This window comes from Erwinia sp. JUb26 (assembly GCF_003751505.1).
GTDB lineage: Bacteria > Pseudomonadota > Gammaproteobacteria > Enterobacterales > Enterobacteriaceae > Erwinia.
Genome location: NZ_RJVB01000006.1, coordinates 346,030 through 403,556, shown reverse-complemented (window position 1 = coordinate 403,556; position 57,527 = coordinate 346,030). Strand labels below are relative to the sequence as shown.

Annotated in this window: 52 protein-coding genes (2 of these 52 only partly in view); 24 read left to right on the top strand and 28 right to left on the bottom strand. The window is 60.1% G+C overall.

The window, feature by feature from the left end; all coding sequences use genetic code 11:
- The 4 genes in view from EC836_RS17345 to mlaA are tightly spaced (at most 20 nt apart) and all read left to right on the top strand, a layout consistent with a single transcriptional unit that may run on beyond the window.
- Positions 1-1,109, top strand: the 3' portion of a protein-coding gene (locus EC836_RS17345) for a heme lyase CcmF/NrfE family subunit (RefSeq protein WP_123335356.1). 844 nt of this gene lie to the left of the window's left edge; only the last 1,109 of its 1,953 coding nucleotides appear in the window; the start codon falls outside the window, past its left edge; its stop codon occupies positions 1,107-1,109.
- Positions 1,106-1,663, top strand: coding sequence for a DsbE family thiol:disulfide interchange protein (locus tag EC836_RS17340; RefSeq protein ID WP_123335354.1), 558 nt, complete (start codon positions 1,106-1,108; stop codon positions 1,661-1,663). Before EC836_RS17345 ends, EC836_RS17340 begins: the two co-directional genes overlap by 4 nt.
- Complete coding sequence (locus tag EC836_RS25005; protein ID WP_233599356.1) at positions 1,660-3,234, top strand: cytochrome c-type biogenesis protein CcmH; 1,575 nt, start codon at positions 1,660-1,662, stop codon at positions 3,232-3,234. Before EC836_RS17340 ends, EC836_RS25005 begins: the two co-directional genes overlap by 4 nt.
- A 20-nt stretch (positions 3,235-3,254) precedes the next feature.
- Positions 3,255-4,016: a phospholipid-binding lipoprotein MlaA gene (gene mlaA, locus EC836_RS17325; RefSeq protein WP_123335352.1), complete on the top strand. Its 762-nt coding sequence runs from the start codon at positions 3,255-3,257 to the stop codon at positions 4,014-4,016.
- Between the two features lie 83 nt (positions 4,017-4,099).
- On the opposite strand, the gene fadL is transcribed toward mlaA, so the two are convergent.
- Positions 4,100-5,383, bottom strand: coding sequence for a long-chain fatty acid transporter FadL (gene fadL, locus EC836_RS17320; RefSeq protein ID WP_123335350.1), 1,284 nt, complete (start codon positions 5,381-5,383; stop codon positions 4,100-4,102).
- Positions 5,384-5,754: 371 nt separating this feature from the next.
- Between fadL and EC836_RS17315 the strand changes: the two genes are divergently transcribed.
- From EC836_RS17315 to sixA, 4 genes are all read left to right on the top strand, one after another.
- Complete coding sequence (locus EC836_RS17315) at positions 5,755-6,051, top strand: YfcZ/YiiS family protein (protein ID WP_123335348.1); 297 nt, start codon at positions 5,755-5,757, stop codon at positions 6,049-6,051.
- A 177-nt stretch (positions 6,052-6,228) separates the two neighbouring features.
- Complete coding sequence (gene fadI, locus EC836_RS17310) at positions 6,229-7,539, top strand: acetyl-CoA C-acyltransferase FadI (RefSeq protein WP_123335346.1); 1,311 nt, start codon at positions 6,229-6,231, stop codon at positions 7,537-7,539.
- A complete protein-coding gene (fadJ, locus tag EC836_RS17305; RefSeq protein WP_123335345.1) occupies positions 7,539-9,695 on the top strand; it encodes a fatty acid oxidation complex subunit alpha FadJ in 2,157 nt (718 codons plus the stop codon). The genes fadI and fadJ overlap by 1 nt, the downstream gene beginning before the upstream one ends.
- Positions 9,696-9,865: 170 nt before the next feature.
- Positions 9,866-10,348, top strand: coding sequence for a phosphohistidine phosphatase SixA (gene sixA / locus EC836_RS17300; protein WP_123335343.1), 483 nt, complete (start codon positions 9,866-9,868; stop codon positions 10,346-10,348).
- A gap of 171 nt (positions 10,349-10,519) precedes the next feature.
- On the opposite strand, the gene smrB is transcribed toward sixA, so the two are convergent.
- Positions 10,520-11,071, bottom strand: coding sequence for an endonuclease SmrB (gene smrB / locus EC836_RS17295; protein WP_123335341.1), 552 nt, complete (start codon positions 11,069-11,071; stop codon positions 10,520-10,522).
- A 201-nt stretch (positions 11,072-11,272) separates the two neighbouring features.
- On the opposite strand from smrB, the gene prmB reads away from it, so the two are divergent.
- From prmB to EC836_RS17275, 4 genes are read left to right on the top strand one after another with little or no spacing between them, the layout of a single operon-like run.
- Positions 11,273-12,205, top strand: a complete 933-nt coding sequence (gene prmB, locus EC836_RS17290) for a 50S ribosomal protein L3 N(5)-glutamine methyltransferase (protein WP_123335339.1) — start codon at positions 11,273-11,275, stop codon at positions 12,203-12,205.
- Between the two features lie 26 nt (positions 12,206-12,231).
- Positions 12,232-13,317 (top strand): chorismate synthase, encoded by a 1,086-nt coding sequence (gene aroC, locus EC836_RS17285; RefSeq protein ID WP_123335337.1) that lies wholly within the window; start codon positions 12,232-12,234, stop codon positions 13,315-13,317.
- A gap of 5 nt (positions 13,318-13,322) precedes the next feature.
- The gene (gene mepA, locus EC836_RS17280) at positions 13,323-14,147 is read left to right on the top strand and encodes a penicillin-insensitive murein endopeptidase (RefSeq protein WP_123335335.1); all 825 of its coding nucleotides are present in this window, start codon (positions 13,323-13,325) and stop codon (positions 14,145-14,147) included.
- Positions 14,148-14,179: 32 nt separating this feature from the next.
- On the top strand, positions 14,180-14,977 hold the full coding sequence (locus EC836_RS17275) for a sulfite exporter TauE/SafE family protein (protein WP_105591205.1): 798 nt from the start codon (positions 14,180-14,182) through the stop codon (positions 14,975-14,977).
- A 108-nt stretch (positions 14,978-15,085) separates the two neighbouring features.
- Here the strand turns inward: EC836_RS17275 and EC836_RS17270 are convergent, their stop codons facing one another.
- Both EC836_RS17270 and iolE read right to left on the bottom strand, forming a co-directional pair.
- Positions 15,086-16,258, bottom strand: a complete 1,173-nt coding sequence (locus EC836_RS17270; RefSeq protein WP_123335333.1) for a Gfo/Idh/MocA family protein — start codon at positions 16,256-16,258, stop codon at positions 15,086-15,088.
- Between the two features lie 9 nt (positions 16,259-16,267).
- Entirely contained in the window at positions 16,268-17,161 is an 894-nt protein-coding gene (gene iolE / locus EC836_RS17265) for a myo-inosose-2 dehydratase (protein WP_123335331.1), read from the bottom strand.
- Between the two features lie 131 nt (positions 17,162-17,292).
- On the opposite strand from iolE, the gene EC836_RS17260 reads away from it, so the two are divergent.
- The 3 genes from EC836_RS17260 (at position 17,293) to EC836_RS17250 (ending at position 19,040) form a co-directional block, all read left to right on the top strand.
- The gene (locus EC836_RS17260; protein ID WP_123335329.1) at positions 17,293-18,114 is read left to right on the top strand and encodes an AraC family transcriptional regulator; all 822 of its coding nucleotides are present in this window, start codon (positions 17,293-17,295) and stop codon (positions 18,112-18,114) included.
- A gap of 67 nt (positions 18,115-18,181) precedes the next feature.
- Entirely contained in the window at positions 18,182-18,727 is a 546-nt protein-coding gene (locus tag EC836_RS17255) for an elongation factor P hydroxylase (protein ID WP_123335327.1), read from the top strand.
- Between the two features lie 34 nt (positions 18,728-18,761).
- Positions 18,762-19,040 carry a YfcL family protein gene (locus tag EC836_RS17250; protein WP_123335325.1) on the top strand — a complete coding sequence of 93 codons (279 nt, stop codon included), beginning with the start codon at positions 18,762-18,764 and terminating at the stop codon, positions 19,038-19,040.
- 61 nt (positions 19,041-19,101) lie between these two features.
- On the opposite strand, the gene EC836_RS17245 is transcribed toward EC836_RS17250, so the two are convergent.
- The 6 genes from EC836_RS17245 to mnmC all read right to left on the bottom strand — a co-directional run bounded on the left by EC836_RS17245 (position 19,102) and on the right by mnmC (position 26,835).
- Positions 19,102-20,070, bottom strand: a complete 969-nt coding sequence (locus EC836_RS17245) for an XdhC family protein (protein ID WP_123335323.1) — start codon at positions 20,068-20,070, stop codon at positions 19,102-19,104.
- A 2-nt stretch (positions 20,071-20,072) separates the two neighbouring features.
- On the bottom strand, positions 20,073-20,657 hold the full coding sequence (locus tag EC836_RS17240; RefSeq protein ID WP_123335320.1) for an NTP transferase domain-containing protein: 585 nt from the start codon (positions 20,655-20,657) through the stop codon (positions 20,073-20,075).
- Positions 20,654-21,949, bottom strand: a complete 1,296-nt coding sequence (locus tag EC836_RS17235) for a cytochrome c (protein WP_123335318.1) — start codon at positions 21,947-21,949, stop codon at positions 20,654-20,656. Before EC836_RS17235 ends, EC836_RS17240 begins: the two co-directional genes overlap by 4 nt.
- Entirely contained in the window at positions 21,946-24,201 is a 2,256-nt protein-coding gene (locus tag EC836_RS17230) for a molybdopterin cofactor-binding domain-containing protein (RefSeq protein ID WP_123335316.1), read from the bottom strand. The genes EC836_RS17235 and EC836_RS17230 overlap by 4 nt, the downstream gene beginning before the upstream one ends.
- Positions 24,198-24,668, bottom strand: a complete 471-nt coding sequence (locus EC836_RS17225; RefSeq protein ID WP_123335314.1) for a (2Fe-2S)-binding protein — start codon at positions 24,666-24,668, stop codon at positions 24,198-24,200. Before EC836_RS17225 ends, EC836_RS17230 begins: the two co-directional genes overlap by 4 nt.
- 166 nt (positions 24,669-24,834) lie before the next feature.
- Positions 24,835-26,835, bottom strand: a complete 2,001-nt coding sequence (gene mnmC / locus EC836_RS17220; RefSeq protein WP_123335312.1) for a bifunctional tRNA (5-methylaminomethyl-2-thiouridine)(34)-methyltransferase MnmD/FAD-dependent 5-carboxymethylaminomethyl-2-thiouridine(34) oxidoreductase MnmC — start codon at positions 26,833-26,835, stop codon at positions 24,835-24,837.
- A 157-nt stretch (positions 26,836-26,992) separates the two neighbouring features.
- On the opposite strand from mnmC, the gene fabB reads away from it, so the two are divergent.
- Positions 26,993-28,216: a beta-ketoacyl-ACP synthase I gene (gene fabB, locus EC836_RS17215; RefSeq protein ID WP_123335310.1), complete on the top strand. Its 1,224-nt coding sequence runs from the start codon at positions 26,993-26,995 to the stop codon at positions 28,214-28,216.
- Between the two features lie 31 nt (positions 28,217-28,247).
- Here fabB and EC836_RS17210 read toward each other — a convergent pair whose 3' ends face one another.
- The 15 genes from EC836_RS17210 to EC836_RS17140 form a co-directional block, all read right to left on the bottom strand.
- Entirely contained in the window at positions 28,248-28,514 is a 267-nt protein-coding gene (locus tag EC836_RS17210; protein ID WP_123335308.1) for a YceK/YidQ family lipoprotein, read from the bottom strand.
- Between the two features lie 135 nt (positions 28,515-28,649).
- Positions 28,650-29,927: a glucuronide uptake porin UidC gene (locus EC836_RS17205; protein ID WP_123335306.1), complete on the bottom strand. Its 1,278-nt coding sequence runs from the start codon at positions 29,925-29,927 to the stop codon at positions 28,650-28,652.
- A 20-nt stretch (positions 29,928-29,947) separates the two neighbouring features.
- Entirely contained in the window at positions 29,948-31,345 is a 1,398-nt protein-coding gene (gene uidB / locus EC836_RS17200) for a glucuronide transporter (RefSeq protein WP_123335304.1), read from the bottom strand.
- A 6-nt stretch (positions 31,346-31,351) separates the two neighbouring features.
- The gene (gene uidA, locus EC836_RS17195; protein ID WP_123335302.1) at positions 31,352-33,157 is read right to left on the bottom strand and encodes a beta-glucuronidase; all 1,806 of its coding nucleotides are present in this window, start codon (positions 33,155-33,157) and stop codon (positions 31,352-31,354) included.
- Between the two features lie 413 nt (positions 33,158-33,570).
- Complete coding sequence (locus tag EC836_RS17190; protein WP_233599355.1) at positions 33,571-34,161, bottom strand: TetR/AcrR family transcriptional regulator; 591 nt, start codon at positions 34,159-34,161, stop codon at positions 33,571-33,573.
- Between the two features lie 15 nt (positions 34,162-34,176).
- Positions 34,177-34,956: a Uxu operon transcriptional regulator gene (uxuR, locus tag EC836_RS17185; protein WP_123335298.1), complete on the bottom strand. Its 780-nt coding sequence runs from the start codon at positions 34,954-34,956 to the stop codon at positions 34,177-34,179.
- An 88-nt stretch (positions 34,957-35,044) separates the two neighbouring features.
- Positions 35,045-36,457 (bottom strand): glucuronate isomerase, encoded by a 1,413-nt coding sequence (gene uxaC, locus EC836_RS17180; protein WP_123335297.1) that lies wholly within the window; start codon positions 36,455-36,457, stop codon positions 35,045-35,047.
- 17 nt (positions 36,458-36,474) lie between these two features.
- Positions 36,475-37,941: a fructuronate reductase gene (locus EC836_RS17175; protein WP_123335295.1), complete on the bottom strand. Its 1,467-nt coding sequence runs from the start codon at positions 37,939-37,941 to the stop codon at positions 36,475-36,477.
- 105 nt (positions 37,942-38,046) lie between these two features.
- Positions 38,047-39,231 carry a mannonate dehydratase gene (uxuA, locus tag EC836_RS17170; protein WP_123335293.1) on the bottom strand — a complete coding sequence of 395 codons (1,185 nt, stop codon included), beginning with the start codon at positions 39,229-39,231 and terminating at the stop codon, positions 38,047-38,049.
- Between the two features lie 158 nt (positions 39,232-39,389).
- The gene (locus EC836_RS17165; protein ID WP_123335283.1) at positions 39,390-39,998 is read right to left on the bottom strand and encodes an SIS domain-containing protein; all 609 of its coding nucleotides are present in this window, start codon (positions 39,996-39,998) and stop codon (positions 39,390-39,392) included.
- Positions 39,995-41,632, bottom strand: coding sequence for an FGGY-family carbohydrate kinase (locus tag EC836_RS17160; protein ID WP_123335281.1), 1,638 nt, complete (start codon positions 41,630-41,632; stop codon positions 39,995-39,997). Before EC836_RS17160 ends, EC836_RS17165 begins: the two co-directional genes overlap by 4 nt.
- A 15-nt stretch (positions 41,633-41,647) precedes the next feature.
- Positions 41,648-42,601: an ABC transporter permease gene (locus tag EC836_RS17155; protein ID WP_123335279.1), complete on the bottom strand. Its 954-nt coding sequence runs from the start codon at positions 42,599-42,601 to the stop codon at positions 41,648-41,650.
- Between the two features lies 1 nt (position 42,602).
- The gene (locus EC836_RS17150; protein ID WP_123335277.1) at positions 42,603-43,589 is read right to left on the bottom strand and encodes an ABC transporter permease; all 987 of its coding nucleotides are present in this window, start codon (positions 43,587-43,589) and stop codon (positions 42,603-42,605) included.
- The gene (locus EC836_RS17145; protein WP_123335275.1) at positions 43,582-45,081 is read right to left on the bottom strand and encodes a sugar ABC transporter ATP-binding protein; all 1,500 of its coding nucleotides are present in this window, start codon (positions 45,079-45,081) and stop codon (positions 43,582-43,584) included. The genes EC836_RS17150 and EC836_RS17145 overlap by 8 nt, the downstream gene beginning before the upstream one ends.
- A gap of 53 nt (positions 45,082-45,134) precedes the next feature.
- Entirely contained in the window at positions 45,135-46,121 is a 987-nt protein-coding gene (locus tag EC836_RS17140; RefSeq protein ID WP_123335273.1) for an autoinducer 2 ABC transporter substrate-binding protein, read from the bottom strand.
- Positions 46,122-46,703: 582 nt separating this feature from the next.
- On the opposite strand from EC836_RS17140, the gene EC836_RS17135 reads away from it, so the two are divergent.
- Positions 46,704-47,888 (top strand): MFS transporter, encoded by a 1,185-nt coding sequence (locus tag EC836_RS17135; RefSeq protein ID WP_123335270.1) that lies wholly within the window; start codon positions 46,704-46,706, stop codon positions 47,886-47,888.
- On the opposite strand, the gene EC836_RS17130 is transcribed toward EC836_RS17135, so the two are convergent.
- Positions 47,878-49,311 (bottom strand): PLP-dependent aminotransferase family protein, encoded by a 1,434-nt coding sequence (locus EC836_RS17130; RefSeq protein WP_123335268.1) that lies wholly within the window; start codon positions 49,309-49,311, stop codon positions 47,878-47,880. The two genes, EC836_RS17135 and EC836_RS17130, sit on opposite strands and share 11 nt — an antisense overlap.
- A 90-nt stretch (positions 49,312-49,401) precedes the next feature.
- Between EC836_RS17130 and EC836_RS17125 the strand changes: the two genes are divergently transcribed.
- A complete protein-coding gene (locus EC836_RS17125) occupies positions 49,402-49,851 on the top strand; it encodes a rhodanese-like domain-containing protein (protein WP_370348063.1) in 450 nt (149 codons plus the stop codon).
- Positions 49,852-49,889: 38 nt separating this feature from the next.
- Here EC836_RS17125 and flk read toward each other — a convergent pair whose 3' ends face one another.
- Together flk and EC836_RS17115 are read right to left on the bottom strand one after the other, a co-directional pair.
- Entirely contained in the window at positions 49,890-50,900 is a 1,011-nt protein-coding gene (gene flk, locus EC836_RS17120) for a flagella biosynthesis regulator Flk (protein WP_123335266.1), read from the bottom strand.
- A gap of 111 nt (positions 50,901-51,011) precedes the next feature.
- Positions 51,012-51,908, bottom strand: a complete 897-nt coding sequence (locus EC836_RS17115; RefSeq protein ID WP_123335264.1) for a DMT family transporter — start codon at positions 51,906-51,908, stop codon at positions 51,012-51,014.
- 108 nt (positions 51,909-52,016) lie between these two features.
- On the opposite strand from EC836_RS17115, the gene EC836_RS17110 reads away from it, so the two are divergent.
- From EC836_RS17110 to accD, 6 genes are all read left to right on the top strand, one after another.
- Positions 52,017-52,793 (top strand): helix-turn-helix domain-containing protein, encoded by a 777-nt coding sequence (locus EC836_RS17110; protein WP_123335262.1) that lies wholly within the window; start codon positions 52,017-52,019, stop codon positions 52,791-52,793.
- Between the two features lie 89 nt (positions 52,794-52,882).
- Complete coding sequence (gene pdxB, locus EC836_RS17105) at positions 52,883-54,010, top strand: 4-phosphoerythronate dehydrogenase PdxB (RefSeq protein ID WP_123335260.1); 1,128 nt, start codon at positions 52,883-52,885, stop codon at positions 54,008-54,010.
- Between the two features lie 106 nt (positions 54,011-54,116).
- A complete protein-coding gene (locus EC836_RS17100; RefSeq protein ID WP_123335258.1) occupies positions 54,117-55,127 on the top strand; it encodes an aspartate-semialdehyde dehydrogenase in 1,011 nt (336 codons plus the stop codon).
- Positions 55,127-55,942, top strand: a complete 816-nt coding sequence (truA, locus tag EC836_RS17095) for a tRNA pseudouridine(38-40) synthase TruA (protein WP_123335256.1) — start codon at positions 55,127-55,129, stop codon at positions 55,940-55,942. The genes EC836_RS17100 and truA overlap by 1 nt, the downstream gene beginning before the upstream one ends.
- 29 nt (positions 55,943-55,971) lie before the next feature.
- Positions 55,972-56,634 (top strand): DedA family protein, encoded by a 663-nt coding sequence (locus EC836_RS17090; protein WP_123335254.1) that lies wholly within the window; start codon positions 55,972-55,974, stop codon positions 56,632-56,634.
- 169 nt (positions 56,635-56,803) lie between these two features.
- On the top strand, positions 56,804-57,527 hold the 5' portion of the coding sequence (gene accD, locus EC836_RS17085; protein WP_123335252.1) for an acetyl-CoA carboxylase, carboxyltransferase subunit beta. 188 nt of this gene lie beyond the right edge of the window; the window shows 724 of its 912 coding nt (coding positions 1-724); the start codon lies at positions 56,804-56,806; its stop codon lies off the right edge, out of view.

Genomic DNA, 57,527 nt, shown 5'->3' with positions numbered 1-57,527 from the left:
CCGCCTTTTCACTCAGCCTGCTGGGCACCTTTCTGGTCCGTTCCGGCGTGCTGGTCTCGGTGCACGCATTCGCCTCCGATCCGGCGCGCGGCATGTTTATCCTCGCCTTCCTGGTCATCGCTATCGGTGGATCGCTGCTGCTGTACGCCATTAAGGGGGGGCGGGTACGTGGCAGAGTGCAAAACGATGTCTGGTCGCGTGAATCGTTCCTGCTGGGCAATAACGTGCTGCTAATCGCCGCCATGCTGGTGCTGCTGCTCGGTACAATGCTGCCGCTGGTGCATAAGCAGCTGGGGCTGGGCAGTATTTCCATCGGCGAGCCTTTCTTTAATACACTGTTTACCTGGTTAATGGCGCCGATGGCGTTGATGCTGGGCATCGGGCCGCTGGTACGCTGGCGGCGGGACAATCCTGAAACGCTGTGGAAAAGGCTGGGCTTTGCCGCGCTGGCGACCTGCGCGCTGTCGATTCTGCTGCCGTGGCTGATGCAGGATCGGATTGAGGCGATGACCGTCGTTGGCCTGCTGATGGCGATCTGGGTGATAGTGCTGACGCTGATGGAGCTGCACGAACGCGCTGCCCATCGTCACGGCTTTTTCAAAGGGCTGCTGCACCTGTCGCGCAGCCACTGGGGCATGGTGCTCGGCCATCTCGGCGTCGCGGTCACGGTGATTGGCATCGCCTTCAGTCAGAACTACAGCGTGGAGCGCGACGTCAGGATGAAGGCCGGAGACTCGGTGGATATCCATAACTATCATTTCACCTTCCGCGCGCTGCGCAGCCTGCAGGGGCCAAATTACTCAGGCGGCGTGGGCATCATCGACGTCACCCTCAACGGTCAGCCGGAGGCCACGCTGTATGCGGAAAAACGCTACTACAGCGTGGCCCGCACTATGATGACCGAAGCCGCGATTGATGGCGGCTTCACCCGCGATCTGTACGCCGCGCTGGGGGAAGAGCTGGAGGGCAATGCCTGGGCGGTGCGCATTTACTACAAACCCTTTGTGCGCTGGATCTGGTACGGCGGCCTGCTGATGGCCGCAGGCGGCGTGCTTTGCCTGCTGGATCCCCGTTACCGCGCGCGCAAAAAAACACCGGGGGCGGCATGAACAGGAAAATATTGTTTATCCCGCTGTTCCTGTTTCTGCTGCTGGCGGCAGCGCTGCTGTGGCAGCTAAGCCGCAACGCCAGCGGCGACGATCCTACCCGTCTGGAATCCGCGCTGGTGGGCAAACCAGTGCCGGAATTCCGGCTGGAGTCGCTGGAGCCGCCGGGGAAAGTGTACGACAGATCGGTGCTGCTGACCGGTCGGCCGATCCTGCTGAACGTCTGGGCGACCTGGTGCCCGACCTGCAGGGCGGAACATCAGTATTTGAATGCGCTGGCGACGCAGGGAGTGCGGGTGGTAGGGCTGAACTATAAGGACGATCGCCTGAAGGCGGTGAACTGGCTGAATACCCTGGGTAATCCTTACACCTTGAGCCTGTATGACGGTAACGGCATGCTGGGGCTGGATCTGGGTGTGTATGGCGCACCGGAAACCTTCCTGATTGATGGCCGCGGCATTATCCGCTACCGGCACGCCGGTGATCTGAACGAAAAGGTCTGGCGGGATGAAATAAAGCCGCTCTGGCTGAAATACAGCCGGGAGGATGCGCCATGAAGCATTTTCTGATCGTCCTGGCTCTGATGTTATTGAGCACCGCCGCACTGGCGGACAGCATCGATACCCGGCAGTTTGACTCGGTGAGTCAGGAGCAGCAGTACCGTCATCTGACCGAATCGCTGCGCTGCCCGAAATGCCAGAACAACAGCATCGCCGACTCTAACTCAACGATCGCGGCGGATATGCGCCTGAAGGTCTACGAGCTGCTGCGCCAGGGGCAAACCCCGGAGCAGATAAAGGCGTGGATGATCGACCGCTACGGCAATTTTGTTTCCTATCAGCCGCCGGTGCAGCCCTCGACGTTAATCCTCTGGGCTGGCCCTTTGCTGTTTATCGTCATGGGCGCGCTGGTGATTGTGCTGCGCGGGCGGCAGCGTTCTGGTGCCGCCGGAACCGGAACCGCGAGTCAACGCGTGAGAGGGAGCCAGTGTTACGATGTTGGTCAGATGGAGCCGAACGCCGAACGCCAGGCGACGGAGTTCGCGCGAGCGCCGTCCCTGCCGAGCGCGTCAGGTCTGGCGGATGGAGGGCTTATGTCGCCCCCTCCATGCGATCCTGCCAGCCGGAACCCTGTCCTGACAGAGCCGCCGACAGCCCAGCCGCTGAGCCGCTGGGCGCTGCTGCCGGGCGGCGTGCTGCTGGCGGTTATCAGCGTGGGATTTTATTTGAAAATCGGCGGGCTGCCGCAGGTGCTGGCCTGGCAGCAGGTAAAAAGCGAGCTGCCCGCTTTGCGCAGGCAGGTGATGGACCCGCAGGCCGCGCCGCTGAACGTGGAACAGCTGGTGCAACTGGCACTGGGCATTCGCAGCGAACTGCAGCGTGAACCGCATAATCTGAACGACTGGATGATGCTGGGTAGGCTGGGGATGGTACTGAACAATCCCGCCATCGCCACGCAGTCCTTCGAGCGTGCCCTGAAGCTGGTACCGGATAATGCCGAGGTCAGGCTGAGCTACGCCGAGGTGCTGACGCGCTCCGGCGATACGCAGGATAACCGCCGGGCAGGCGCTATGCTGAGTGAGATGTTACAGCACGACGGCACCAACCTGCGCCTGCTGGGGTTATTGGCATTTAATGCTTTTAACCAGCAGGATTACCCCGCAGCCATTGAAGCCTGGGATAAGATGTTGGCACTTTTGCCGGCCAAAGACCCGCGTGTGGAGGTCATTCGCCGCAGTATTGCACAGGCCAGAAGCGCGTCCGGGCAGCAAAACAGTCGTCTGGCGCTTCAGGTAAATCTGTCGCCGGAGGCAGAAAAAATGTTACCGGAAGGTGGAGTGTTGTATATTTCTGTTTCTGACGGAACCACTCCAGTTCCCGTTGCGGTGAAAAAGTTGCCGCTGAGCCATTTTCCTCTATCGCTCACGCTGGATGACAGTAACGCAATGATGCCGGAGCGCTTGCTCTCAGCGCTGCATCAGGTGCGGGTTCGCGTTGAAATTTCGCGCGACGGCAGCGCCAATCCTCAGCCCGGTGACTGGTTCGGGCTGAGCGAGGTTACGCCATTCAACGGTCAACAGCAGCTTGCGGTCACAATCGACCAGCAGGTGGCAGACGATAATCCATAAACCAGTACAGGGAGAAAAAAATGAACTATCGCCTGACGGGCTTAGTGCTGGCAAGCGTAATGATGGTGGGCTGCGCCAGCTCTAAGAACGCCGATGATCCTCAGGGACGTTCCGATCCGCTGGAAGGTTTCAACCGGTCAATGTTCAACTTTAACTACAACGTGCTGGATCCGTATGTCCTGCGCCCCGTTGCGGTCGCATGGCGTGACTACGTACCGGTACCGGCGCGAAACGGGCTGGGTAACTTCTTCAGCAACCTGGATGAACCGGCCTCAATGGTGAACTACTTCGTTGAGGGGAACCCCTACAAGGCGATGATTCACTTTAACCGCTTCTTCCTGAATACCCTGCTGGGTATGGGCGGCCTGATTGATGTGGCTTCAATGGCCAACCCGAAACTGGCAAAAGAAGAACCGCGCGCCTTTGGTAGCACGCTGGGCCATTACGGCGTCGGTTACGGCACGTATGTGGTGGTGCCTGGCTACGGCAGCTTCACCCCGCGTGAGGATGTCGGTGGCCTGGTGGATGACCTCTATCCGCCGCTAGCCTGGCTGACGTGGTGGATGTCCGCCGGTAAGTGGGCGCTGGAAGGGATTGAAACCCGTGCGCAACTGCTGGACTCCGACGCCATCCTGAGCAATTCGAGAGATCCTTATGCCTTTATGCGTTCGGCCTACTTCCAGCATCATGATTTCCTTGCCAGCGACGGCAAGCTGATCCCGCAGGAAAACCCGAATGCGGCGGCGATCAAAGACGAACTCAACGATATCGACTCGCCGTAGTGTTCGCAGCGCTTTATCGCTGTCGCGCTGCATAAAAAAGGCCCGCTGGTTTCCCGGCGGGCCTTTTTCGTACTGAACGGCAATCAGAACTTGTAGTTAAAGCTTGCGCCGTACAGCCAGGCCTTACCGGTAGAGTTGAAGGTGTAAGGACCTTCTTTCACTGTCACGTGCTGGCCGTGCATATAGGAAACGCCAACGTCAACCGAAGCGTCTTCGTTGAAGGCATAAGACGTACCGGCGCTCAGCCACAGACGGTCCTGGTCCGGAATGGAAATGGAACGGGTCTGAGCTGGAACCGGGCTGTCATCGAAGGCGATACCGGTACGGAAGGTCCAGTGATCGTCATGATAGTAGGTGGTACCCAGCGCGATGCGGTAGGCATCCTTGAAGCTCTCATCCTTGTAGAACAGCTCCTGTCCGCTGCTGCCGGTGGCTTTCAGCTCCTGGAACTGGCTCCAGCTGGTGTAGGCCAGGCTGTAGTGCACGGCCCACTTCGGCGCCACCTTGTGGAAGCCGGACACTTCCCACATTTCCGGCAGGTTCAGCGTCAGCGCGCCGGGGATGGTGTTGCCGTCGGTGCCAAACGGCAGGCCGAGGCCCAGCGCCTGGTTCAGCGGGTTAATTGAGCTTGGCAGGCTGCTGCGGTAGTCACCGTCGAAATCGATCTTCACTTCAGAACGGTAGGTCAGGCCGAAGCGGTTATTTTCATCCACTTCATACAGAATACCAGCGTTCCAGCCGTAGCCCCATTCATCACCCTTCAGGTGGGCAATCTGGGTATTCGCCGGAATACCCAGCGAGCCGAGTGATTCACCGGCGTAGCGTTCAATTTTGGCACGCGCATAAACCGCATCAAAGCCCACGCCCAGGCTGAAGTGCTGGTTCAGGCGGTAGGCGGTGCTGAGGTTAAAGTTCATGGTGGTCAGGTCGGTTTTACCGGCGTAAGGCCCGGCGGTGTAGCTGTCGTTAAATTCGGTCGCCAGGCCGTAGTTAGACGTCACGCTGGCACCTAACCACCACTGATCGTTCAACGGCTGCACGTAGTGAATATTCGGCACCCAGGCAGTTGGGGCGATATTGCTCGCATCCAGGCTTTTACCGCTGGCCGACTGGCCGTCGATATCTACGCCGGGATCGATAAATACGGCGCCGACGGAGAACATCGGGCGATCCATCAGCGCCATGGTTGCAGGGTTACGGCTGGCGGACGCGGCGGTATCGCCCATCGCACCTTCGCCGGAGTAGGCACGGCCTAAACCAATAGAGGAAAATTCATTCAGCTGAAAGCCAGCCGCAAACACATTTGAAGAAACAAGGGCCACTGCCACGGCAAGTGTAGATTTCGTAAACAGGTTTTTATGGTTCATAACCACAACCTCATTAGATTTTATTAAACTCTGTTACTTGAAGTAACAAGGGATCGCGGATTGTAGGGACTGACTGACAGGCAACAAATCAGACCAGTGGCCCAAGTATAGGTCCGACCTGTACAGATGTTGCAATAATGTTTTCGACTTATTTCCAAAATGATGCAAGAAAAGAGATCTGACTAACAAAAACTTACAGGCTGAAATTTCGCACACCGTCTCTGATTGCGGTGGATCAAATAATAGTGTGATTTTCATCACTTCCAGGACTCATTTCGCCCGCCCGCTGGAGCCGGAAAAGCCGCCGGCGTAAAATGGACGTAGTCTTAAATTAACCTGCCGCTCACTGTCGCGGCATGCCGGAGGATGAAATGACCGACGCAATTAACCGCTGTAGCGCCAGCGAAACGGCAGCCTGTTGCTGCGTAGATGTGGGCACCGTGATGGATAACACCGACTGTACGGCGGCTTACCATCGTACTTTCGCTAACCGTAGCGAAGCCGAAGCGATGCTGACGTCGCTGACGGCGAAAGCGCGTGAGGTCGAGTCCGATCCCTGCGTCATCGAGAGTGCTTTTGCTGAAACGCCGGACGGCGTGGTGCTCGACTGCAGCTTTACCTTCAGCTGCCAGGCCGAAACGCTGATCTTCCAGCTCGGTCTGCGCTAATCTTGCAGGCCGGTATGTGCTGACCCGCGGTGGGGAGCGCCATGCTCCCCACAAACCGTGTTTTCTCTCGCATTTTTTCCTTCCCGCCGTAGCGCCCCGCCTTATTCTGGTTAACACTGAGGAGGTCAGACCTCTTTGGCAGCGATGCCGTCCATCGACACGAAACAGGTGATAACAATGAGCAAAGCGCTACCTTTGCTGACGCGCCAGGGCGACCGTATCGCCATAACCCACGGGCTGCGCACGCCGTTTGCTAAACAGGCGACGGCCTTTCACGGCATCCCGGCGCTGGAACTTGGGCGGATGGTGGTCAGCGAACTGCTGGCCCGCAGCGAAATCCCCGCCGATATTATCGATCAGCTGGTCTTTGGCCAGGTGGTGCAGATGCCGGAAGCGCCGAACATCGCCCGTGAAATCGTGCTGGCCAGCGGCATGAGCGTCCACACCGACGCCTACAGCGTCAGCCGCGCCTGTGCCACCAGTTTTCAGGCGGTGGCGAACGTGGCGGAAAGCCTGATGGCGGGCAGCATTCAGGTGGGGATCGCCGGTGGTGCTGACTCTTCCTCCGTCCTGCCGATTGGCGTCAGCCGCAAACTGGCACGAACGCTGGTCGATCTCAACAAGGCGCGCACTCTGTCGCAAAAACTGAAGCTGTTCAGCCAGCTGCGTCCGCGCGATTTACTGCCGGTACCGCCCGCGGTCGCCGAATACTCCACCGGGCTGCGCATGGGCGATACCGCCGAACAGATGGCAAAAAGCCACGGCATCAGCCGCGAGCAGCAGGATGCACTGGCGCATCGTTCGCATCAGCGTGCGGCCCGCGCCTGGCAGCAGGGGCTGCTGAATCAGGAGGTAATGACCGCGTTTGTTCCGCCGTGGCATGCCGCGCTGGAACAGGACAACAACGTTCGCCCTGATTCAAAGCCGGAAGACTATGCCCGCCTGCGCCCGGCGTTCGATCGCCGTCACGGCACGGTGACCGCCGCCAACAGCACGCCGCTGACCGACGGCGCGGCGGCGGTGATCCTGATGACCGAATCCCGCGCGCGCGAACTCGGCATCATCCCGCTGGGCTATCTGCGCAGCTACGCCTTCACCGCCATTGGCGTGCGTGAGGATATGCTGCTCGGCCCGGCGTGGTCTTCCCCGCTGGCGCTGGAGCGCGCGGGCATCACCCTCAGCGACCTGACGCTGATCGACATGCACGAGGCGTTTGCCGCGCAGACTCTCGCCAATCTTAAAATGTTCGCCGACGAGCGCTTTGCCCGTGAGGTGCTGAAGCGTCCGCACGCGCTGGGCGAGGTTAATGAAGAGATCTTTAACGTGCTGGGCGGCTCCATCGCTTACGGCCACCCGTTCGCGGCCACCGGGGCGCGGATGATCACCCAGACGCTGAACGAGCTGCGGCGTCGTGGCGGTGGTCTGGGGCTGGTCACCGCCTGTGCGGCGGGTGGTCTTGGCGCGGCAATGGTTCTGGAGGCGGAATAATGGAACAGGCATCAGCATTTACCCTGACGATGCGGCTGGACAACGTCGGGGTGATTACCATCGACGTGCCGGGCGAGAAGATGAACACCCTGAAGGCAGAGTTTGCCGGAGAGATCCGCAGCGTGCTGCAGCGCGCCTGCGCCAACCCGCAGCTGGCCGGGCTGGTGATCGTCTCCGGCAAGGCGGACTCTTTTATTGCCGGGGCGGACATCGCGATGATAGCGGCCTGCAGCAGCGCGCAGCAGGCGGAAAAGCTGGCGCAGCAGGGGCAGAAGGTGATGGCCGAAATCGCGGCGTTACCAGTGCCGGTGGTGGCGGCAATCCACGGCGCGTGCCTCGGCGGCGGCCTTGAGCTGGCGCTGGCCTGCCATCACCGCGTCTGTACCCTGGATGAGAAAACCCGTCTGGGATTACCCGAGGTGCAATTGGGCTTGCTACCGGGTTCCGGCGGCACGCAGCGCCTGCCGCGGTTAATCGGAGCCTCGGTGGCGCTGGAGTTGATCCTCTCCGGAAAAGCCCTGCGCCCACGGCAGGCATTGAAGTGCGGGCTGGTGGATGAAGCGGTGCCGCACGCTATTCTGCTGGAAACGGCAATAAAAACCGTGCTGAAAGCGCGCGAGGTGAGAAAACCGCTGCCGCTGCGCGAACGGCTGCTGAGCGGCCCGGCGGGCAGGGCGCTGCTGTTTAGCATGGCGAAACGCCGCGCGCAGGCGAAGACCCACGGCAACTATCCGGCGGTGAATAAGATTCTGACGGTGGTGCGCCAGGGGCTGGAGCAGGGCAGCACCAGCGGCTACGAGGCGGAAGCGAGAGCCTTTGGCGAGCTGGCAATGACGCCGGAATCCGCCGCGCTGCGCGGGCTGTTTTTTGCCACCACCGCGCTGAAAAAAGATCCGGGAGCCGCGGGCGAACCGCGAGCGCTGCGCAGCATTGGCGTGCTGGGTGGCGGGCTGATGGGCGGCGGTATCGCCTGCGTGACCGCCACCCGCGCCGGGCTGCCGGTGCGTATCAAGGATATTAATGCGCAGGGCATCAACCACGCGCTGAAAACCAGCTGGCAGGTATTAAGCAAAGCGGTTAAGCGGCGGCAGCTGACGGACGCCGGGCGGCAACAGCAGATGGCGTTGATAACCGGCGGCACCGACTATCAGGGCTTCAGCCAGCGCGACCTGATTATTGAGGCGGTGTTTGAAGACCTGGCGTTGAAGCAGAAGATGGTGGCGGAAGTTGAAGCCCACTGCGGGCCGCAAACGATCTTTGCCTCCAACACCTCTTCGCTACCGATTGCGGATATTGCTGCGGGCGCGCAGCGGTCGGAAAACGTGATTGGCCTGCACTATTTCAGCCCGCCGGAAAAAATGCCACTGGTGGAGGTGATCCCGCACGCGGGCAGCAGCGATGTCACCGTAGCGACGGCAGTGGCGCTGGCGAAAAAACAGGGCAAAACGGCGATCGTGGTGGCGGATAAGGCCGGTTTTTACGTTAACCGTATCCTTGCCCCTTACGTGATTGAGGCGATGCACTGCCTGCTGGCTGGGGAGCCGATTGAAGCGATCGACGATGCGCTGGTGAAGTTTGGCTTCCCCGTCGGCCCGGTGCAGCTGCTGGACGAGGTGGGGATTGATGTCGGCACACATATTATGCCGGTGCTGGAGCAGGCCTGGGGTGAACGCTTCGCGCTACCTGCCGCGCTGGGCGCGGTGCTGAACGATAACCGCAAGGGGCGCAAAAATGGCCGGGGCTTTTACCTCTACGGCAAACGCCCGGGCGGGAAGAAAAAGGCCGATGCGGAGATTTATCGCCTGCTTAAGCTGACGCCAAAACCTTGTCTTAGCGCACAAGATCTTGCTACGCGCTGTGTAATGATGATGCTCAACGAGGCCGCCCGAACCCTGGAGGAACAGGTGGTGGGCAGCGCGCGGGATGGGGATATCGGTGCGGTATTCGGTATTGGTTTCCCGCCGTTCCTCGGCGGGCCGTTCCGTTATATGGACCGGATGGGGATCGCTCAGGTGGTGAACACCCTTGAGCAGCTGGAGCAGCGATTTGGCTCCCGCTTCGCGCCCTGCGAACGGCTGAAAAAAATGATGGAAGAACAGAAAACCTTCTACGGACCGGATGTTACGCTGGATAGCGGCGACGTTTCAGCGAGTTAATTCTGAGCGATAAGGAGGTTGCTCTGTCGGGTTGTTCTACCGGTCGCTCACTAAGTAAACAATCGGTTGACTATACTAAAGGCATTAGGTACAACACACCGTTCATTCTATGAATGAAGAGTCGGTGGCGTTATACCTCCGGCGTTTTTGTTTAACAACAGCGGTGCTATATGCAAGTTTTTATAATGCGTCACGGTGATGCGGCTCTGGATGCAGCCAGTGATTCAGTAAGACCTCTGACCCACTGCGGCTGTGATGAGTCCCGTCAAATGGCGGCCTGGCTTAACGGTCAGTCTGTGGATATCGAACGCGTGCTGGTCAGCCCTTACCTGCGGGCAAGGCAGACTCTGAATACGGTGCGTGAAGCGCTGACGCTGCCCGCGGGCGAAGAGGTGTTGCCCGAGCTGACGCCCGGCGGCGATCCGGCTCAGGTGGCGTGCTATCTGCAGGTTTTGGCTAACAAAGGCGTGAAATCGGCGCTGGTGATTTCGCATCTGCCGCTGGTGGGGTATCTGGTTGCCGAGCTCTGCCCGCAGGAAGCGCCGCCGATGTTTTCAACCTCCGCCATTGCCTGCGTTGATTTCGATCCGGACAGCGCCCAGGGCAAACTTGAGTGGCAGGTTTCACCCGCCAAACTCGCCAAAGCGATCTAGCTTACGGCTCCGGGTCGGCCTCGTTCTGCGGTCGACCCATTTTGCACTGTCCACCTTTTTAGTCCAGGCGTCCACGCCGCCGTATCTCCATTCCTTGTTCTGCCTGACCGGCACCCGCCCTACACGCATTCAGAAGCTTTGATCAATCGTCTTGCGCCAAGTCCGAAGTCTTTACGGCAGCTCCGGCGGCGTCCACTCTTCCACTTCAATCAGCACCAGCAGGGCCGCATCGCCGCCGAACAGCTTGGGTGCCTGATGAAACGCCGTGACCCACGGATGCTGAGCAAGCCACAGCGGCGTCTGCTGCTTCAGAATATGTTTGCCGTGCCCGTGCATCACGCTGGCGCAAAAAATATGCTCGCGCCGACAGGCGGCAATCAGCGCCCCGAGTTCCTGCTTGGCCTGCTGCTGGGTCAACCCGTGCAGATCGAGAAAAATCTCCGGCGTATAGTCGCCGCGGCGCAGCTTTTTCAATTCGTAGTGGCTGACGTCGGATCGCACATAGCGAACCGGGCCTTCGTTGGCCAGCAGCGGCTGGAATTCATCGGAAAAGTAGTGGCTGGCATCCATCTGCTCGGACAGCAGGCGTTTTTGCGGCACTTCACTGACTTTCTTACGCGGCGGTTTGTGAACGATGGTGTCCTGCGCCAGCTTGCGCGTCCCGCTCATCAGCCCGCGAAACAGCGCCTGGTCCTCCACGCTCAGTTTCTCTTTTTTACTCATCTCAACTCACTGCCTGTTCTCAGAATAGCGCGGGTAACCGGCCAGCATTCCGCATCATCATAATGTTTTCTGCCGCTAGTCTACCTTTTCTTCCCCCCGGTACTAAACAAATCTCAGCTTTTTCACCCCCTCGCGCTGAATTATCTGCGGCTTCGTGGCAAACTAGCGCCCGGGTTTAACGAACGGCCTGCGGAGGGCACTTTGGACAAAATTTTCGTCGATGAAGCAGTGAATGAACTGCACACCATTCAGGATATGTTGCGCTGGTCGGTCAGCCGCTTTTCTGCTGCTGATATCTGGTACGGCCACGGCACCGACAATCCCTGGGACGAAGCCGTTCAGCTGGTGCTGCCAACGCTCTACCTGCCGCTGGATATCCCGGAAGATATGCACACCGCGCGCCTGACCTCCAGCGAGCGTCACCGCATCGTTGAGCGGGTGATCCGCCGCGTTAACGAGCGCATTCCGGTGGCCTATCTGACCAATAAAGCCTGGTTCTGCGGCCATGAATTTTACGTTGATGAGCGCGTGCTGGTGCCGCGTTCGCCGGTGGGTGAACTGATCAATAACCGTTTCGACGGCATCATCAGCGACGAGCCGCGCCACATTCTGGATATGTGTACCGGCAGCGGCTGCATCGCGATTGCCTGCGCTTACGCCTTCCCGGAAGCGGAAGTGGATGCGGTGGATATCTCCACTGACGCGCTGGCGGTAACCGAGCAGAATATCAGCGCTCACGGCCTGGATCAGCACGTTACGCCAATTCGTGCCGATCTGTTCCGCGGACTGCCGGAAACGCAGTACGATTTGATCGTGACTAACCCGCCATACGTCGATGCGGACGACATGGACGATCTGCCCGATGAATATCGCCACGAGCCGGAGCTTGGCCTGGCGGCGGGGCGCGATGGCCTGAAGCTGGTGCGCCGTATTCTGGCCTGTGCGCCAAACTATCTGAGCGATGACGGCGTGCTGATCTGCGAAGTGGGTAACAGCATGGTGCATATGATTGAACAGTACCCGGATGTGCCTTTCACCTGGCTGGAGTTCGATAACGGCGGTGACGGCGTGTTTATGCTGACCAAACAGCAGATTATCGATGCCCAGCATCACTTCAAAATGTTCAAAGACTAATTAGAAAAACAGATCGAGGAGCCAGTATGGCGGGTAATACCATTGGACAAGTATTTCGGGTAACGACGTTTGGCGAATCTCACGGTATCGCCCTCGGCTGTATCGTTGACGGCGTGCCGCCGGGCATTCCGTTGACCGAAGCCGATTTGCAGCACGATCTCGACCGTCGCCGCCCTGGCACCTCGCGCTATACCACCCAGCGCCGCGAACCGGATCAGGTCAAAATCCTTTCCGGCGTGTTTGAAGGCCGCACCACCGGCACCAGCATCGGCCTGCTGATCGAGAACACCGACCAGCGTTCACAGGATTACGGCACGATCAAAGATCTGTTCCGCCCAGGCCATGCCGATTACACCTACGATCAAAAATACGGCTTCCGCGACTATCGTGGAGGCGGCCGTTCATCCGCCCGTGAAACCGCTATGCGCGTCGCGGCGGGGGCGATTGCCAAAAAATATCTGGAAATGAAGCACGGTATTAAAGTGCGCGGCTACCTGGCGCAGATCGGCGACGTGGCCTGCGAGCTGAAGGACTGGGATCAGGTCGAGCAGAACCCGTTCTTCTGCCCGGATCCGGACAAAATCGAGGCGCTGGACGAGCTGATGCGCGGTCTGAAAAAAGAAGGCGACTCGATTGGCGCAAAAGTCACGGTGATGGCGGAGCGCGTTCCGGTCGGCCTCGGCGAGCCGGTCTTCGATCGCCTGGACGCCGACCTGGCGCACGCGCTGATGAGCATCAACGCGGTGAAGGGCATTGAAATTGGTGACGGCTTCGCGGTGGTTAACCAGCGCGGCAGCCAGCATCGTGACGAAATCCGAGCCAGCGGCTTCCAGAGCAACCACGCGGGCGGCATTCTCGGCGGCATCAGCAGCGGCCAGACGATTATTGCGCATCTGGCGATGAAGCCGACGTCCAGCATCACCGTACCGGGCCAGACCATTACCCGCAGCGGCGAAGAAGTGGAAATGATCACTAAAGGCCGTCACGATCCCTGCGTGGGCATTCGCGCAGTGCCGATTGCCGAAGCGATGATGGCGATTGTGCTGATGGATCACCTGCTGCGCCATCGTGCGCAGAATGCGGACGTTCACACCGATATCCCACGCTGGTAACGACGATGAAAAAGACGCTGCTTGTGCTGTGTTCCCTGCTGATTTCTGCGGTATCCGTGGCGGCGACGCCGTGGCAGACGATCCGTCAACCGATAAGCGGTGCACCGCAGTCGATTGGCGCGTTCTCCAACGGTTGCATTATCGGCGCTCAGGCGCTGCCGCTGGAAGCGCCGGGCTATCAGGTGATGCGCACCGATCAGCGTCGCTATTTTGGTCATCCCGATCTGATTGCCTTTATCCAGCGTCTTAGCACGCGCACCACCCAGCTGGGCCTGGGCGAAGTGCTGGTGGGGGACATGGGTATGGCGGCCGGTGGTCGCTTCAGCAGCGGCCACGCCAGCCACCAGTCTGGCCTGGACGTGGATATCTGGCTACAGCTGCCGAAGCAGCGCTGGTCTCAGCAAATGCTGCTGAAGCCGCAGCCGCTGGATCTGGTCAGCGCCGACGGTAAAAACGTCGTTGCGCGTCACTGGCAGCCGCAGATCGACAGCCTGATCAAGCTGGCCGCGAAGGATAATGAGGTCACGCGTATCTTCGTTAATCCGGCGATCAAAAAGCAGCTGTGTGCCGATGCCGGTGCCGATCGCGACTGGCTGCGCAAGGTGCGTCCGTGGTTCCAGCACCGTGCGCATATGCACGTGCGCCTGCGCTGCCCGGCGGGCAGCCTGCAGTGTGAGGATCAGCCGCTCCCGCCTGCGGGCGACGGCTGCGGGGCCGAGCTGCAAAGCTGGTTTGCTCCGCCAAAACCGGGCACCACCCCGCCGGTAAAACGCGAGCCGCCACCGCTGCCGCAGGCCTGTCAGGCGCTGCTGGATCGGCATTTGCTCTGATCGCCGTAACATTCAGGATTTAAGGAATTCAGATGGAGTGGTTTGCCGTTGCCCCGTGGCTGCTTGGGGTGCTGTTTCTGGTGGCGTTGCTTGCCGGTTTTATTGACTCAATCGCCGGAGGCGGTGGCCTGCTGACCGTTCCGGCGCTGCTCGCTGCCGGGCTCTCCCCGGCGCAGGCGCTGGCGACCAACAAGCTACAGTCCGTTGGCGGCTCGTTCTCCGCCAGCCTCTATTTTATTCGCCGCAAGGCGGTGGATCTGCGCGAGCAGAAGCTGAATATCGCCCTGACGTTTCTGGGATCGATCTGCGGCGCGCTGCTGGTGCAGCACGTTAAAGGCGACATTCTGCGCCAGCTACTGCCGCTGCTGGTGATTGCCATTGGCCTGTACTTCCTGCTGATGCCGCGCATCGGCGAAGAGGATCGCCATCGTCGCCTGCACGGTCTGCCGTTTGCGCTGGTCGCCGGGGGCTGCGTCGGTTTCTATGACGGCTTCTTCGGGCCGGGGGCCGGGTCGTTTTACGCGCTGGCGTTCGTCACCCTGTGCGGTTACAACCTCGCGAAATCAACCGCGCATGCCAAAGTGCTGAACTTCACCTCAAATCTCGGCGGCCTGCTGTTGTTTATGCTCGGCGGGAAGGTGGTGTGGGGCGTTGGCGTGGTGATGCTGGCGGGGCAGGTGTGCGGTGCGCGCCTCGGTGCCAGAATGGTGCTGAGTAAAGGCCAGAAGCTGATCCGCCCGATGATCGTGATTGTTTCCGCGGTGATGAGCGCCAAGCTGCTGTTTGACAGCCACGGTGCGGAAATCATTGCGTGGTTCCACGCGCTGTAGGCAGCATCAACCTGCCGGATCAGAAAAAATCAGGCGCTACCCCCTACGGTTAAGCAAAATTTAACCGCCGTAGCGCCTGACAAAGCCTTCGCCTTCCTTACCTGAGATTCAGCCCCGGCTGACGTTGACCCAGCGGCGCTCATCCATCGAATCCTCAATTGCCTGCAGGATCCGCTGGTTCTCCCAGCCAAAAGCAAAGTTCGGGTAGCAGTCGTCATCGCGGCAGATGCCCTGCACCAGATCGTGCACTTCCAGCACCTTCACGTCGAAATAGCCCAGCCCGCCGCCGCCAAAATCAAAGCCAAAGAAGGCGGAGTAGGACGGGATCTGGCTACCGGCATACAGGGTTTTGAAGCCGCGATCGCGCTTGTCATCGTTAAAGCGGAACACCTGCAGTTCGTTAAAACGCTCGCCGTCCATATACAGCGTGCCTTCGGTGCCGGAAACTTCCCAGTAAACGCCGAAAATGCGTCCGGCGGCGATGCGCGAGGATTCAATCACCCCGGCGGCACCGCTGTCGAAGGTGACCAGGCACTGCATCTGGTCGTCGTTCTCCACTTCACGACGTTCGGCGTTTGCTTCTACCTTGCTGGCGTAGCCGCTGTCCACGCCCGGAACCGGACGGGTTTTCAGGTGCGTCTGGCCGCTGGCGCAGACTTCGCTGACGCCGCCCATCAGATACTGCGCCACCGACAGCGTGTGAGCGCCCAAATCGCCGAGCGAACCGGAACCGGCCAGCTCCTTCGAGCAGCGCCAGGACCACGGCAGTTCAGGGTCGTTATAAAAGCCCTGATCGAAGGTGCCACGGAAGCGCACCGGCGTGCCGATTTCACCGCGTTCAATCAGCTGTTTTGCCAACTGCGCCGCCGGGGTTTTGATGTTGTTAAACGCCACCATGGTTTTCACCCCGGCTTTGCGTGCGGCTTCAGCCATCTCGCGCGCCTGCGGCTCGGTCACCGCCAGCGGCTTCTCGCAGTAGACGTGTTTACCGGCGGCGATCGCCTCCAGCGCCATCTGATGATGCAGATGGTTAGGCGAGGTGATATCAATCACGTCGATATTCGGATCCTGCAGCATTTCGCGCCAGTCGCCGAACGCGTGCAGCGCGCCAAAGCGTTTCGCCGCCTGCTCGGCCATCGCCTGGTTTTGATCGGCAATCGCATACAGCACCGGCGTTTTTGGCAGGTTGGGGTACAGCAGCGCGGCGCGGCGGATAGCGTCGGCGTGTGCCTGGCCCATAAAACCAGAGCCGATAAGGCCAATATTTAGCGTGTCAGACATGATGATTCCTTACAGCGAGAAGAGGGAGTTAACGTGGTTAAAGGCACGCGTCACCGTCGGTACCGATGGCGCTTTCAGCGGATCCTGCTCGGCTTCCACAATCAGCCAGCCGCGATAGCCGCTGCCGTTGACGTAGTCGACCACCGGCTGATAGTCGATATAGCCGTCGCCCGGCACGGTAAACATGCCGCCGCGCACGCCCTCGTTGAAGCTTTGATCCTGCGCGTAAACCTGCGCCATGCGCTCGCGGCGAATATCCTTCAGGTGGATATGGCAGATACGGCTGCCGAAGCGGCTAATCAGCGCGTTCAGATCGCTGCCTGCAGCCACCGCGTGGCCGGTATCCAGCAGCATACCGACGTCGTCAGCGGTGGCGGAGAAGAAGCGCTCGATCTCATCCTGGTGCTCAACCAGCATCATCAGATGGTGATGGTAGGCCAGCTTCAGGCCGTACTCCTGATACAGCACCGAAGAGAACTCGCTCATCCGCCGCGCATAGGCGTCAAAATCGATGGCGCTGAGCGCAGGTGAGTGAGAGATGCCGATATCCAGCGGCGTCTCCCCCGGCATGCCGCCGCACTCGCCGTACACCATCACCTTACAGCCGAGGCCGCTCAGCAGGCGGGCGTGATCGGCCACGTTATGTAATTCCTGTTCCACGCTGATATCGGCCAGCGTGCCGGAGAACCAGCCGGAGGCCAGCGACAGGCCGGTTTCCTGCAGCAGAGGCCGGAGGGCGGACGGTTCACGCGGGAACTTACGCCCCAGCTCAATCCCCCGATAGCCGATAGCGGCGGCTTCCTGCATGCACTGCAGGGCCGAGACGTTATCGCCCAGATCTTCCAGCACGTCGTTGGTCCACGCCAGCGGGCTGACGCCAAGTTGAACATTGGTGTTGCTCATCATTTCTCCTGTCTGAAATCAAAGTTTGATCTGCGTCGCAAAATCAGACGCTGCATCAGCGTTGAGATTGCATCCGCCGTCATCCGGCTGAAGATGGGAGAAAAGATAGCCTGACAGGCCCGGGAGGGTACATGACCAGACTAGTGAGAAAAATGTCTGAAATCACACTACCTGTTGCACCGACGGAGGGGTATTTTGGACTGTCGCGCTACGGTGCGGGGGAAACGCACGGTCCGCGCGTGCAGCGTGGCATCCAGTTTATTGCCATGCTGAGTGGCAGCGTGACCATTGAGATTGACGAACGTCCGCAGGTGTTACAGCCGGGGATGCTGGCGCTGTTGCTGCCCGGCGAGCGCGAGTTTTTCCGTTTCGATCCCGCCGTGTCAAGCGAGCACATCTGGTGCCAGCTGGATTTCGCCGCGCTGCCGGGGGATTTCAACCGCGATTTGCAGCATCTGCCGTCGACGATTGTCTTTGATAACCAGGTGGAACAGCTAATGGAGCTGGGCATGAGCCTGGCCGCACAGCCCGCCGGTGCCGCCCGCGCGCTGGTCTCGCTGGCGGAAACGCTGCTCTACTATTACGCCTCGCGCGGTGACGGCCCGCACGGCGATACGTTAGAAACCATGCCGAAAGGGGTGCGTGAAGCCTGCCGCTATATTGCGATGCGCTATCAACATCCGCTGGCGCTGGAGGATATCGCTGCGCGGGCACACTGTTCGGTTAACCATCTTATCGCGCTGTTTCGCCGCCATTTACATCAGACTCCGGCACGATACCTGCGTGATGTGCGCCTTCGCCACGCCGGGCGTCAGCTGATCCACAGCGAGCTGCCGGTGGCGCTGATTGCCGAACAGTGCGGGTTTGTTTCCCCGTTCCATTTTTCCCGCGCCTTTAAGGAGCATTACGGGCTGGCACCGCTGGCCTTTCGCCGCCAGTCGCAGACGCTGTAATAGTGCTCGTCACCGGGCTGACATAATGCGACAATTGCGCGTTTTTTTACTTTGACGACAAACAGCTATGAGCACGCAACACCACTATCAGCAGCTGATTGAGATCTTCGATCGCTGCTTTATTGATGATTTTCAAACCCGCCTGATTAAAGGCGACGATGAGCCGATCTATCTGCCGGCAGACGACACATCCCCGTGGAACCGGGTGGTGTTTGCCCACGGCTACTATGCCAGCGGGCTGCATGAGATTTCCCACTGGTGTATTGCCGGGGCCGAGCGCCGCAAACTGGTGGATTTCGGCTACTGGTACTGCCCGGACGGGCGTGATGCGACCACTCAGGCGCAGTTTGAATCGGCGGAGATTAAACCGCAGGCGCTGGAGTGGCTGTTTTCTGTTGCGGCGGGCTTTCCGTTCAACGTAAGCTGTGACAATCTTGAAGGAGATTGTGAGCCAGATCGCATTGCTTTTCAGCGCAAGGTTCATGCGCAGGTAATGACTTATCTGGAGCAGGGCATCCCCGCCCGCCCGGCGCGTCTGATTGCCGAACTCCGCTCGTTTTATACCACTCCACCGCTGACTGCGGAGCTGTTTCCCTGGCCGGAAGACCTGTAATGCGCGTGGAGCGAATTGCCTACAGAGGAATGATATGATCGATGAATTCGAGGCGCGTATTCTGGGCCTGATTGATGACATGGTTGAGCACGCCAGCGACGACGAGCTGTTTGCCAGCGGCTATCTGCGCGGCCATCTGACCGTAGCGGTGGCTGAGATTGAGCTCGCCGGTAACCATACGCCGGAAGCGCTTCAGGCCCACGTGCAGCAGAGCCTGGAAAACACCATTCAGTCCGAACTGTCGCCGCGCGATCAGGCGCTGGTGATCGGCATGTGGGAAAATCTGTTCCGTCAGGCACGCCAGACTTCTTAACGTGCTGTGAGGTAAAACCACTGCGGTGGGTCATATGACTTCCCGCTGTGGTTTTTCTGTATTACGTTCCGCCCCTCACTCCCACGCCGTTTTTAACCCGGACGATATCGGCAATGATTGCCAGCGCGATTTCAGCCGGGGTTTTACCGCCGATGGCCAGGCCGACCGGGCCGTGAATGCGTGCCAGCTGCCCTTCATCAAGACCTGCAATCTTCCGTAGCCGCTCCCGTCGTTTTTCACTGTTACGCCGTGAACCCAGCACGCCGATGTAAAAAGCCGGGGTCCGGCAGGCTTCCATTAACGTCAGATCGTCAATACGCGCATCATGAGTCAGGCAGAGCACCGCGCTGTGCGGGCCGCATCCGTGCCGTTCCAGGTAGCGGGCGGGGAAATCCGGCAGCACCTTTTGCCCATCAACAGCCGTACGCAGCGCCTCGCGATGTTCGCACACCAGCACCGTAAAGCCGACGGCGCGTGCAAATTCGATGCAGTATTCCGCTACCGGCGACAGTCCGGCAATAATCATCTGCACCGGCGGCGCGAGCCGCAGCCGGAGCGTGGTGCCGCGCCAATCGACGGCAGGGCCGGGCGCAGCTGGCGGGCAGGTGGCGAGCCTGGCGGGCTGGCCGGGCTCCAGCGTTTTTTCCTGTGGAAACTCACCGCGCAGGGCCAGCAGCATGCGGTGCAGATAATCTAACGTTGTTGCCGTGGCCGGGAGATACTCCACCAGCACGTCAAGGCTGCCGCCGCAGGGCAGTGTTATCTCCGAAAACTCGCTGCCCGCACCGTAGCGCACCCGCTGGCTCGGCCTGCGCCAGGCTCCCTGCGTCAGCCGCTGCATAAAGTGTTCTTCGATGCAGCCGCCGGACAGGGAACCGCGCGATCCCCCGGTCTGACCGATCGCCATCAGCGCACCTGGAGAACGCGGTGCCGATCCCCAGGTACAAAGCACGGTGCACAGCCAAAGGTCCCGGTGCTGCCCGGCTTCGCCCAGCGCAAATTCCAGCACTCTGATATCCGGTGAATACATGGTTATTGCTCCCTTTGCCAGTCGGCAGGCACATCAATGTCCCACACGCAGCCGGGGTCGTTGACCTCAATTTGCAGCGGCGGGCAGCGATCTAAAATGCCGTTCGCTCCCTCATCCCCCTTCAGCGCCAGCAGCGACTGGCGCAGGACCCGGCTAAAGCCAACCGGATGTCCCGGCTGCTGCCGCCACACCGGGCGCACGGTATCCGCGAACTGCAGCGCCTGAAACACCCGCATCACCGTATGCTGCTGTAGCCACGGCATATCGGCCAGCATCACCAGCCAGCCGGTCCACCACGGGCGGTTGGCCACGCCCGCGGCAATCGAGCTGCCTAACCCCGGGCTGGCCAGCAGCGTCACCGCGCAGTCGTAGCGGCGGGCAAGGGCGATCATCTCCTGTTCTTCCGGGCGCAGCACCACATTAACCTGCCTGCCCGCGACGGCGGTCGCCAGCTGCAGATTGCGTTCCAGCAGCGGAAGCGGGTTGCCATCGGCGGGGTTCGCCTGGAGTTTGTGCTGCCCGCTCTGCAGGCGGTAGCGGCGGCTTAAGCCCGCCGCCATCAGCAGGATCCCGGTGCTGGCGATCATGGTTTCGCCTCCGTCTGCTGGCGAATCGCCTCAACGCGATCCCCCAGATCCGGCCAGGAGGCGCGCTGTGCAAGATCGGTTCGCAGGTAGTTCAGCAACACCGCGATCTGCTGGTTAGTCAACTGATAGCGAAAACCGGGCATCGTGCCTAGTCCGGGCGTGGCGGGATGTGGAATACCGTCCAGCACAATGCGGATCAGGTTGTCGGGGCTGTCGCTGTACAGATTGCTGTTGAGCAGCAGCGAGGGCCGCACACCGTAAAGCGTCGGGCCCGTATTCTGTGCGTGGCAGGCCATGCAGGAGCCTGAGAACTGGCGGGCTCCCGGGGAGTCGGCCTGCATCATTTGCTGCCCGGCCTGGGTGCCGATCTCTTTACCGTGGTCCGGCCACGGCGGCTGAAAACTGGTCAGCCAGGTGGCAATTGCCTGCACATCGTTCTCCGGCAGCTGCGACAGCCCGTCGGTAATCACCGGTGCCATTGGCCCGGTAGCAACCCCGTGAGAGGCGGCATAGCCGTTGCGCATAAACGCCACCAGCTGTTGATGATTCCAGACGATCGGCGCCGGTGAATGGGCGTTCAGCGCCGGTGCGCTCCAGCCTTCGGCGCTGCCGCCGCTGAGATGCTGGCTGCCGCCTTTTTCCGCGCCGGCCAGGTTGCGCGGCGAATGACAGGCACTACAGTGGCCCAGCCCTTCGCCCAGGTAGGCTCCCCGGTTCCACTCCTCGCTCTGCTGCGTATTGACCGGGGCCGGGCCTGGCTTCAGATACAGCCAGTTCCAGGCGAACATGCCCTGGCGAATGCTGAAGGGAAAGTGCAGCTCGGTACGCGGTGGGCGGTAGTTCACCGCGGGCTGAACCATCAGCCACGCGTAAAGATCCTGTAAGTCGTCATCCCGGCTGAGAGTGAAGGAGGTATAGGGGAACGCCGGATAAAGATAATGCCCCTGACGGTTAATGCCGTAGCGCATCGCGCGCTTAAAGGCGGGATAGGACCAGTTCCCGATACCGGTTTCCACGTCCGGGGTAATATTGCTGCTGTAAATCGTGCCGAACTGCGTTTCAAACGCCAGCCCTCCGGCATCGCGCGGTCCACCAGCCCGGGTATGGCAGACGCTACAGTCGCCCAGCGCGGAGAGAGTTTTGCCGCGCGCAATTTGTTCGGCGCTGAACTGGCTGGCTGGCGGTGGCGTCACCGGCACGATCTCCGGCTGCAGGCTAAATACCAGCAGTACCGCCGCAGCGGCCAGCAGCAGTGCGGACAGCGACAGTGCTCTTTTTTTCCAGCGGTTCATTTATCTGCTCCCTGTAAAACCTGCAGCACCCGCTCCGGGGTAAACGGAGGGGCGCGGAATCGCCTTCCTGTGGCGTCAAACAGCGCGTTGGCAATCGCCGCCGCGCCGGGAACCGAGGCCGATTCACCCGCCCCCATCGCAGGTTCGTCGGGATAATCCAGCAGCTGGATATCCACCTCCGGCAGTTCATCAAAGCGCAGTAATGGATAGCTTCCCCACTCCAGCGACGTGGTGCCCTGACTGTCAAAGGTGACGGTCTCTTTTAGCACCCGGCTACAGCACTGAATGATATTGCCGTGAACCTGATGGCGAACGCCTGCCGGATTGACCATCTGCCCGCAGTCGTGGGTGACGAACACTTTTTCAATGCGCACGACGCCGGTGCGGCGGTTGACCGTCAGATCGCAGACCCACCCCGCCCAGGCGGCTCCGAAGCCGGGAAATTTGCTGTGGAAGTAGCGCGCCCACGCGAAGCCGCGCCCGTGCAGACTGTCGCCCTGGGGCTGCTGGCGGTAGGTCGGACCTTCCTGCCAGCCAGCCCGCTTTTTCAGCTGCTGGATAAGTGCAACGGCACGCTCGTCTTCCAGCGAACGTAAACGGAAGGCAATGGGATCCTGCCCGGCGCGCCAGGCGGCTTCATCCAGCCAGCTCTCATGAGCAAACACGTTGGGCAGGGCCGACACGCCGCGCATCCACGAGGCACGCACCAGCGGTGCGGCATCTTCACAAATCACCCGCATCTGCGGGAAGCGATACTGGGGAATGGCGGAGCGGTCCCCCATGGTTTGCACGCTCGGTTTATTCTCGACTTTACGCGTCAGCAGCAGCGGCAACGTTGTGGCGTTATTGGAGGGATAGCAGGTGCGCAGTTCATAACAGGAGACGTTAAGATTTTTGTCCAGGCCGCCGCGCACGCGCATCAGCTGCCCGCTGCCTTTCGGTTCCCATGCCGCCTCCTGCTCGCGCATCAGCTGGACGCGAACGGGACGGCCCGTTGCCTGCGACAGCAGCGCGGCATCCGCCGCAACATCATCCGCGCAGTTGCGGCCATAGCAGCCGGAGGCTTCCATGCGCTTGACCTCAATCCAGCGGGCGTCCCTGTCCAGCAGCAGCGCCAGATCGCGACGCAGGTCGTGCGGGTTCTGCGTACCGGACCAGATCACCGCCTGGCTGGAGGTGACGTCGGCCACCGCGCAGGAAGGCCCAATCGATCCGTGCAGCTGATAGGGCCAGACGTAATCGGCATCGATCGCGATATGCCGCGCGCCCAGCGCCGTATCGATCCCCGCATCCTCACGCAGTACACGCGGGTTTTTCGCGCAGTCGGCCAGCGTCACCGGCAGACTTTCGGGGTCGAGCGGCGGGACTTTCGCCCAGGGCTGCCACTGTATTTTCAGCGCACGCATGGCGGCGATGGCCTGCTCTTCCCGGTGGGTGACGATGCCAACGAAATCATGCCTGACTACGATTTTGACAATGCCGCGCAGGTGAGCGATGGAGCATTCATCCACGGAGATCAGGCTGTGGCCCAGCGGAGCGCTGCTGTCGGCACCTGGGTAGGGTGGGCGAATGACGCGGCCATGCAGCATGCCCGGCAGGCGCAAATCGTGGATCCAGCTCAGCTCTCCGGTGACCTTAGCGGGAATATCCACGCGGGCAATCGACTGTCCGACATAGCGCGGTTTCGCGGTGTTCAGCGGGGTTTTGGGATCGAGGGGCTGATGGCTGTACTCATCGCTGGCAAGCTGGCCGTAGGGCAGCCGACGGGCTGGACGGCGGCTGTCCACCACCCATCCGGCTTCGGTATACAGCTGCCCGGCGGGAACCTTCATCGCGGTGGCGGCCAGCTGGATCAGTTGCTGACGCAGCTGGCTGGCGGCTTTGCGCAGCGGGATCGCCGTAACCTGTAACGTGGAGCTGGCGATGGTCGGTCCCTGGTCGGGCGTCAGAGAGGTATCGCCGAGGATCAGGGTTATCGCGCTGAACTCGACATCGAGCGCATCGGCCACGTACTGCGTCAGCGCGGTGCGCACGCCGGTGCCCAGATCGACATGGCCGCTGAACGCGGTCACGCTGCCGTCAGCGGAGAGGGCGATAAAGCTGTCCAGCTGGCCCGGCGAACGTTCGCTGACCGGGAAAATAGAGTCTGAGGTGCCGGATGCCAGCGTGGGATGCCGCAGCAGGGCGCTGACGCTGAGAAAGCCGCCCGCCTGCAGCAGGCGGCGTCGGGTGAGCGCAAAGGTGTTGATCATGGCGGCCCCCCGGCAACGATCGCCCGGGCTTTTTCCGCCGCGCGCAGGATTTCCAGGTGGGTGCCGCAGCGGCAAAGATTGAACGCCAGCTCGCTTTTAATCTGCTGCGCGGAGGCATTCGGCAGGCGGTTAAACAGCGCGACCAGCGTCATAATCATGCCGTTGGCGCAGTAGCCGCACTGCGCCGCCTGCTCATCAATAAACCCCTGCTGCACCGGATGCAGCTTTGAACCCTCGGCCAGCCCTTCCAGCGTTACGATGGATTTCCCTGCCACGTTGCCGGCAGGGATACTGCAGGAACGTGCGGCCAGGCCATCAAGATGAATCGTACATGCACCGCATTCGCCCACGCCGCAGCCGTATTTGGGGCCGTTAAGCTGGAAATCATTGCGCAGGATATAGAGCAGGGGTGTATCAGACAGCCCATCGTCGATCTCGACGGGTTTGCCGTTAAGCGTGAAGCGCATGGCTGAATCATCCGTTGATGGTCGGGCACGTCCGTGTTCAAGGTGCCCGGCCTGAAAATAATAAAACCCATGATAAAATCACGGGTTTCAAAATTTTAGGTGATTTGCATGCCGGCTGTTAAGCGGATTTCCTACGCTATCGCACGATTAGAATAAAAGGTGAGAATCATCTCAGCATCCGCCCCTTCAGCAGCTTGCGCACCCAGTAGCGATTTGGACTGATGGCGGCCAGCGTGGCGCTGTCCAGCGGTATCGGCTCAGCGCATAGCTGCGCGGCAAGAACCTCCGCCGCCAGCGGGCCGCTGCACAGGCCGCGTGAACCCAGCGCACCCAACACAAAGACGCCCTCATGCACCGGCGCGGGCTCGGCCAGTTCCGGATGCTGAGAAAGCTGTGCGTACTGTGCAATCAGCCGATCGTAATCAGGCAGCGCGCCGATGAGCGGCAGGTGATCGCGCGAGGCACAGCGCACGCCACAGCGTGCGGACTCCGCGCTGATATCAATCTCCTTCGGCCATTCCGCCTGCGGCAGACAGCGGAGCAGGCGGGCCCGGTTTTCCTGCTGATCCGCATCGCGGTAATCGGTGCTGCTGTCGCCGCGGCGGTAGCTGGCACCGATGCAGTGCTGCTGATACTGCGGACTGACCGGCGTCAGGTAGCCGTCGTAGCACAGCACCTGCCTGAGCGCCGCCAGCCCGCTGCCGCCGGTGATGTGGCTGACCTGGCCGCCGACGGCATACACCGGCAGCTTCTCGCTCTGGCTCAGTTCGGCAAGACGGTGGCCGCTGCACAGCACCACGTTACGGTGCTGCACGGGATCCTGCTGGCGGAAGCTCAGCTGCCACGCCTCCTGCTGTCGGTTTAATCCGGTCAGGTCGTGCTGCCAGTGAACGGTCATTCCCTGCTCGCAGGCCTGACGGATCAGTCCGGCGGTCAGTTCGGCGGGGGAAAGCCAGCCGCCTGCAGGATACGTAATGCCGCCGCAGCCGGTTTCCACCCCGGTAATCGTCCTGGCTTCTTCGGCATCCACCGCTCGCGCGATATCCGCAGGCAGTGCCATGCCCAGCATATTCGCAATTTTATCCTGGCTTTTTTGATCCCATCCGAGCTGGGTCACGCCGCACCAGTCGCGCTCAAAGGGAACGTTCAGCGCGTCGTACAGGCGCCGCGCAAAGGTAAACGCTGCGGGGAAGAAGGTCGCCAGCGCCGGATCGTGATGAGTCAGTAATGGATAAAGTGCCCCCTGACGATTGCCGGAAGCGCCCTCGGCGGGTGCGGATGCCTCGCTGTAGAGGGTGACCCGCTTGCCGCGACGCAGCAGCGCATTGGCCAGCAGCGCGCTCGCAACGCCGCCGCCGATCAGCGCGATGTCGTCACCACTGGCGGCCGGGCGGGCATACCACGGTGTCTGAGCGGGGGCTTCAACGGCGGCAGGCAGATGGCCGACCAGCATCTCACGCTTTTGCCCGTAGCCTTTGCGCTTGCTGACACTAAACCCTGCTGCCAGCAGTCCGCGCCGCACAAATCCGGCACAGGTGAAGGTGGCGAGCGTGGCACCCGGCCGCGCCAGCCGCGCCATGCAGGCGAACAGCGCATCGGTCCACATGTCCGGGTTTTTCGACGGGGCGAAGCCGTCCAGGAACCAGGCATCCACCTGCTGGTTTAATGTGTCATCAAAAGTGTGAATAAGCTGGTTAATATCGCCAAACCACAGGTCCAGGGTAATGCGACCGCCGTCCAGCAGCAGGCGATGGCAGCCTGCCAGTGCGGAAGGCCACTGTTCACGCAGGGCGCGAGCGTAAGGTTCAAGCTCCGGCCAGCTGGCGTGTGCGGCGGCGAGATCGTCAGGGCTGAGCGGGAATTTCTCGCAGCTGATGAAATGCAGGCGCTGGAGCGGGGCATCGGGCTGCTGCTGGTGGAAGCGATCGAACGCCTGCCAGAGGGTCAGGAAATTCAACCCGGTGCCAAAACCGGTTTCGGCGGCGATAAACAGATCGCGCGGATGCTGAGCAAAACGATCGGGCAGGCCGTTGCCGTCCAGGAAGACGTATTCGGTCTCTTTCAGACCATTCTGGTTTGAGAAATAGACGTCATCAAACGCTCGGGATACAGGTGTACCCTGTTCGTTCCAGCTTAGCGCAGCATACTCAATTGGGGCGGTTTTCACGACAAAGGCTCATTGCTCAGGCAGTGGCGGGATTCTAACTATGTGAGCCAGGCTACGCAAATTTACACAAGGAAAACGCTGATCGGACTTGTTCGGCGTACATCTGTAAGCTAGAGTGCGTGTCGAATCCTAATAATAGAAGTAGAAGAGGTATTGAATGAAACGTGCTGTGATTACTGGCCTTGGAATCGTATCCAGTATTGGTAACAACCAGGAAGAAGTTCTGGCGTCATTACGCGAAGGACGTTCCGGTATTACCTTCTCGCAGGAGCTGAAAGATTCGGGTATGCGTAGTCACGTCTGGGGTAACGTCAAACTGTCTAAAGACGATATCTCCGCGCGTATCGATCGCAAAATGCTGCGCTTTATGAGCGATGCTTCTATCTATGCTTTCCTCTCAATGCAGGATGCCGTAAAGGATTCCGGCCTGACTGTTGAGCAGTATCAGAATAACCCACGCGTGGGTCTGGTTGCCGGTTCCGGCGGCGGTTCTCCGTTCTATCAGGCGGCCAGCGTTGACGGTATGCGTGCGAAAGGCCTGCGCGGCGTCGGTCCGTACATGGTAACCAAGGCGATGGCCTCCGGCGTGTCTGCCTGCCTGGCGACCCCGTTCAAGATCCACGGCGTGAACTACTCTATCAGCTCCGCCTGTGCGACCTCTGCCCACTGCATCGGTAACGCAGTTGAGCAAATCCAGCTGGGCAAGCAGGACATCGTCTTTGCCGGCGGCGGCGAAGAGCTGTGCTGGGAAATGTCCTGTGAATTTGACGCCATGGGCGCACTCTCTACCAAGTACAACGAAACCCCGGAAAAAGCCTCTCGTACCTACGATACCAGCCGTGACGGCTTCGTTATCGCCGGCGGCGGCGGCATGGTGGTGGTAGAAGAGCTGGAGCACGCGCTGGCGCGCGGCGCGCATATCTACGCTGAAATCGTTGGCTACGGTGCCACCTCTGACGGCGCAGACATGGTTGCTCCATCTGGCGAAGGCGCGATGCGCTGCATGCGTATGGCGATGGAAGGCGTGGATACGCCGGTCGACTACCTCAACACTCACGGCACCTCGACTCCGGTTGGCGACGTGAAAGAGCTGGGCGCGATCCGTGCGGTCTTCCCGGACAAAACCCCGGCGATGTCGGCCACCAAAGCGATGACCGGCCACTCTCTGGGTGCCGCAGGCGTGCAGGAAGCCATCTACTCGCTGCTGATGCTGGAGCACGGCTTTATTGCGCCAAGCATTAACATCGACGAGCTGGACCCGGCGGCAGAAGGCCTGGATATCATCACCGAACCGACCGAGCGTGAACTGACCACCGTTATGTCCAACAGCTTCGGCTTCGGCGGCACCAACGCCACCCTGGTGATGCGCAAGCTGAAGTAAGATTTTACCGGGGGTGAGTCCTCACCCCCGTTTATTCCGTTGCCTTATCGTTTCCCTTCTCGCGGTCTTCCGGCGTCTGATACCAGTACCAGCCGTCAAACGGCGTCATCAGCGTGTCACCCACGACCGACAGTGGCAGATCGAGCGCGCACAGCGCCGAATCATAAAAGCAGTGATAGTCCTGCTGTGTTCCTGAATAGAATGAGTTTCTCTGATAGTTTTCTTTGGTCCTGCTGTCCACGGTGGCGCAGGCGGTGAGGGCCGTCAGGCAAATAATCAGCGTGAGCATCCGTAACATAGTCTGTTCCCTGTATGCGTTGGGCTTAGACAACTTACGGAGGATTGCAAAGCGGGGTTGGGCGATACGTGCGGGATGCTGCTTACCGGCAGATGTGTCCGGCGTCAACTACTCACTACTGACGCCATCACGCGTTTACTTCAGCATAAAATCGTACTGCAGGTTCATCTTAATATCGTAATAGTCCAGCCGGTCGCCAAAGGCGCTGCCGTTGCGGTGCTCCCGGGCTTTGTTCAGCACCAGCAGCGCCTTCGCACCTTTAAACAGCCCGCTCTGCGGCTGATAGCCGAACAGCAGATTGGTACTCAGCCCGTTAATCGTCACCCGGTGGCGGGTATCCTCATAGCCGTGGGTCAGAATCGGCGCGATGCCGACAAAGGTGTCGCCCGGCAGATTCAGCGTGCCGCCGAGCTGTACCGACCACATATCGCTGTGGTTACGGTCGATGCTCAGATCGAACGGATAGCCCAGATCGGTATCGATGCCGCTCAGCCCGTTAGGCTTATTGCCGGTTTTACCCACCCCGAAAGAGAGCCGGCCGCGCGGCACGATATAGCTCAGCTGCCCGCTCATCACCCACGCGTTATCCGGCCCGTCATAGCCGGCACTGGTGCCGTTAAGCCGGGCGTAGAACGCCATAAACTCGGGCTTAATAACCGCCTGTCCGTCACCCGCCAGTGGAATGCAGCGTGCGGCTTTGGTCATCACCTGCGCCGCCACATCCTCCTGCCAGGAAACGGCCAGCCCGGCGTTATCGCACTGGCGCTGCCAGGCCAGCGCGGCGACGTACTGCGGCCGGAGCGTGTCGTGACGATAGGTTTCCGGGTTAAGCGGCCCGGTTTTATGTACGCCTTCCGCCACGTCGGGGTAGGTATAAATCCCGTGGCGATACATGGCATAAATATCCAGTTCCTCATTGATCCGATACTGCATCAATACCGCATCGGATAATGTCGGCACCGTTCGCTGCGACGACGAGTTAATAATTAACAGATCCTTGCCGCCGGTATAGGCGCTGTCGGTCACCATCCGTCCGGCCTTAATATACAGCTGTTCGGAAAGTTTAAATTTCAGCGCGGCGGTATAGCGATTAAAACTGTCGGTGCCGTTGAGATACCAGCGTGAACTCCAGTTATTTCGTGCGCCCAGTTTATAAACGTAATAATCACCAAGATCCACGCCCACGCGGTTCTGATAATAACTGCTGTTATATTCCAGCGCTGCGCCCTGCACCCAGGCATAAATATCCCGCCCGCTGCCAGCGCTGGGCTTGTCGGCCCGGCGCAGTTCGTTTCTTAAACGCAGTCTGACCTCATCATCATCCTGCTGATTAAATGAAGAGGCGAACAGCGGCCAGCTGCAGAGCAGCACGCAGCCGCCGATCAGCGTATTTCTCGCTATCAGTGTCATCATTATTTACCCCGAATGGGTTATTATTCTGTTCTGCGGCGGTAGACCTGGTTTTCTTCCAGCGTCTCTAAGAATTCCTGACTGTTCTTCTTGCGCTGTTCTATCTCAATTAATATTTGCTGATAGCGTTTTTCGGTCAGCGGATAAAAAAACATCCCAATAAAAGCCAGCAGCATAAAGAGCGCGGGGATCACCGCCACGGAAATTTTAATTCCCATCAGCGCTTCCGCCGTTTGCGGCTGGTTAGATACATAGCCGAACGAGACGAGAATAAACGCGGGCAGGGAACCCCCCAGCGCTTGGCCACATTTGCGGGTGAAGGAGAATAGCGAGTAGGTTAAGCCTTCAATGCGTACCCCGGTGCGATATTCGCCGTACTCCACGGTATCCGCTTCCAGCGCCCACATCACCGTCATGCACAGGCTGGCACCAAACGAAGCGCAGGCAAACAGGGCAAATGCGACGTACGGCGATGCAGAGAGGAAAAAGAACAGCGTGAGATAGCTGCAGGCGGCAATCCCCGAGCCGAGCAGGAAGGTCGCTTTTTTCCCGATGCGTCTGACCAGCCGTGGCACCAGCGGGGCAGCGAGTACCGCGCCAAGGAAGGTCTGAATAAAGATCAGTACGCTGAAGTAGCTCATATCGTTGAGGATATAGCGCACGTAGTACAGCCCGGCGGCGCTCAGCGAAAAGGTGCCGGTCAGGGTGGCTATCGCCACCAGGCACAGAATAATCAGCGGGCGATTACTCTTCAGCGTCCGCAGGCTGATGCGCAGCGAAGGCTGCTCGACCGTGCGGGTGATATTTTCCCGCGTGCTGGCAAAGCACATCCAGTACAGCCCGACGCCGACCACGGCCAGAATCGCGGTATAGAAGGTGTAGGTGGACTGTGACTCACCGTGACCGCCGCCAATGGCCGGAGAAATCACGAAGGCCAGCAGCGTATAGGTAAACGAGGCCATAATCGTACGGGCAGCTCCCAGCCTGGCGCGCTCCTCCGGGTTCTGGGTCATGGCGGTGGAGAGCGATCCGTAGGGGATATTGACCAGCGAGTAACACACTCCGAGGCCCATATAGGTCAGGTAGATATAGAAAATTTTCTGACCGTCGCTTAAAAATTGCGGCACGGAAAACACCAGAATGCTGAAGACCATCAGCGGCACCGCGCCGAACAGAATAAACGGCCGGAATTTTCCCCAGCGGCTGCGGGTGCTGTCCACCACTCTGCCCACCACCACGTCGGCGACGGCATCGAAAACCCGCACCACCAGCAGCATGGTTCCGGCTACGGCGGCATGGATCCCGGCGGTATCGGTGTAATAGTTCAGTAAAAACATCGCGCCCATAGCAAAGGCGAAGTTGTTAGCAACGTCGCCTAAGCCATAGCCCACAATATTTTTCCATGTGAGGCTATTTTTCATCGGGGATTACTCCGCATCGCCGGGTTTGGTAAACGGGGTGCGTGACGTCCAGCGCTCGCGCAGGACAAACGCGGAGGATTTTGGCTTCCGGTCACGGGTGAAGATGCCTTTTTTGTTGCCGCCGACGCGAATGATATTCTGCGAGGTAGCAAAGTCGGCAAAGTTCCATACGTGTTCACCGACTACCGCACTGACGCGGTCGAAGACCCGGTGATACATGTCGAGGAAAGCGTTCTGGAACTCTTCGCTCCACATCTCCTGATAGGAAGAGTGCAGCCCCGCCAGTGTATCGGCACCGTATTCGGTGATGATAATCGGCCGGTGCAGCTTCTCCTGCCAGGCGCGCAGCTCGGCTTCCAGCGCGCGTTCCGCCTTCGCCAGATTCGCCGACTGGGTGTACCAGCCGAAGTAGCGGTTCAGGCACACCACGTCAAACAGATCGGTAATGGTGTCGCTTTCGGCAGTACAGAACATCACGTTGACACAGGTGATCGGACGCGTCGGGTCCAGTTCGCGCGTGGCGGCAGCCAGTGGGGCAAAATAGTCCCTGGCGCCCTGTTGGTTGGCATCCGGCTCGTTGGCGATGCTCCACATCACCACCGACGGGTGGTTCTTGTCGCGGGCAATCAGTTCTTCAATCGCCCGCAGGTGCGCCCGCTGGGTTTCCTCGTTGACCGCTTCGTCGGAGAACAGCTGTGCCGGTTTGGCCGCGCCGTCAAAGGTGATGCCCAGCGCCAGATTCAGCCCCACCGCCGGGGTTTCGTTAATCACCACAATACCGTGTTCGTCCGCCCAGTCGAGCATCTCTTCGGCGTAAGGGTAGTGCGATGTCCGGTAGGAGTTGGCCCCGATCCAGTTCATCAGAGCATGATCGTGCACCATCAGCGCGTGATCGAAGCCCTTGCCGCGAATATCGGCATCCTCGTGGCGGCCAAATCCGGTGAAGTAGAAAGGCTGGTCGTTAATCAGGAACTGCTCGCCCACCACTTTTACCGTACGGATGCCGACGCGCAGTGGATACTCATCGTGGTGGCTGCCGTTGCTGCAATGGGCCCACAGGGTGTAGAGATAAGCGTTGCCCGGCTGCCACAGATGCGGTGCATTCACCTGCAGTTCACCGCTGGCTCCCTCACTTTCAGCCACCACCTGCTGCTGGCTGTCCTTCAGCACCACCCGCACCTGACCTTCGGCCGCCACGCTGTAGCGGACGGTAGCTTGCTGGTGGTTGTCTGCGAGATCGGTGACCACGTGGATATCGCGGACGTGGGTTTCCGGGGTGGTGTACAGCATCACGCTGCGATGGATCCCGGCATAGTTAAAGAAATCGTGGAAGTAGAGCTGCTCGCGTTTACCGGCATCGTCCTGCACGATGGTGCCCGGCGGGATGGTCTGCCAGCTCAGCTCGTTGTTAACGCAGACGGTAATGCGGATACTCTCACCGGGCTTCGCCTGCGGGGAAATCACGCATTCAAACGGGGTATAGCCACCCTGATGTTCCATCACTTCCCGATCGTTTACCCACACTTTGCCGTAGTGGGTCACCGCGTCAAAGCGCAGCACGATGCGGCGATCCTGCCAGCCCGCAGGCACGATAACCGTACGCTGATACCAGACGTTGCCGACGTGATTGCGGATTTCCGCATCGGCAAACTGCTCATTGAAGCTGCCGGGGACCGCGATGCTGCGGCTGTCATTCAGCGGCTGCTGCCACCACTGCTGGTCCATTCCCTGATTGTCGCGGTCAACGGCAAAGTCCCACAGGCCATCCAGCGTTTTGATTTCGCGACTACGGGTTTCAACGGGTTTTAACATCGATCTTTCTCCATTACAGGTTTAAGTTCCGTAATGGTTAACCAGTTTTAAAAAGGTCAACCAAATTACTAACGGTTTAAACAAATACCATGCAGGACCGAAGATCGTTAACGGCAGAAGCAATCGGTGCTGGATGGATCATAAAAGCCGCGCGCCAACCGACAAAAAGGAGAGGGGCTTCACGTTCGGCGATCGCGGGTCATTGACTTTCGAAGTTAAATGATCAATCGAACGTTCGTTCGAGCGCGGGTCGCATAAAATAACGCGGTGGTATCGGATATAACATGCTGTTTTAAATTATAATTATAAAATACTGGGTGAAGGGTGAAGGGTGAAGGGTGAAGGGTGAAGGGTGAAGGGTGAAGGGTGAAGGGTGAAGGGTGAAGGGTGAAGGGTGCTGGCGGGCGCGCCGTTTAGCCAACCGGGCGCAGCACGCCGCCAATCATTGCCGACAGTGCCCGGCGGCGCTGTGCTGCGCTCAGCGCGGAATCGGTGGCGGTATCGGCCAGAATACCGTAGGTCAGCGAGAGCAACAGGCTGGATGTGGCGGGCAGATCGAGATCGTCAGCCACCGCGCCCTGCTGCTGCGCCTGCCGCAGGCGGGACTCAATCATGCTCATAATCGCCTGATGTTTGCGCTCCAGCATTTCCGCCACCTGCGGGTTACGCATACCTTCAGCCATAATCTCCACCACCAGCGCCCGCTGCGCGCGATCCTCCTCGCGCACCGCCAGCAGGTTGTTGACGATCGTCTCCACCAGGTCGCTGTCGGGCTGGTCCTGCACGAAGCGGGAAAAGGCACGCAGCTGGTCTTCTTCAATGATCGCCTCGACCAGTGCCTCTTTACTCGGGAAGTGATGATAGAGCGTGCCGGGGCTGATCCCGCTGGCTCTACAGATGTTTTTCATCGATGCGCCGTTGAAGCCGTCGCGGGAAAAACAGGCACGCGCTGCGGCCAGCACGCGCAGCCGGGTCGGAGAAGGGGAAGGGATTTCAGGATCCATGCTGCTCACTCGGCGTCAGGAATTGAGGTGATTTAGCGGCCAGGATGCAAACAGATAGCCGTCAAAATTGATGTCATCAACGTCGGAGAACTCCAGCAGACGGTTTTTGACGTTTTCCAGATGCTGCCACATCGCCTGCTTGGCGGCTTTGGCATCTTTCTTAATCAGCGCAGCGAGGATCTGCTGATGGTCGGTCAGCCACTGCTGGCGATAGTGGGTATCTTTAAGATGGCTGTGCAGCTGGATCCACATCGGATTATTTTCACGCCACTGCCAGGACTGGCGAAACAGGTCAACCAGCATACTGTTGTGGGTCGCTTCCGCAATCGCGAGGTGAAACTGCATATCGCCGCTTTCGTGGTCGTCGCTGACCAGCTCCTGCTCTTCAATCTGCAACGCCCGGCGCATCTTAATAATGTCGTCACGAGTGGCCTGCTGGGCGGCAAACTCGGCGATATTACTCTCCAGCAGCTGGCGCGCCTGCAGCAGCTCGAACGGCCCGGCGGCGCTGTCGGAGGTGACCGCCGGGCCCGCGTCGGATGCCTCCGCAGGCATATCGGTCACGAAGATCCCCGCGCCGCGCCGCACGTCGACGAGGCCTTCGATTTCCAGCATGATCAGCGCCTCACGCACCACCGTCCGGCTGACGTTCAGCCGCTCGGCGATTTCACGCTCGGGCGGCAGCCTGTCGCCCACCGCGTACTGCTGCTGGGCAATCATGTTACGCAGCAGGGTTCCCACTTCCTGGTAGGGGCGCTGCTGGCCGGTCTGTTTTATCGTGCTATCCGCTTTCATCTTCTGTACAGGCATCCGCAGTCACCGATTGATGTCGGCCACTATAGCATAATGGGTCAGCCAGTTTCTGCGTCTGCCGTGGGGAAGATCACGTCGTGGCGAAATAGCGCTGCGCGTTTTTAAAGCAGATATCCTCGACCAGTCCGCTGAGCATTGCGTCGTCGTCCGGCAGTTCGCCATCCTCCACCCACTGGCCAAGCATATTGCACAGCAGGCGGCGGAAGTACTCGTGGCGGGTGTAGGAGAGGAAGCTGCGCGAGTCGGTGAGCATACCGACAAAGTGGCTGAGGAAGCCCATCTGCGCCAGCTGGGTCAGCTGCGCGGTCATGCCGTCTTTCTGGTCGTTATACCACCAGCCGGAGCCAAACTGCACCTTCCCGGCGATCCCCGCCCCCTGAAAATTGCCAATCATCGTTGCCAGCACCGCGTTATCGCGCGGGTTGAGGCAGTAGAGGATAGTTTTCGGCAGTTCGTTGCTGACGTCCATGCTGTCCAGAAGGCGGGAGAGCGGCCAGGCGATAGCACCATCACCAATGGAGTCAAATCCGCAGTCGGCACCGAGCTTCTGGAACATTCGCGTATTGGTATTGCGCAGGGCACCAATATGCAGCTGCATCACCCAGCCGCGCGCCGCATATTGCCGCCCCAGCCACACCAGCACGGCGGTGCTGAACTGCGCCGTTTCCAGTTCGCTCAGTTCGCCGCCGGACAGGCGCTTGCTGAGGATTAGATCCAGCTGTGCATCGTCCGGCACCGGGGCAAAGCGCAGCGTTTCAATGCCGTGATCGGCTGCGCGACAGCCGTGGCGGGCAAAGTGATCCAGCCGCCTGGTCAGCGCGGTGCGCAGATGTTCAAAGCGGGTGATGTTGACGTCCGCCACGGCGGATAATTTGTGCAGATAGTCGGCGAAGCCCTCAAGTTCGATTTTAAAGGCTTTATCCGGTCGCCAGCTTGGGGCAACCTCAACGGAAAAATCTGGGTCTTCCGCGATCTGGCGGTGGTAAACCAGTGAGTCGATGGGATCGTCGGTGGTGCCGACCATCTGCACGTTCATCTGGCGCATGATCCCGCGGGCGGAATACTCAGGTGTGGCCAGCTGCTGGTTGCACCGCTGCCAGATTGCCGGGGCGGTGTCTGGCCCGAACAGCGTACCGCTGATGCCAAATGGGCGGCGCAGCTCCAGGTGCGTCCAGTGATAGAGCGGATTGCCCAGCGTGCGCGGCACGGTATTCGCCCAGGCGAGGTATTTATCGTAATCGCTGGTTTCACTGCCGGTGATTAGCGATTCATCAACTCCGGCGGCACGCAGCGCGCGCCATTTGTAGTGGTCGCCCGCCAGCCAGATCTGGCTGAGGTTTTCAAAGCGCCGATCCTCAGCAATCTCCTGCGGATTGAGGTGACAGTGGTAATCAAAAATCGGCATATCCGCCGCGTAGCGATGGTAAAGCTCACGCCCGGTGCCGTTGTGCAGTAAAAAATTCTCACTCATAAATGCGGTCATTTGATTCTCCTTCAGAGTTAACGTGCGGCTACCGTGGCGGCGGCACCGTCGTTGAGTAACTGGCAGTAGGCGGCCGTGACCGCGTCGACAAACTGGGGATGCGCCGGTAAATCGCTGCCGAAGATGTCGCCGATCGCCAGCAGGGCGCGAACCCGTTCTGACGGGGTGTGCGGCTGCCGGGATATTGCCTGCAGCGTGGCGGCCAGCGGGTCAACCACCTGATAGGCGTTGCCGCGATCGTCAACCCCGCCGACGTAGCGCATCCAGCCCGCCACGCCCAGCGCCAGATAGCGCCAGTCGCTGCCCTCGCGCAGATGTTGACGGATCGGATCCAGCAGCCGCTGCGGCAGCTTCTGGCTGCTGTCGCTGGCAATCTGCGCGGTCTGATGCTTCAGCGACGGGTTGCTGAAGCGCTCAATCAGCCGTGCGGCGTAGCCTGACAGGTCGGTGTCCGGCGGCATGGTCAGCGTCGGGGCCTGTTCATCCCGCATCAGCGAACGTGCCGCACGGCGAAACGCAGGGTCGCTGATCGTTTCCGCGATGGTGCGGTAGCCCGCCAGATAACCCAGGCAGGCGAGGAAGGTGTGGCTGCCGTTGAGCATCCGCAGCTTCATCAGCTCGAACGGCACGACATCGCTGACGAACTGCGCGCCGACGCGATCCCACTCCGGGCGGCCGTTGACGAAGTTGTCTTCAATCACCCACTGGTGGAAAGGCTCGCAGGCGATGGCGCAGGGGTCGTAAACGCCCAGCTGCTGCGCAATCTCCTCCAGGGTTTCAGCGGTTGCGGCGGGCACAATGCGGTCGACCATGGTGCAGGGGAAGGTCACGTGTTGGGCAATCCACGCCGCCAGCTCGGCATCTCGCGCCTGTGCCAGGCCGATGACGGCCGCCCTGGCGACATGGCCGTTCTCGCGCACGTTATCGCAGGAGAGGACGGTAAAGCCCGGCAGCCTCCGACGGCGGCGAATAGCCAGCGCCTCCACCAGATAGCCAATCGCCGACTGCGGCTGCTGCGGATGAACCAGGTCGTGCTGAATCAGCGGATTATTCAGGTCCAGCTGACCGCTTGCCGCGCCGGTACAGTAGCCTTTCTCGGTAATGGTCAGCGAGACGACCGCCGTTTCCGGCCGGGCCAGCGCCTCCAGGATTGCCTGGCCGCCGTCGGACTGTGGATGCAGGGCTTCTGCCACTGCGCCGACAATATGCAGTTCGGTGCCACTGGCCCCGCGTTCGGCAACGGTGTACAAGCAGCTTTGCGCGTTCAGATCGCCAATCAGCTGCGCGCCGCGACCCGACATCAGGCTGACTTCGCAGATGCCCCAGTCGCTGTCGCTGCTGCTCAGCAGCCGGTGGGTATACAGCGCCTGATGCGCCCGGTGAAACGCACCGCAGCCAAGGTGGACGATGCGCGGCACCAGGCGCGAAGCGCCCCAGCTTGGGCGTGCAGCGTTAACCGCCCCGCTAACGAGGTTCTGTTCCATAGCAAACTCCTGTTATCCGCTACGCCTGCGCGGCGGCAGGGTCTGCGGGTAAGACGATAAGATCGGAAAGCGTGGCGTCGGCAGGGGATGCCCCTGCCGCACGGTTTACTGAGTGAAGAAGGCGCGGTGAATGGCTAATTCAACGCCGCGCATTTCGGCCAGGCCCTTCAGGCGGCCAATCGCCGAATAGCCGGGGTTGGTTTTTTTATGCAGGTCATCCAGCATCTGGTGGCCGTGATCGGGGCGCATCGGGATAAGATCGTCGCTGCCCTCGTCACGGCGGCGCTGCTCCTCTTCGGCAATCGCCTTGATCACCGCATACATATCCACGTCGCCGTACAGATGCGCGGCCTCGTGGAAGGTGCGCGGGTTTTCCTCGCGGCGGGTGGATCGCAGATGGGCGAACCAGACGCGCGGCGCGAATTCCTGGAACATCGCGACCAGGTCGTTCTCGGCAAGCACGCCGTAGGAGCCGGTGCAGAAGGTGAAGCCGTTAGCCGGGCTGCTGACCGTTTCCACCATCCACTGCATATCGTCACGGGTGGAGACAATGCGCGGCAGGCCGAGGATTGGGCGCGGCGGATCGTCCGGGTGAACCGCCATGCGGATGCCCACTTCTTCCGCCACCGGAATAATCGCCCGCAGGAAGTAAGCGAAGTTTTCGCGCAGTTTGGCTTTATCAATGCCGTCGTAGGTCGCCAGCACCTGGCTGAACGCTTCCAGCGTATAGCCCTCTTCGGCACCCGGCAGACCGGCGATAATATTGCGCACCAGTCGTTCTTTATGCGCGTCGCTCATGCTGGCAAAGCGCTGCGCGGCCTGGCGAATCTCTTCCGGCGTATAGTCCGCTTCCGCGCCTGCGCGTTTCAACAGATGCAGCTCGAACACCGCAAATTCAATCTGGTCGAAGCGCAGCGCCTTCGCGCCGTCCGGCAGCAGGTATTCGAGGTCGGTTCGCGTCCAGTCCAGCACCGGCATAAAGTTGTAGCACACCACGTTAATACCGCACTGCGCCAGGTTGCGCAGGGTTTGCTGGTAGTTGCGGCACCAGAGATCGACCTGACCGCTGTGGGTTTTGATCTCTTCGTGGATCGGCACACTTTCCACCACCGACCAGACCAGGCCCGCGGCTTCGATAATCGCTTTACGCTTGAGGATTTCCTCCACCGACCAGGTCTGGCCGTTGGGAATATGGTGCAGGGCGGTCACCACGCCGGTGGCTCCCGCCTGGCGCACATCGGCCAGCGTTACCGGATCGTCAGGGCCATACCAGCGCCAGGTTTGTTTCATGTTGGATCCCTCTTTTATCTGCTGTGAACGGTGGGATGACGCGTCCGCCGTGTATCGGGCGAACGAAAGATCATCGGCTGGCAGATAAAATCGGTCAGGCGGGAAGTGAAGTCAACCAATTATCTTTCATTGGTTGACCTGTGTAGCATTTTTAACGATTAATCCTGCGCTTCACGCAGCACCTTACCGACGTTGCCGCCGGGATGCACGGCCTGCAGCGTTTCTTTACTGTAGCCGCTGCGGCTCATCAGCGCGGCCACCATCGCATCAAAAACCGCCAGCACGCTGATAATTGAGGTGGTAGCGAGCATCTGTAACGGGTCGACCTCCTGACTTTTCGGCATCAGCAGCAGCAGATCGGCCTGCTGGGCGATGGCCGACGCGGCGTTTTCGGTGACGGCAATCAGCGTGGTGTTTTTCGCCTTCACCGTCGGCAGCAGTCGCGTTAGCTCGTCCGAATTGCCGCCGCGTGACAGCATAATCAGCACGTCGCCCTCGCGCAGAAAACCAATATCACCGTGGGCGGCGTCGGCGGCGCTCAGCCAGATCGCCGGATGCTCGATGCAGGCCAGCATATGGGCAATTTTACGCGCCGCGATGCCGGAGGTACCGATGCCGGTGACCGCAATCTTGCCCCGGCAGGTGGCCAGGGCATCAAGCACCGCCTGCCACTGCGGGCGATCGAGCTCGGTTTCCAGCGCGGTCAGCGCCTGGCGATAGGTCTGCCAGGCCGCCGTCGCCTGCTGCCAGTCGGGCAGGGAACTCATGATCCCTCCTGCATCATCTGGCGATACTTCATCTGGTCGTGATACATCTCGCGGAACACCTGGTACTTACGATCGTAGTAGCGTTTGATTTCGTTGGTCTGCGGCGTCACGGTTTTGCCGATGCGGCTCATGGCGTTCATCGCCTCCGGCAGCGTGTCGTACACGCCTGCGGCCACGGTGCCCATTATCGCGCCGCCCAGCAGCATCGCCTCACTCTCTTCGGCCAGCAGCATGGTACAGCTGGTGGCGTTGGCGTGCTCCTGCACGAAGATCGGGTTCTTGGTGCCGCCGCCGCTCGCCATAATGGTATCGATGCTGTAGCCGCTCTGGTTCATCGTTTCGACGATATGGCGGGTACCCAGCGCGATCGCCTGGATGGTCGCCAGATACTGCAGCGCCATATCTTCCGGCGTGCGGGAGAGCTTCAGCCCGGTCAGCATGCCGGTCAGATGCGGGTTCGCGCGCGGCGAACGGTTGCCGTGGAAGTAGGGCAGCATATGGATATCGCGGGTGAGGAAGGCGATCTGATCCACCTCTCCGGCCATCTTGCGCAGCAGTTCGTTCAGCACCTCGTAGATGGTTTTTCCCTGGCTTTTACCCTGTTCGCGCAGCGTGATGTAGCACGGATGCGACTGGATGATATGGTCAATCAGCGCGCCGGTGGCCGACTGACCGCCTTCGTTCAGCCAGAAGTCGGGCAGCACCGCCGAAAAGTACGGCCCCCAGACGCCTTTGATAAAGCGCGGCTCGCGGGAGATCGCCATATGCCCGGTTGAGGTACCGCCAATCAGCGCGATGCGGCGGTCAAAATCGGCCAGCTCGCCGGAAGGGCCGGAGGCACCCAGCGTGCCCAGGCTCCCGGCGTGGGCATCGATGATCGAGGCGCTGACCGCCGTACCCGGCAGCAGCCCCAGCTCCAGCGCGGCGCGCTGGGTCAGGCCGCGGCCCAGCGGTTCGCCCATGCTTTTCACTTCGCTGCCGATCTTCGCCATATCGTGCTCAAGCAGGTCTTCCAGGCCAATCTCGCGGAAGTAGCTGGCATCCCAGCCCTCTTTATGCGCCAGATAGGTCCACTTACACACCAGCGAACAGAGCGAGCGGGTGGTATCGCCGGTGGCGCGCCAGGTCAGAAAATCGGGCAGGTCGAACAGGTGGCCGATGTTATTCCAGCTGCCGGGCATATGCTGCTTCAGCCACATCAGCTTTGGCGTTTGCATCTCCGGGGAGATCACGCCGCCCACGTAGTCCAGCACTTCATGCTGCATGGCGTTGATGCGCTCGGCCTGCACGATGGCGCGGTGATCCATCCACACCACCACGTTCTGCTCGTTACGGCCGGACGGGCTGACCGTCAGTGGCTGGCCTTCTTTATCCAGCACCACCAGCGAACAGGTGGCATCAAATCCCAGCCCCTTAATCTGTACCGGGTTGATATTGCACTGGTTAAGCGCATCGCGCACCGACTGGCACACCGCCTGCCAGATATTATCCGAGGACTGTTCAACGAAATCTGCCTGCGGGCGAAACAGCGCAATTTCGCGGCTGGCCTGGCCCATCATTCGGCCGGTAATATCAAAAATGCCCGCGCGTGCGCTACCGGTCCCGACATCCACACCAATGTAATAGCTGCTCATTTTTTCCCTCGATAATCAGTTTTTGCGATTCTGTAGCGCAATAAACAAGATAAGTACGCCGCCCCAGAGCGCCATGGTCAGATAGCTACTGACCCCCAGCAGATTCAGTCCGCTTTCCAGCATTTGTAAGACAATCAGCGCCAGCACCAGCCCGATCACCCGGCCAAAGCCGCCGTCGGGGTTGATGCCGCCCAGCACCGAGGCCAGGATGGTTACCAGCAGCCAGGATTCGCCGTAGCCTGCCTTGGCCGAGTTAAACATCGACATCATCAGCAGCGCCGCCGCCCAGCTCATCAGTGCCGACAGGATATAAACGGTAATCAGCACGCGGGTGGTATTCACTCCGCTGAAGCGGGTGGCCTGTAAATTCGAGCCCAGCAGCAGGATACTGCGGCCCAGGGTGGTGCGCTCCAGCAGCAGCCACAGCAGGGCGGCTACAGCCAGGAACAGCAGCAGCGACAGCGGAATACCCGCCAGCGAACTGTTACCGATCGCCTGGATCAGCGGCGGGAAGCCGGAGATCACCGCGCCGTTGGTCAGCAGAATATTCAGCCCGGCAATCAGCGTCATGGTGCCGAGTGTGGCCAGAATCGGTGACACGCCGATCACCGCAATCAGCACGCCGTTCAGCACGCCGATGGCCACCGCCAGCAGCAGCCCCGCCAGCAGGGCAATAGCCAGCCAGGCCGGCTGGTCGGGATGGGCGACGATAATCGCCGCCATCACCAGCGAGCAGGCGTTGGCGCTGGCGATAATCGACAGGTTGATGCCCCCGGTCAGCATGGTGACGCCCATACCGAGCGCCAGCAGGCCCAGCACCGGCAGCTGGCTGGCGATGGACTGGAAGTTACCCACGCTGAAGAAGCGCGGGCCCAGCGTCAGGGAAAACAGCACCAGTACGATGGCAATCATTAACAGCTGCAGGCGAATAATGCGGTCGCCTGGCAAAACCTTCAGCAGACTTTGCATCTTAGTTCCCCTTAACCTGTTTGCGTTTCTCATTCCACGCCGTGGCGCTGACGCTGAGCAGAATAATCGCCCCGCTGAAGACCATGTGCCAGTAGGAGGAAACGGCCAGCAGCGTCAGCCCGTTCTGCAGGAAGGCCAGCAGCAGCACGCCGAGCAGCGTCCCGGTCAGCGAGCCGCGCCCGCCGCTCATGCTGGTGCCACCGAGCACCACCGCCGCCAGTACCGTCAGCTCGTAGCCGACCAGCGAGTTAGGTGCCACCGACTGAGTAGTCTGCGCCTGAACAACCGCCGCCACGCCCGCCAGCAGGCCCATATAGCCATAGACCCGTAGGTGCAGGCCGCGCAGGTTAATACCGAGGCGCGCCGCCGATTCGCGGTTGCCGCCCATGGCGAAAATCTGACGACCCAGCCGGGTGTAGTTCATCAGGAATCCGGTTACGATAAAGGTACCCAGAAGGCAGAGCAGCGGCAGCGTCAGGCCGTATTCATAGCCGTCGGCGGCGGTAAAGGTGAACCAGTTAATGCCGTTCATAAACCAGTCCGGGAAGCCGTACAGCCAGGTGCCGCCGGTGAACCACACCAGCAGGCCGTAGAACAGATTCAGCGTGGCGATGGTGATGATAATTGCCGGCACCCGCAGCAGATAAACCAGTAGCCCGTTCACCATACCCAGCAGCAGGCCGACGACCATTGCTACGGCAAAGACGCTGATCAGATTGCCGCCGTGCGCCAGCATGGTGCTGGCCGTCACGTACTGCGCGATGGCGGTCATCGCCGGGAAGGAGATATCAATCCCACCGGCGATCAGCACCACAAACAGGCCGCAGGCCAGAATGCCGAGAATGGCATAGCTGGTGGCCACGTCGGTCAGGTTACCGAGGGTTAAGAATTCGCTGGTGCGCAGGCTGAGGCCCACCGCCAGCAGCAGGATCAGCATCCCCAGCCAGAACTCGTGATAGCCGATAAGCTGGCGTAATTTATTATTCATTGACCACCCCGGCGATTTCGTCTTCGCGGCACTGGTGCGGCGCGAAGCTGGCAACCAGCTCGCCTTTACGCATCACCAGTACCCGATGGCTGTTGTAGTAGGCTTCCGGGATCTCATCGCAGATCATCAGCACCGCCATGCCCGATTCGGCCAGCTGGCGCGCAATGCGATAGATCCCTTCTTTATTGGCGATATCCACGCCGACGGTCGGGGAGTCGAGGATCAGCACTTTTGGCTGCGTCGCCACCCATTTACCGATCGCCACGCGCTGGGCGTTGCCGCCGGAGAGCGTCTGCACCGGCAACTGGTTGTCGGAAACTTTGATATTCAGTTCGCGGATCAGATCGGCCGCCTGCTGCCGCGCTTTCTGCCGGTCCATCAGGCCCAGGCCGCTGCGCAGACGATCGAAGATCGACACCAGCAGGTTGTCGAAAATCGACTGCGGCATAATCAACCCTTCGCTCTGGCGATCTTCAGAAACGTAGGCAATGCCGTGGCGAATGGCGTCGCGGTTGTGGCGCAGCTTCACCGGCTGGCCGTCAACGATCAGCTCACCGCTTTCCGGCTGGCTGATGCCAAACAGCGACAGGCACAGTTCGGTGCGTCCGGCCCCCAGCAGGCCGACGATGGAGACGATCTCGCCGCGCCGCAGCTGTAAATTGATATTCTTATATTCGTTGCGGCGGCTGAAGTTGCGCACCTCCAGCAGCGGCGTTTCGTTACCGTCGGCGCGATGCGGCAGGTGGCTGAAGCTGAAGCGCTGGCCGGTCATCAGAAACGCCAGCTCATCGCTGTCCAGCTCGCTGGCCTGCCAGGTGCCGACCAGCTTACCGTCGCGGATCACGCTGATGCGGTCAGACACCTCCATGACTTCATCCAGCTTGTGGCTGACGAACACCACGCAGATCCCGGCGGCCTTCAGCTCGTTGACCACACGCAGCAGGCCGTTAACTTCATGACGAGTCAGCGAGGCGGTGGGCTCATCCATAATCACCAGGCTGGCTTTGGCGGCCAGCGCGCGGCAGATAGCGACCAGCTGGCGATCGGCGATCGACAGTTTTTCCACTTTGCGTGATGGATCGAGGTTGACCCCGATGCGGTTCATGGTGTCCACCGCCAGCTGGCGCATCGCACGGCGATTGACCAGCAGGTCGCCGCCCGGCAGCATGCGATGGATGGCGATGTTTTCCATCACCGTCAGGTTCGGGAACAGCGACAGATCCTGATAAATCACCTGCACGCCGTAGAATGAGGAGAGCGCCGGGGTCAGGCGCGGGAAGCGCTTGCCGTCAACGCTGATATGCGAGCCTTTATCGGGCTGATAAACGCCGGAGATCACTTTGATCAGCGTGCTTTTACCGCAGCCGTTTTGCCCGGCCAGGCAGTGGACTTCTCCACGGTTCAGCGTCAGCGAGACGTTATCCAGCGCGCGCACGCCCGGGAACGATTTGCTGATATTTTCCAGCGAAATAAAGGTATTTTGCATGGCCATAAGTTAGTGCCCTGGTGTTGGGGAGAGGGCCAGCAAGCGCTGGCCCGAATCAATCAAAAGCCGAGGGATGCTGCGTTGTCTTTGGTGACTTCCAGAATGCGGTTAAAGCGGATCACGTGATGCTCCATATCCACATCCGCCTTGCCGATGCCGTCGATGGTCAGGTCAGGCGTAACCTGTTTGCCGTCCAGCAGCTGGTCTGCCAGGCTGACCAGCGCGAAGCCGGCATCTTTCGGATCCCACAGCAGGGCTTTCTTGATGTCGCCGGAGGCCAGGTAAGGCGCTGCCTGGGCCGGCATGGCAATACCAACCACGGCAATTTTGTTTTTCGCACGCTTGCTCTTCACGGCCTGACCGGCACCAATTGGGCCAAGGGAGCCGAAGCCAATAATCCCCTTCAGGTCCGGGTAGGTGCGCATCAGGTCAAGGGTAGTGGCGTAGGATTTATCAATGCTCTCCGCCACCGGCAGGCGGGAGGTGACTTCATGCATGTTAGGGTATTTTTCTTTCTGGTATTTAATCGCCGCGTCCGCCCAGGCATTGTGCAGCGGCACGGTCAGTGAGCCAACGTAAATGGCATAGCCGCCCTGGCCGCCCATCGCGCTGGCCAGCTCATCCATATTTTTTTGTGCGTACTTCACGCTGTCGATAGTTTCCACATCCCACTGGCCAATCTGCTGGTCAGGGGATTCGTGGGTCAGCACCACAATGCCCTGATCGCGGGCTTTTTTCAGCACTGGCTCCAGCACCTTAGCGTCGTTGGGTACCACGATAATTGCATCGACTTTTTTGGCGATCAGGTCTTCAATCACTTTGACCTGCTGCGCCGGATCGGCGGTGGATCCCCCCACCTGATAGGCGTTAACGTCGAGTTTCTTCGCCGCTTCATCCACGCCTACCGCCATGCGGGTGAACCAGGGAATGCCGGTCACTTTGGCGACCAGCGCAATATCGTGTTTTTCCGCCGCCATCAGCGGGGTGGTTAACAGCATGCAGGCGGAAACGACACATGCATTCAGTAATGCGAGATTGAATTTCATAGCAGTACCTTTGTTTTGTAGGGCGTGTTTTTGTCAGGTAACAGGGGTTTTAACAGCGGCACCAGGATAGCAAGAACGATTTGCGGAAGATCTGAGCAGAAGAAGATTATGTGATCGGTAACTTTTTATGTTTATTTTTATGATTTTTAAGGTTAAATAATTGTTAATTATTATTGTTTGGTAGTAATTTTACTCCAAATTATAGTTATCATTTTGTTAATTATTATTTTTTTGTTAACAAATAAATATCATTTTTCTTCTTTGACTCTATGCCTCGGGCGAAGATGGTCATTTGGCGTATTAATCCGGCAATTTTGTTATCAAAACTGCGAGAATCCTCGCATTTCGCTCCCCGTGCGCCATGCCCTGAAGGCAGTCAACGTTAGAATTTATTACGTTATTTTCGTACAAAATGCAGTTGCTCTGTCAGGAACGGTGAATGCGAGGCATCTCACGAACTCCTTTTTCATTTATTGACGAAATGAAATTTAACAGCCAATATTTTATTCTTTGAAAAAAAAATTCCATAACGTGACTGCATACTCTGCGGGCCGCGTTGGTTTTTCCTCAGGAGATGTAAGCATGTCGGTCAGTGTTGAAGCGCGCCCCGCGCAGGCTACCCGCGAGCTGGCGCGGATTTCGTTTGCCGTTTTTCTTACCTATCTGACCGCCGGGCTTGCCCTGCCGGTGATACCTCTTTACGTTCATCAGGAGCTGGGCCTCAGCAACGTGATGGTGGGCATCGCGGTCGGCATTCAGTTTTTCGCCACGCTGCTGACGCGCGGCTACGCGGGCAGACTGGCGGATCAGCGCGGCGCCAAGCGCACCACCGTACAGGGTATTCTGGCGCTTTCGCTGGTCGGCGTGGCCTATTTGCTGGCGGCCTTTCTGCCGCTGCCGGTGGCCGGAAAGTTTGCGCTGCTGGTGGCGGGCAGGCTGCTGCTCGGCTTTGGCGAAAGTCTGCTGCTGACCGGAAATCTCACCTGGGGCATGGGGCTGGTCGGGGCGAAGCGCTCAGGCCAGGTGATGTCGTGGAACGGTATGGCGATTTACGGCTCGCTGGCCGCCGGTGCACCGCTGGGCCTGCTGCTGCACAGTCAGTGGGGCTTTATGGCGCTGGGCGCGGCCACGATTCTGCTGCCGCTGGTGGCGCTTTTGATTAACTTCAGTATCCGGCCGGTGCCGGTGCTGGGTGGAGAACGCCCCTCGCTGTGGAAGGTGGTGGGGCAGATTATGCAGCCCGGCTGCGCGCTGGCGCTACAGGGTACCGGCTTTGCAGTGATCGGCACCTTCACTTCGCTCTATTTTGCCGATCGCCTGTGGGGCAATGCCGGATTTGCGCTCACCGCGTTTGGGGTGGCGTTTGTGATGGTGCGAATTTTCTTCGGCGGGCTGCCGGACCGGCTGGGCGGCGCGCGGGTTGCGCTGATCTCATTAGGCGTTGAGGCACTGGGCCTGCTGCTGCTGGGCGTTGCGCCAAACGGCTGGGTGGCCCTGGTCGGGGCGGCGCTGACCGGCTGCGGCTGCTCGCTGGTGTTCCCGTCGCTGGGCGTTGAGGTGCTGAAACGCGTCGCGCCGCAGGTGCGCGGCACGGCGCTGGGCGGATTCTCCGCCTTCCAGGACATTGCCTACGGCGCCAGCGGCCCGCTGACCGGCATTCTGGCGACCACCTTCGGCTACGGTTCGGTGTTTCTTGCCGGGGCCGCCTGCGCGGCGTTAGGGATCGTCGTTACCTTTAGCTTCGCCCGCAGTGCGGTCAGTAGCTGAGGCGAGCCAGCTTACCGACCGCCTGGATGATTTCATTCGGCTGGAGCGCCGAATATCCCAGAATCCATCCCTCACGGGCCTCGCTGCCCGGCTGATGATAAAGCGGCGACAGGCGCGGCAGCAGCAGCCCCCGGGTAGCCGCCTCTTGCGTCAGTCGCTGCTCACCGCCGTGGTTTAACTGCACGGTGAGCTGTAATCCTCCCTGATGGGCCAGCGGCGTCAGCCTGTCGCTCAACTTTTCCGCCAGCTCACGGCACAGCAGATCGCGGCGACTGCTGTACAGCTGACGCATAAGACGCAGATGTGCGGCGAAGTGGCCGTGCTGGATAAAATCGGCGGTCACTGCCTGCATCAGCTGCGCGCTGTGGCCGTCCATCATGCTTCGCAGGCGGCAAAGCGGTTCGATCAGCGCGTCGGGAACCACCATGTAGGCCAGACGCAGCGAGGGGAACAGCACCTTGGAGAAGGTGCCGAGGTACAGCACCCGTGCGTTATCTTCCAGCCCCTGTAGCGCAGGCTGCGGGTTACGGTCGTAGTGAAATTCGCTGTCGTAGTCGTCTTCAACCAGCCAGCAGCCGCTGCGGCGGGCAAACTCCAGCCACGCCAGCCGACGCGCCAGGCCGAGGGTGACGCCGGTGGGATACTGATGGGAAGGCGTCAGATATACCAGCTTTGGCGTGCCTTCTTCCTCCGGAATTGCGCCGCGATCGTCGACTCTGATACCGGCAATTCGCGCCCCGGCACTGCGAAAGGCGTGCCACGCACCGGCGTAACCTGGCTCTTCAAGCCACACCGGATCGCCGCTGTCGCACAGCAGCAGTGCGATCATCTGCAGCGCCTGCTGCGAACTGGTAAGTATCATAACCCGCTCGGCGCTGCATCGGACGCCGCGCGACTGGCCGAGGTAGTCTGCCACCGCCGCCCGCAGCTGCGGTAAGCCCTGAGGATCGCCATAGCGCATCAGCTTTTCGCCTTCCAGCCGCTGCCGCTGCTGCATCAGACGCCGCCAGGTGCGGTGCGGGAAGGCACGGAGATCGGGCGATCCGGCAGCAAACGCCTGCGGATACGGCGGGTCTTCGCAGCCGCCGCCGTGATAAATCAGGCCGCCACGCGTTGAAAGCTGCACCGGAGGGGAAGCCACCGCTCGGGCGGGGGCAACAGGCAGATCGTGGGCCACAAAGGTGCCGCGCCCGGTTTGCCGCGTCAGGTAGCCCTCGCTCTCCAGCTGGGCATAGGCCGCTTCGACCGTTACGCGGGATATCGCCAGATCCTGCGCAAGCAGGCGGGAAGAGGGCAGGCGCGCCGCACTGCCGAGTGCGCCGCTGCGGATGGCTTGGCGCAGCATGGCGCAGACGCGTTCGCGCAGCGTGGCGGCCTGCTGCTGGCCGAACAGTGCCAGATACGGCACGGCGTTATGCGACATATGGGTCTTATCCCTCGTTGATTACTGGTCTTACCGTTAAGGCCAATCTGGCTCTATCATGGCAGCACTTACTTCAAGAGGATATGTATTATGATGTCATCCGCCGTTTTGCAGTTTCCCCCAATGACACCAGAACAGAGCGAAGCCCATCTACGGCAAAAGCTGGCCTGCTATGCGGACGCCTGGGATCTGGCGCAGGACTTAGCGCAGGGGATCGAAGAGATTGTGGCGATCGACACGCGCTCACCGGAGCAGTATCAGGCCGGGCATATCTGCGGGGCCATCAGCTTTCCGCATCGCACCATGACCGCCGAAACGCTGGCGCAGCTCGATCGTAGCAGGGTGTACGTGACCTACTGCGACGGTATCGGCTGCAACGGTTCGACCAAAGGGGCGTGGAAGCTGGCGGCGGCGGGATTTCAGGTCAAAGAGCTGATCGGCGGGCTGGACTTCTGGCTGCGCGACGGCCATCCGGTGGCCACCGGTGACGCGCCAGGCAGCTGGCCGGAAGCGGTCATGCTGCCCGACTGCGGCTGCTAAATGCGCCTTTCAGGCGAGTTGTGATCCTTGTAATGCCGTTAAAACAGGATCCACAGCAGCACCACGATCAGCAGCAGGGAAAATGCGGTGAACACCGGACGACGGGTAAAAGGTTGCAGCACCGGCGGCAGCGTGCCCCACCGCATCTGCGAGGCACTATCCTCCCCGGCCCGCAGCTGCGCGGCGCGATGCCTGAACAGCGCATTCAACAGATCCTGCACCTGAGCCGTACTCAACAGCGTGAGCGGCTGCGCGCTAAAGCGCTGCTGGCAATGATCCTCCAGCAGACGCAGCTCTGCGGCATCCGGCGGCTGTTTCAGCGCCGCGATCAGCTGGCTCAGCGTCGGGCTACCGTGTTGGCTCAGCGTGTGGCTGACCTGTAAGTACTGGGTCAGCAACGGGAAAAATCGTGATGGGATCGGATCGCCGCTCTGCAGGCTCACCACCTTCATCAGCGCCGCCCACTGCTTTACCGGCGATTCCCCGGTCGCGGCCGCCAGGCGGGCAATCTGCAGATTCAGCGCCTGATGCTCGGCCGGCAGCAGCGAACGATCGGTTACCCGGTTCTGCTGCGGCTGAGGAATCGTCATCTGGCCGTTTTGCAGCATGGTCAGCACCTGGCGCAGCTGATCGGGGTTCAGCGAGCTGAGCACCGTCTGGCCAAACTGCTGGCGGATAAAGTCGCTCACTGCCTGGCGATTATTGCCGGCGGGCAGCAGCTCGGTTAGCTGCTGCTGAAGCTGCCGGGTGGCGTGGGTATTTTGCACCTGTGCCAGTCGGGTATTCAGGAACTGTTCGGCCAGCGGAAAATGGCGAGCCAGCAGTCCGGCATCGTTCTTCACGCCGACCTCATGACGCAGCCCGGCCCACAGCTCCACGGATTTCAGCGAACTGAGAGACATAATCTTAACGATCAGGCGCTCGAGCGTGGTGCGCTGGGCAGGGGAGAGCGGCTGGTCGCCGGAGGCGCTACGCGGTGCGTCGGACAGGGGCGCGATCGTCGGACGATCGCCGGGGGATGGCGCTCCGGGGCCACTTAACGGTTGCATGGCAAAAATCCTTCAGTCGGGTTCCGGGGCGTGCCGTAACAGAGAAAATAATGTCACATGATAACAATCCCCCCCGGCGATCGAAAGGCCACCGGGTGGGAATAAGGCGTATTATCCCTGTTTTTTATCCTGGCTGCTGCGCTTCAGCGGCATTCGCAGCTGCTGGGCGAGGATCACACCCAGCAGGGTAACGCCGCCGCCGATAAAGTGATAGCTCTGCAGGGTTTCGTGCAGGAACGCCACGGCGATAATCGCGGTAAAAATTGGTGCCAGGTTCATAAAGATGCTGGCGGTGCTGGCCCCCAGGCGCATCACACCCTGGATCCACACGTACGGCGCAACGATTGAAGCGGGAATGGCAGCAAACAGCACCAGCGGAATATTGTGCATATTCAGCGACACATCCGGCGCCATCAGGAAACCGGGCGTCAGCAGGATGACGCCAAACAGGATCTGCATCCACAGACTCTGCCAGTTCGGCAGCGGGATCGCCCAACGCTTGGTTAATACGCCGTAGAGCGCGTAGGAGGTGGAGGCGGCAAACATCATCAGCTCGCCTTTCCCCATGCCGTGCGTCAGCAGCTGCGCCGGATTGCCCTGACTGACCAGCCATACCAGCCCGCCAAACGACAGCACGCTGCCCAGCAGGATCCCCACCGTGGGCGCCAGCCGCAGGATAAAAATGCTCAGCAGCACGGTTAGCAGCGGGATCAGCGCGTTGAGTATGCCCATAAACAGCGCGCTGACGCTGTGCGCGGCGAAGTACGCCAGGCTCTGATACAGCACCATGCCCAGCAGGCCGAGGATCAGCAGTTTCCACCAGACCTGCGCAATTTGCTGCCGGTGCCGCCAGACGCCGGGCAGCGCGAACGGGGCCAGTACCACCAGGGCAATCAGCCAGCGATAAAAAGAGATAGCCGCAGGATCGATCGCGCTGGCCGACATTTTGCTGACGATGGCGTTAATTGACCAGATCAGAACGGCCAGCAGGGGAAACATAAAATTCATCAGGTTCTCGCGTTATTGTCTTCACAGTCCAGAGGGGGCAGAGTGTAATCTTGTCTCATTGAAAACAAATAACGATAATCAGACATTATTCCTCCGGGATCGGACAAGATGATTCAGCAACTGACCTATACGCCGCCCGAGAATGCCGCCGGGATGAGGCTGTTTTTCCGCTATGAGCAAACCAACGCGCAGACGGAGTACCTGCCCCACAGCCACAGTTGGGGGCAGGCGATCTTTGTGAAGAGTAACGTGCTGGAGATGCAGGTTGAGGGCGAGCGCCTGTTGACCCCGGCCAATATTCCCATCTGGATCCCGCCGGGAAAAATGCACGCCAGCTATAACCACAAGCAGGCGTTTTTCCGCACGCTGAACATTGCCGGTTCCCTGTGCCAGCAGCTGCCCGATCGCGCCTGCCTGCTCCGCGTCAGCCCAATCGTTCACGCCATTATGGACGATATTGCCGCGCGCAATCTGCTGGTGCCGGAAACGGAGGAAGACTGCCGCCTGGGCGAGGTACTGCTCGATCAGCTGCGGCAGGCGCAGATCGGCCCCAGCTATCTGCCGTCGACCCGCGATAAATATCTTGCCCCGGTATTACAGGCGCTGGAGCAGAATCCGGGCGATAACACCACTCTGGCGCAGTGGGCCAGCCGCGTCTACACCACCGAACGTACGCTGTCGCGCCGCTGCCAGGCGCTGCTGGGGATGTCGTTCAGCGAGTGGCGGCAGCGGCTGCGCTTTCTGCACGCCGTGGCGCTGCTGGAGCAGGACAAAAGCGTCCAGGACGTGGCGCTGGAGCTGGGCTACAGTTCGGCATCGGCGCTGATTGTGATGTTTCAGCAGCAGTCCGGCACCACGCCGGAGCGCTATCGCCAGCGCATCTGAGGCGTGGCTTTCAGGCTAACGGGGGGTTATTCGGCAGGGGGCTTTATGGCAGAATAGCGCTCCTTATTGAGCCAGACTGGAACCCGCTTGTGAAAATCCTCGTTGATGAAAATATGCCGTACGCGCGTGAGCTGTTCAGCCGTACCGGCACCGTGGTTGCTGTTCCCGGACGCCCGATCCCGGCGGCGGAGCTGGATGATGCCGACGGCCTGATGGTGCGTTCGGTGACCAAAGTGAACGCCGCGCTGCTGGACGGTAAGCCGGTTAAATTTGTCGGCACGGCAACGGCGGGCACCGATCATATCGACGAGAACTACCTCAGCCAGCAGGATATCGCCTTTTCTGCGGCCCCTGGCTGCAACGCTATTGCCGTGGTGGAGTACGTTTTCTCCGCGCTGCTGCTGCTGGCCGAGCGCGATGGCTTCCTGCTGAAGGATCGCACCGTCGGCATCGTTGGCGTGGGTAACGTCGGCGGCCGCCTGCAGGCGCGGCTGGAAGCGCTGGGGATCCGCACGCTGCTGTGCGATCCGCCGCGCGCCGATCGTGGGGATGCGGGCGACTTCCTGCCGCTGTCGACCCTGGTGGCCGAAGCGGATGTGCTGACCTTCCATACCCCGCTGTTTAAGCAGGGACCGTATCAGACGCTGCACATCGCCGATGAAGCCCTGCTGCGGGCATTGAAACCCGGCACTATTCTGATTAACGCCTGCCGTGGTCCGGTGGTGGATAACACCGCGCTGCTGAAGGTGTTAGAACAGCGCGACGACCTGAGCGTGGTGCTGGACGTCTGGGAACCGGAGCCGGAACTGTCGCTGCCGCTGCTGGATAAAGTGGATATCGCCACCGCGCATATCGCCGGCTATACGCTGGAAGGGAAGGCGCGCGGCACCACCCAGGTGTTTGAAGCCTGGACGCAGTTTATCGGCCAGCCGCAGCAGGTGGCGCTGGATACCCTGCTGCCCGCCCCGGAATTCGGTTCGATTACTCTGCGCGGCGAACTGGATCAGCCAACGCTGAAACGTCTGGTGCATCTGGTGTATGATGTGCGCCGCGATGACGCGCCGCTGCGCCATGTGGCCGCCATTCCGGGTGAGTTTGACCGTCTGCGGAAGAATTATCTGGAACGTCGTGAATGGTCATCGCTGCGTATACAGTGCGATAACGCCGAAACGGCCTCGCTGCTGGCGAAGCTGGGTTTTAATGCGTCCGGTGAGTAAGTATTTGTAAAACCGTGCGTTCCCCTCCCTTTATGGGAAGTATTCTGAAACATTGCGGTGTTCCGACACCGCACTTTTTTTATGTCATTATCTGGAGTAAACCAACATGTCTGACGGCTGGAATATCGCGCTATTAGGTGCGACAGGCGCAGTAGGGGGAGCTTTACTGGAATTACTGGCTGAACGCCAGTTCCCGGTTGGTGAGCTGTATTTGCTGGCAAGCGAGCGCAGCGCGGGTGAAGTGCGGCGCTTCGAGGGTAAATCGGTGCGGGTGACCGATGCGGCAGAGTTTGACTGGTCGCAGGTGCAGCTGGCGTTTTTCGCCGCCGGTCGCGAGGCCTCTGCTCGCTATGCGGATGATGCCGCCAACGCCGGGTGCCTGGTGATCGACAGCAGCGATCTGTTCGCGCTGGAGCCGGACGTGCCGCTGGTGGTGCCGGACGTTAACCCACAGGTGCTGGCCGACTACCGTAACCGCAACATCGTGACCGTGGCGGACGGCTTAACCAGCCAGCTGCTGAGCGCGATCAAGCCGCTTGTTGATAATGCCGGTCTGGGCCGCTTACAGGTGACCAACCTGCTGTCGGTGTCTTTCCGCGGCAAAGTAGCGGTGGATTCGCTGGCCGGTGAGAGCGCGCGTCTGCTGAACGGTATGCCGGTAGAAGAGAGCCACTTTGGCCGCCAGCTGGCATTTAACCTGCTGCCGCTGCTGGCCGATGCCGAAGGCAGCGTGGCGCAGGAGCGTCAGCTGGTGGAGCAGGTGCGCAAGGTGCTGCAGGACGAAGGTTTACCCATTGCCGTCAGCACCGTGCAGGCCCCGGTGTTCTACGGCAATGCCCAAATCGTACATATCGAAAATCTGCGCCCGGTTTCTGCCGAAGAAGCGCGGGAAATCCTGCTGGAAGCGGAAGACATTAACGTCACTGATGAAACGGATTATCCGACCCCGGTTGGGGATGCTTCCGGCAGCGCACACCTGAGCATCGGCTGCCTGCGCAACGATTACGGCATTCCGGAACTGCTGCAGTTCTGGTCGGTGGCCGACAACGTGCGCTTCGGCGGCGCGCTGATGGCGGTGAAAACGGCCGAGAGGCTGGTGCAGGAGTATATGTACTAATGTCGGACATCAACGTGCCACAGCCGGTGTATAAGCTGGCACTGGGCATTGAATATGATGGCAGCCAGTACTACGGCTGGCAGCGGCAGAACGAAGTGCGCAGCGTGCAGGAGAAGCTGGAAAAGGCGCTGTCAAAAGTGGCCAATCATCCGGTAGTGGTGTTCTGCGCAGGTCGGACCGATGCGGGCGTCCACGGCACGGGGCAGGTGGTGCATTTTGAAACCACCGTCCAGCGTAAGGATGCGGCGTGGACGCTCGGCGCCAACACGAATCTGCCGGGCGATATCGCCGTGCGCTGGGTTCATGCGGTGCCGGATGACTTCCACGCGCGCTTCAGCGCCACCGCGCGGCGCTACCGCTATGTGATTTATAACCAGCGGCTGCGCCCGGCGATCCTCGGCGGCGGCATGACCCATTTTTATCATCCGCTGGACGTGGAAAAAATGCAGCGTGCCGGTCAGTGCCTGCTGGGCGAGAACGACTTCACCTCGTTCCGCGCCGTGCAGTGCCAGTCGCGCACGCCGATGCGTAACGTGATGCATCTCAACGTCAGCCGCCACGGTGCCTACGTGGTGGTGGATATCAAGGCCAACGCCTTTGTGCACCATATGGTGCGCAATATCGTCGGCAGCCTGATGGAAGTGGGCTGCGGCAATCAGCATGAAGGCTGGATAGCCGAACTGCTGGCGGCGAAAGACCGGACGCTGGCGGCCGCCACGGCGCGGGCGGAAGGGTTGTATCTGGTCGCGGTGGATTACCCCGATCGTTTTGCTTTACCACGTCCACCGATGGGACCGCTGTTCCTCGGGGATTAATCTGGCCTGGATTTCTAAAGGAAGCCTTTATGGAACTGATTCGTTTTGTTGTCGATTTCATTTTGCATATCGACGTCCACCTTGCGGAGCTGGTGGCGCAGTACGGCGTGTGGGTTTACGCCATTCTGTTCCTGATCCTGTTCTGCGAAACCGGGCTGGTGGTCACGCCGTTCCTGCCGGGAGACTCGCTGCTGTTCGTGGCCGGGGCGCTGGCCGCACTGCCGGGCAACGACCTTAACGTTCATACCATGGTGGCGTTGATGGTGGTGGCGGCGATTATCGGCGATGCGGTGAACTACACGATTGGGCGGCTGTTCGGCGATAAGCTGTTCAGTAACCCGAATTCGAAAATTTTCCGCCGCAGCTATCTTGATAAGACGCACGCATTTTACGAGCGTCACGGTGGGAAAACGATTATTCTTGCTCGCTTCGTGCCGATCGTCAGGACTTTCGCGCCATTTGTGGCCGGAATGGGTAAAATGTCCTATCGTCATTTTGCCATTTACAACGTATCGGGCGCGCTGCTGTGGGTGCTGCTGTTTACCTATGCCGGTTATCTGTTTGGTAACATGCCGATGGTGCAGGAAAACCTTAAGCTGCTGATTGTGGCGATTATCCTGCTGTCTATTTTGCCGGGTGTCATCGAAGTGTGGCGTCATCGCCGCGCGGCGCGTCAGCAGAAGCAGCAGTAACAGAAATCATCAGGCGATACCCGTCCGACCAGATTTTTATCCACAGTCACGGGCGGTTATGGTTTAATGAGCGACAATTTATGGTTTGTGCCGCCGGCATTTTTGCGGCACAAAAAAGAAAAACTGGCTTACCCTGCGGGGAAACCAGGTTCAAACAGAAAGGTCATCAATGAGCTGGATTGAACGAATTCTCAATAAGAGCACAATCACCCCATCGCGTAAGGCAAGCATTCCTGAAGGCGTCTGGACCAAATGTGACAGCTGCGGGCAGGTTCTTTACCGTGCCGAGCTGGAGCGTAATCTGGAAGTCTGTCCGAAATGCGATCACCACATGCGTATGCACGGTCGTGACCGCCTGAACAGCATGCTGGATGAAGGTTCAACCACTGAACTGGGCAGCGAGCTGGAACCGAGGGATGTGCTCAAGTTCCGGGATTCCAAAAAATACAAAGATCGTCTTGCGGCAGCTCAGAAAGAGACTGACGAAACCGACGCGCTGATCGTCATGAAAGGCACCCTGCACGGGATGCCGGTCGTTGCGGCGGCGTTTGAGTTCTCCTTTATGGGTGGCTCAATGGGTTCCGTGGTTGGCGCGCGCTTCGTGCGTGCGGTTGAGCGGGCGCTGGAAGATAACTGCCCGATGATCTGCTTCTCCGCTTCCGGCGGTGCACGTATGCAGGAAGCGCTGATGTCGCTGATGCAGATGGCGAAAACCAGTGCGGCACTGGCTAAGATGCAGGAGCGCGGTCTGCCGTATATCTCCGTGCTGACCGACCCGACCATGGGCGGCGTGTCTGCCAGCTTCGCGATGCTGGGCGATCTGAACATTGCTGAACCGAAGGCGCTGATCGGCTTTGCCGGCCCACGCGTTATCGAGCAGACGGTGCGTGAAA

Coding starts and splice junctions, on each gene's coding strand:
- EC836_RS17340 (WP_123335354.1), top strand. CDS start 1,106: ATGAACAGGAAAATATTGTTTATCCCGCTGTTCCTGTTTCTGCTGCTG.
- EC836_RS25005 (WP_233599356.1), top strand. CDS start 1,660: ATGAAGCATTTTCTGATCGTCCTGGCTCTGATGTTATTGAGCACCGCC.
- mlaA (WP_123335352.1), top strand. CDS start 3,255: ATGAACTATCGCCTGACGGGCTTAGTGCTGGCAAGCGTAATGATGGTG.
- fadL (WP_123335350.1), bottom strand. CDS start 5,383: ATGAACCATAAAAACCTGTTTACGAAATCTACACTTGCCGTGGCAGTG.
- EC836_RS17315 (WP_123335348.1), top strand. CDS start 5,755: ATGACCGACGCAATTAACCGCTGTAGCGCCAGCGAAACGGCAGCCTGT.
- fadI (WP_123335346.1), top strand. CDS start 6,229: ATGAGCAAAGCGCTACCTTTGCTGACGCGCCAGGGCGACCGTATCGCC.
- fadJ (WP_123335345.1), top strand. CDS start 7,539: ATGGAACAGGCATCAGCATTTACCCTGACGATGCGGCTGGACAACGTC.
- sixA (WP_123335343.1), top strand. CDS start 9,866: ATGCAAGTTTTTATAATGCGTCACGGTGATGCGGCTCTGGATGCAGCC.
- smrB (WP_123335341.1), bottom strand. CDS start 11,071: ATGAGTAAAAAAGAGAAACTGAGCGTGGAGGACCAGGCGCTGTTTCGC.
- aroC (WP_123335337.1), top strand. CDS start 12,232: ATGGCGGGTAATACCATTGGACAAGTATTTCGGGTAACGACGTTTGGC.
- mepA (WP_123335335.1), top strand. CDS start 13,323: ATGAAAAAGACGCTGCTTGTGCTGTGTTCCCTGCTGATTTCTGCGGTA.
- EC836_RS17275 (WP_105591205.1), top strand. CDS start 14,180: ATGGAGTGGTTTGCCGTTGCCCCGTGGCTGCTTGGGGTGCTGTTTCTG.
- EC836_RS17270 (WP_123335333.1), bottom strand. CDS start 16,258: ATGTCTGACACGCTAAATATTGGCCTTATCGGCTCTGGTTTTATGGGC.
- iolE (WP_123335331.1), bottom strand. CDS start 17,161: ATGAGCAACACCAATGTTCAACTTGGCGTCAGCCCGCTGGCGTGGACC.
- EC836_RS17260 (WP_123335329.1), top strand. CDS start 17,293: ATGACCAGACTAGTGAGAAAAATGTCTGAAATCACACTACCTGTTGCA.
- EC836_RS17255 (WP_123335327.1), top strand. CDS start 18,182: ATGAGCACGCAACACCACTATCAGCAGCTGATTGAGATCTTCGATCGC.
- EC836_RS17250 (WP_123335325.1), top strand. CDS start 18,762: ATGATCGATGAATTCGAGGCGCGTATTCTGGGCCTGATTGATGACATG.
- EC836_RS17245 (WP_123335323.1), bottom strand. CDS start 20,070: ATGTATTCACCGGATATCAGAGTGCTGGAATTTGCGCTGGGCGAAGCC.
- EC836_RS17240 (WP_123335320.1), bottom strand. CDS start 20,657: ATGATCGCCAGCACCGGGATCCTGCTGATGGCGGCGGGCTTAAGCCGC.
- EC836_RS17235 (WP_123335318.1), bottom strand. CDS start 21,949: ATGAACCGCTGGAAAAAAAGAGCACTGTCGCTGTCCGCACTGCTGCTG.
- EC836_RS17230 (WP_123335316.1), bottom strand. CDS start 24,201: ATGATCAACACCTTTGCGCTCACCCGACGCCGCCTGCTGCAGGCGGGC.
- EC836_RS17225 (WP_123335314.1), bottom strand. CDS start 24,668: ATGCGCTTCACGCTTAACGGCAAACCCGTCGAGATCGACGATGGGCTG.
- fabB (WP_123335310.1), top strand. CDS start 26,993: ATGAAACGTGCTGTGATTACTGGCCTTGGAATCGTATCCAGTATTGGT.
- EC836_RS17210 (WP_123335308.1), bottom strand. CDS start 28,514: ATGTTACGGATGCTCACGCTGATTATTTGCCTGACGGCCCTCACCGCC.
- EC836_RS17205 (WP_123335306.1), bottom strand. CDS start 29,927: ATGATGACACTGATAGCGAGAAATACGCTGATCGGCGGCTGCGTGCTG.
- uidB (WP_123335304.1), bottom strand. CDS start 31,345: ATGAAAAATAGCCTCACATGGAAAAATATTGTGGGCTATGGCTTAGGC.
- uidA (WP_123335302.1), bottom strand. CDS start 33,157: ATGTTAAAACCCGTTGAAACCCGTAGTCGCGAAATCAAAACGCTGGAT.
- EC836_RS17190 (WP_233599355.1), bottom strand. CDS start 34,161: ATGGATCCTGAAATCCCTTCCCCTTCTCCGACCCGGCTGCGCGTGCTG.
- uxuR (WP_123335298.1), bottom strand. CDS start 34,956: ATGAAAGCGGATAGCACGATAAAACAGACCGGCCAGCAGCGCCCCTAC.
- uxaC (WP_123335297.1), bottom strand. CDS start 36,457: ATGACCGCATTTATGAGTGAGAATTTTTTACTGCACAACGGCACCGGG.
- EC836_RS17175 (WP_123335295.1), bottom strand. CDS start 37,941: ATGGAACAGAACCTCGTTAGCGGGGCGGTTAACGCTGCACGCCCAAGC.
- uxuA (WP_123335293.1), bottom strand. CDS start 39,231: ATGAAACAAACCTGGCGCTGGTATGGCCCTGACGATCCGGTAACGCTG.
- EC836_RS17165 (WP_123335283.1), bottom strand. CDS start 39,998: ATGAGTTCCCTGCCCGACTGGCAGCAGGCGACGGCGGCCTGGCAGACC.
- EC836_RS17160 (WP_123335281.1), bottom strand. CDS start 41,632: ATGAGCAGCTATTACATTGGTGTGGATGTCGGGACCGGTAGCGCACGC.
- EC836_RS17155 (WP_123335279.1), bottom strand. CDS start 42,601: ATGCAAAGTCTGCTGAAGGTTTTGCCAGGCGACCGCATTATTCGCCTG.
- EC836_RS17150 (WP_123335277.1), bottom strand. CDS start 43,589: ATGAATAATAAATTACGCCAGCTTATCGGCTATCACGAGTTCTGGCTG.
- EC836_RS17145 (WP_123335275.1), bottom strand. CDS start 45,081: ATGGCCATGCAAAATACCTTTATTTCGCTGGAAAATATCAGCAAATCG.
- EC836_RS17140 (WP_123335273.1), bottom strand. CDS start 46,121: ATGAAATTCAATCTCGCATTACTGAATGCATGTGTCGTTTCCGCCTGC.
- EC836_RS17135 (WP_123335270.1), top strand. CDS start 46,704: ATGTCGGTCAGTGTTGAAGCGCGCCCCGCGCAGGCTACCCGCGAGCTG.
- EC836_RS17130 (WP_123335268.1), bottom strand. CDS start 49,311: ATGTCGCATAACGCCGTGCCGTATCTGGCACTGTTCGGCCAGCAGCAG.
- EC836_RS17125 (WP_370348063.1), top strand. CDS start 49,402: ATGATGTCATCCGCCGTTTTGCAGTTTCCCCCAATGACACCAGAACAG.
- flk (WP_123335266.1), bottom strand. CDS start 50,900: ATGCAACCGTTAAGTGGCCCCGGAGCGCCATCCCCCGGCGATCGTCCG.
- EC836_RS17115 (WP_123335264.1), bottom strand. CDS start 51,908: ATGAATTTTATGTTTCCCCTGCTGGCCGTTCTGATCTGGTCAATTAAC.
- EC836_RS17110 (WP_123335262.1), top strand. CDS start 52,017: ATGATTCAGCAACTGACCTATACGCCGCCCGAGAATGCCGCCGGGATG.
- EC836_RS17100 (WP_123335258.1), top strand. CDS start 54,117: ATGTCTGACGGCTGGAATATCGCGCTATTAGGTGCGACAGGCGCAGTA.
- truA (WP_123335256.1), top strand. CDS start 55,127: ATGTCGGACATCAACGTGCCACAGCCGGTGTATAAGCTGGCACTGGGC.
- EC836_RS17090 (WP_123335254.1), top strand. CDS start 55,972: ATGGAACTGATTCGTTTTGTTGTCGATTTCATTTTGCATATCGACGTC.